Genomic DNA, 56,617 nt, shown 5'->3' on the forward strand with positions numbered 1-56,617 from the left:
TGGTGTGGGTGCGGGGACGAGCTTTGATGAGGGTGTCGAACGTCAGCTGCTGGATCATCCGCTCGTCATCGACGGACAGGTGTGTCAGCGGCGGCAGCTCAACCGACTCCGGGGTGGCGTCCCCGCTGGCTGCGGTCGCGGCAGAACCGGGCGCCGAGTCGGCGCCAATGGCAGCCCCATTGGTCTCGTCAACGCCGGCAGTGGTGCCCCTGCCGTCAGCGGTGTCCGCGGACTCCACGGGTGCTGCTTGTGGGTGGGTGATGTCGAGGAGTTTGACCTGGTTCTTCACCAGCGCTCGCGACAGGGCTTGTGCCTCGTTGAAGTGGGCGTGGACGAGCGCGGTGGGGCCTTTGGCACACAGGATGCTCTGCCCGCCGGGGAGGTCTTCGACCCAGGCGCGACGGCCCCGGTTGGCGCGGGCGGCGAGGAGGGGTTTCACATCGAGTTCCGCGATGAACTGGCTGGCTTTGCGCATGAACTGGTGCAGGCTGATCCGCTCGTCCAGGGTCGTGAGGAACACGTCCAGGGCACGGAGGTGGCCCAGGGGCAGCCAGGCGAACTTCCGGATGAGGCTCTCCCACCGGTTGAACCGCAGGCGCCCCTCCAGCACGGCTCGCAGGAGGAGCGGCATGCCGATGTATGCGGTCAGGGCGTGGCCGATGTGTTTGCGGGTCAGCCCGGTCCTGGCGTTCGTGCGTGCTGCGATGGCGGTCTCGTCACTGGTGGTGAGGATGTACTCGGCGTGGTTGCAGAACGAGGAGGGGTCCGCGTCGTATGACGAATCCAGGGGGCCCGTCGCTCCTGCTTCCTCGCTGGCACTGGCTCCTGCCGTGTTATCGCCGTCATCGGGGAAGAGCGCGTCGAGCCTGTCGCGGGAGTCCGGGGAGGTGAACGCGAGGGCCAGCACGGTGGTGGCGAGGTGGACGAGTTCGAGGGCCCGCAACCGGTCGAGGGCGAGTGTGTGGGTGGTGTAGCGGCTCATCCGGTCGGCACCGGACTCACCCTGCACGGTTGCGAGACCCGTGCCGGTCAACAGTTGGGTCCAGTCGGGGAGGGTGACGTCGTGGAGGACGGGGTGGCCGTGCTCGGTGACGCGGCGGAGGTCTTCCAGGCTCGTGATGGGGTCGATGAGGGTGAGGTCGTCGAGGGAGCGGGCGCACGCATCAGCCGCACTGGCCATGGTGTCGTTGGCTGTTGTGGTGGTCATGGGGTCCGCGCCCCCTTTCCCTGACGTCGTTGTCGGGTCCCGCGTTCGAATGCAGTTCTATTCTAAATGGGAACAGGAGGTCGCGCAAGACCTTTTTCGGCCGGGTGAAATCTCTTGTGCGAAGCCAGGTGGAATCTGTTGTGCAGAGATGGGGCGTGTCGGAATCACCGTCGCGAGACTCTGCTGGCCGGCACGTCAGGACAATGAGCGGATGGGCGGCTTGTGGAGCGACGACCGGTGCAAAGCCTGCCTGTTGCGGGCGGGTCTGCAGGGTGCTTGTCGCGCTGTGGTGTGCCAACTGGCCGCACGGTGACGGCGCGACTGGAATGTGCACCACCGGAACTGGCGACTCCGCGCACCACCGGAACCGGCGACTCAGTGCGCTACCGGCGCGCGCGACCCCGTGCGCCGTCGGAACGCGTGACTCAGCGTGACCGGGACCCGCGACCGGAACCGGCGGCTCCGCGCGCCACCCGGACGCGTGTCTCAGCGCGCCATCAGAACACGCGCCTCACCGCGTGATGTCGACCGTCCCCCGCGAGAACTTCTTCAGCCGCTCCGGATCGATCGTGACGCCGAAGCCCGGGCCCTGAGGGACCTGGACCTCTCCGTCGCGCTGGACGATCTCCTGGGTGATGTCCTCGTGGAAGAACCGTTTCGATCCGGAGATGTCACCGGGCAGCGTGAACCCGGGCAGGGTCGCGAGCGCTGCGTTCGCCGCGCGACCCAGTCCCGTCTCCAGCATCCCGCCGTGCCACACCGCGACTCCGTGCGCCGCGGCCAGATCGTGGATCCGCTTCGCCTCCAGGTAGCCGCCCACGCGGCCGGGCTTGATGTTGATGACCGCGGCAGCGCCCAGCGCGATCGCGTCTGCGGCAGCGGCGGCGGAGACGATCGACTCGTCGAGGCACATGGGCGTCGACATGAGCTTCGCCAGTTCGCTGTGCTGGCGGATGTCCGCCTCGCCCAGAGGCTGCTCGATGAGCAGCAGTCCGAAGTCGTCGAGCTTCTTCAGGTGCGCCGCATCGACCAGCGTGTACGCCGCGTTCGCGTCGACCTGGAAGAGGAAGTCGTCGCCGAACTCGCGCCGCAGCGCCGCGACGGGCTCGAGGTCCGCGCCCGGCTTGATCTTGAGCTTGATGCGCGCGTACCCCTCGTCCAGGTAGCCGCCCACCGTCTCGATGAGCTCGCCGATCGTGGGGTGGATGCCCACGGAGACGCCCGACGGCACCGAGTCCACCACGCCGCCCACATAGTCCTTGAACGATTGGCCGCGACTCTTGAGCTGCGCCTCCAGCACCGCCATCTCCACGGCGGACTTCGCCATCGGATGCCCGATGATGTGGCGCAGGTGCCAGCCGACGGTCTCCGCCGTGAGGTCCTCGACCTGGAACAGCGCCGGCGCCAGCCACTTCTGCGTCACCGCGATCCCGCCGTCCAGGAACTCCTCCGAGTACAGCGGCGCAGCCATCGCGACCGATTCGCCCCACCCGGTCACGGGCCCCGCATCGGTGTCGAACGAGGCCTCGACCAGATAGCAGTCCTTCTCCGTCTCCCGCATGAACGAGGTCTCGAACGGGGTGACCAGTGGCATGGACACGCGGTGGAGGCGAAGCGATGTGAGCTGCATGACAGCATCCTAGCAAGGGGTGCGGGCGCGACAGGGGGCGATGCGGGGCGGCGAGGGCGGCCTCGACACCGTGCGCCTCGAGGAAGCCGCTGAGCACGCCCCGCGACCGCTCGACGCTCGCCTCCCACCGTCCCCACAGGTCGACCGCTGCCGAGGTCCCCCACCAGATGCCGATCCTGGACCGACGTGCATGGACTGGAAGCACACGGCCAGCTGCGTGCGGATAGGATCCACGCATGCAGCCGTACGCCGAAGACGGGCAGTCGACGCATGCCTTGGACCGCCGGATCATCGCGGCGCTCCAGTACCGGCCGCGAGCGACGTGGGCGTCGATAGCAGACGCGCTGGACGAGCCCACCCGCTCCGTCTCGCGTCGCGGGGCGGACCTGCTGGCGGGTGGCGGCGTCCGTGTCGTCGGGGCACGAGGTGCCACCCCCACGCTCATCGCCCGGGTCGCTGCTCAGGTGAACTGCGCCCGCATCGTGGCGACGGGATATGCCGCCCGGCCGGACTGCGTCTTCGCGTACGCGACGACCGGCGATCGCCACGTGGTGGCGGAGGTGCGGGCGGACGACGCCACCCTCTCGCAGCTGGTCCTCGACGAGCTGCCCTCGATCAGCGGGACGGCGGACGTCCGGGTCGATCGGGTCAGCACTGTGCATCGATCGGTGGGGGAATGGCGCCCCGCTGTCCTCACCGACGACGAGGTGGCCCGGCTGGGGGTGACCGTCCGGCAGCCGGCTTCCCCGCAGCAGGTCGCCCACACGGGTCTCACGGACGCGGACCGGACGCTCCTGCGTCTACTGGCGCAGGACGGGAGGACGACGACGGCAGACCTCGCGGCCTCGGCGAGGGCATCGGAGAACACGGTCCGGCGGCGTCTCGCGGACCTGGAGCAGCGCAGTCTGCTGCGGTTCCGCGTCGTCGCGGACCCGGCCCTGCTGGGATGCCCCACCGAGGTCCTGGTCACCCTCCGCGGATCGTTGCGGTCCCAGCCCTCGCTGGTCCCGGCCCTGCTGGCACTGCCCGAGCTGCGGTACCTGGCCGCGCTGGGCAGCGACCGGCATCTGCTGGCGCACTTCGCGTTCCCGGACTCGGCGGCGATGCACCGGGAGCTGAGCTCCGGCGACTGGACCGCGGAGGTCGACGACATGGACATCCTGCACGTCGTCCACGGCTTCAAGCGCAGCGGCTGGCGGACGGCGGGCGCGGACGCGCTCGAACGGCTGTACTGAGCCGGCCGCGTCCGACCGCCCGCGCCCGCCCCGTTGCCGGGGTCCGCTCAGCGGATCGAGACGCCGGGGCCGATCGGCAGCCCCAGCAGGTACCAGACGATGAAGAGCGCGACCCAGGTGACGAGCAGCGTCATCGCGAGCGGCAGGGTGAAGGACACGACCGTGCCGATGCCCGCGCTCTTCCGGTACCGCTGCACCATGCTCAGCGCCAGGATGAAGTAGGCGCTCATGGGCGTGATCGCGTTCGTGCACGAGTCCGCGATGCGGTAGACGAGCTGGGTCGTCTCCGGCGGGATGTCCAGGTACATGAACATGGGGACGAGGATGGGCGCCAGCAGCGACCACATCGCGGAGCCGCTCGTGATGATGATGTTCATGACGGAGATGAGCAGGATCGCGACGATGAAGAGCAGCAGCGGCGGCATGCCGGCCGTCTGCAGGAACGACGCGCCGTTCACCGCGATGATCGTGCCGATCCCGGTCCACTTGAAGTAGGCGAGGAACTGGCTGATCGCGAAGAAGAGGACGAGCACCGGTGCCAGGGTGCGGATGCCGTCCGCCATGGACTCCGGGATCTGGCGGGCCCGGGTGAACTCTCGCGTGAGGCACCCGTAGACCACACCCAGGATGACGAAGGCCAGTCCGATGAAGATCGCGATGTTCTTGAGGACGACCGACTGGATGATCCCGCCGTCCTCGCCGCGCAGCGGGGAGGACGCGGGCAGCAGCGCCAGCACGACGACGGCGGCGAACGCGAGGAAGGCGGCGAAGGCGAGGAGGAGGGCGCGGCGCTCGGGGGCGGTGACCTCCAGCTGCGTCGTGGGCTCGATGCCCTCCGCGTCGACGTCGGCGTCCAGGTCCGGGCGGCGCGCCAGCGCGAACTCGACGACGAGGGTCACGGCGATCGACAGGACGACGGACGAGGCGATCGCCCAGTAGTAGTTGCCCAGCGGCGACACGGTGTAGTCGGGGTCCACGATGCGCGCGGCCTCGGTGGACAGCGAGGAGAGGATCGCATCCGACGGGGTGACGAGCGGCGAGGCGTTGTAGCCGGCGGAGATCGAGCCGAACGCCACCATGAGGCCCAGCACGGGGCTGCGGCCCACCGCCTTGAAGGCCATCGCGGCCAGCGGGAGCATGACGATGAACGCCGCATCGAACATGACGTGTGAGATCATGCCCGCGAACGCGACGGAGAACGTGACCCAGCGGGCGGGCAGGCGCACGATCGTGAGGCGCAGGAGGGCGGAGAGGACGCCGGAGCGCTCGGCGACGGCGACGCCGATGATGACGCTGAAGATGATGGGCAGCGGCGCGAAGCCCGCGAAGTTCTCCAGGGCGGTCCCGAAGACCATCGCCAAGCCCTCGCCCGTCAGCATCGACTTGACCGCCACGGTCTCATCCGTGCCCGGCGGGGTCACCTCCACGCCGGCGGTCGCGAGGATCGCGCTCACGACCGCGAGGATCGCGGCGAGGATCCAGAACAACCAGAACGAGTGGGGCAGCTTGTTGCCCACCCACTCGATCGCCTCGAGCGCCCGGAAGAACCGGCGCATGGTGGGTGACAGCCGTGTGTCCGCACTGGCCGTCGTCGTGGACGTTGTACTGGTCATCGTTCCTCTTCCCGAAGTGGGCCGTCGTCCGGCGGCGCGGGATGCAGTGTCCGCCGGCGCCTCGCCTGTGTGACGTGTGCAACAGTCTGGGGTGATGGGGTGGGCACCTGCCAAGCAGCCGCGGCGAATCCGCGACCGGTTGCGCGACATCGCCATGATCCTGGCCGAATCCCGCAGATCCGCACGTGCGCGTCCGCACAGACGCGCACGTGGGGATACTGCCAATCACTGCGCACCACTCGCGCACAGGCCGCGCACCGCCCACGCACTGGCCATCTGCGCAACACCCCACCCACGCGAAGGGACATCCGATGACGGCGTACTCCGACCTCACGCTCACTGATCTGGTCACTCTCCTGCAGACGCGGCAGATGTCCGCGACCGAGGCACTCGAAGCCCATCTGGCCCGCATCGACGAGGTGAACGGGGCGATCAACGCGGTCGTCACCCTCGACGAGGACCGGGCCCGAGCAGAGGCGAGGGAGGCAGACCGACGGCTGGCGGCCTCGGGCGCGGATCGCGATGTCCCGGAGCTCTTGGGGGTGCCGATGACGCACAAGGACTCGATCGCGACGCGCGGGATGCGCACGACCTTCGGGTCGCCGCTCTTCGCGGACAACGTCCCCGACCGCAGCGCGTGGCTCATCGACCGGCTGGAGGCGGCCGGCGTCGTGACGACGGGCAAGACGAACGTGCCGGAGTTCGCGGCCGGATCCCACACGTTCAACCCCGTGTTCGGCACGACCGTCAATCCGTATGACACGACGCGCAGCGCCGGGGGCAGCAGCGGTGGCGCGGCCGCGGCGATCGCGGCGGGGATCCAGCCGGCCGGAGACGGATCGGACACGGGCGGATCGCTGCGCACGCCGGGATCGTTCTGCAACCTGGTGGGGTACCGGCCGTCGCTGGGGCGCATCCCGCTGGGACCGGGGCGGAACCCGTGGACGTGGATGTCGCGGCAGGGGTTCCTGGCGCGCTGCACCGAGGACATCCGCCTGCTCATGCGGCAGGTGAGCGGCGCGCACCCGGACAGCCCGGTGCCGGCCCGCGAGGACGGTGCGTTCGATCGTCGGCGGCGACGCAGTCTGCACGGGCTGCGCGTCGCGTGGTCGCCGGACCTGGGTCTGGGCGTGCCCGTCGAGCCGGAGGTCCTGCGCGTCCTCACCGCCCAGCTGGAGACTCTGCGCGCGCTGGGCGCGGAGGTCGTCGAGGCGGCTCCCGACCTGCGCGATGCCGACCGCGTGTTCCTCACGACGCGGGCGTACGACTTCGCGGCGTCCTACGGCGACCTGGTCCGTGAGCGCGGCGCGGAGATCAAGGCGACGATGCGGCAGAACGTGGAGGACGGACTGGGTCTGGGCGTCGACGATCTGTTCGCGAACGATGCGGCCCGCGCCCGCCTCCATCAGGCGACGACCGCGTTCTTCCGCGACGTCGACGTCCTGGTCACCCCGGCCGTCCAGGTGCTGCCGTTCGACGCGGATCTCGAGTTCCCCACCGAGGTCGCCGGCGCCCCCACCCCGCACTACCTCGACTGGATGCGCGCCGCGACGCTCATCAGCGCGACGGGGCTGCCCAGCCTGTCGGTGCCGGGCGGGTTCTCCTCTGGCGGGCTGCCTGTTGGCCTCCAGATGGTGACGGCCGACCAGGCGGACGGGTTGCTGCTGGACGTCGCCCAGACGTTCGAGGAGGCCACCGGCTTCGCGGACGTGCGGCCGCAGATGGGGGCTGCGGCGGGTGCCGGGGTGCCGCAGGCCGTGGGAGTCTAGGAGCATGAGCGACCGGACGACCGACCTGCGCGACGAGCTGCCCGATGGAAACCGCCGCCGCGTCTTCGACGACCTGGTCGCAGGCCGGCCCACCGTGTGGCTCCCGGAGGTCGCTGGGGACGACCCCGCTCCCGAGGCCGGCCGGATTTCCGCGGTCGGCCAGACTCCCGAGGCCGGCCAGACTCCCGCCGCCGCTCACCTCACCTCCGCACTCATCGACGCCGCCGAGGACCGCTTCCGCTGGTTCGCGCCCCTCTTCGAGGAGCTCTTCCCGGAGACGCGCCCCACCGGCGGCATCATCGAGTCGCCGCTGCAGAAGGTGGGTGCGCTCGCCTCCGCACTGACCGATGAGTTCGGGCAGCCGTTCCCTGCGGACCTGTGGGTCAAGCGCGATGACGCGCTGGCGGTGAGCGGCTCCGTCAAGTCCCGCGGGGGCATCCACGAGGTCCTCGAAGTCGCGCTCGACACGGCCCGTGACCTGGGCATCGACCTGAGCGAGGGGCCCACCGCGTTCCTGCGCGACGACGTGCGCGCACGCCTGTCCCAGCGCCGCATCGTCGTGGGCTCGACCGGGAACCTGGGGCTGTCGATCGGGCTCATGAGCGCGATCCTGGGCTTCTCTGTCACCGTCCACATGTCGCACGACGCGAAGGCGTGGAAGAAGTCGATGCTGCGCGCCTCCGGTGTCGACGTCGTCGAGCACGCGACGGACTTCACTCAGGCCGTCCACGCCGGCCGCGCCGCGGCGGAGGCGGACCCGGTCGCCCACTTCATCGATGACGAGAACTCGCTGAGCCTCTTCGCGGGCTACGCCGTCGCGGGCCGGAGGCTGGCCGGTCAACTGGCGGCGGCCTCGGTGGTCGGGGATGCGCAGCATCCGCTCACGGTCTACCTGCCGTGCGGGATCGGCGGCGCGCCCGGCGGCATCACCTACGGTCTCACCAGCGTGTTCGGTGACGCAGTCCGCTGCGTCTTCGTCGAGCCGGTCTCCATGCCGGCGTTCCTGCTGGGCCGGCTGACGGGCCTCGACGACGCGATCAGCGTCGCAGAGGTGGGCCTGGGCGCCCTCACCCTGGCCGACGGCCTGGCCGTGGGCCGCCCGTCCGGCTTCGTGGGGAAGGCGGTGGGCGACCGGGTGGCCGGGTACGCGACCGTGACGGACGACGATCTGCTGCGGACCCTCGCCGTCGCTGAGGCCGCGGCCGGTCTCCGACTGGAGCCCTCCGGCTGCGCGGGGCTGAGGGCGGCAGGGCACGTGATGGCCGCGGGGGCCGGTGGGGCTGCCGGCACCCATGTCGCGTGGCTGACCGGCGGCTCGCTCATGCCTGACGAGGAGTACGCGCAGCTGTTGGACGCGGGCAGGCGCCTGCTGCGGCGCTGACAGCACGGCGGGCTTCGTGTGACGGCCTTCAGAGCTCCTCGTCGTCGGGCTCCCAGCGGAGAATATCGCCAGGCTGACAGTCGAGGACGCGGCAGATCGCGTCGAGGGTGTTGAATCTGACGGCTTTCGCGCGACCGTTCTTGAGCACAGCGACGTTCGCCGGGGAGATGCCGATCGCGTCCGCGAAATCTCCGACCGACATCTTACGCTTGGCCAGCTCCACGTCGATGTCCACGATGATCGCCACTCAGACGACCTCGGCCATCTCGGACCTGAGCACGGTCGCCTCGATCAGCAGACGGCGCATGACGACCATGAGCAGGACGAACGCGGGTCCAGTGACCAGCGCCGCGCACAGTCCCAGGAACGCCGCGGGTCCGCCGGTGCTCGCGATGAACACGAGGTGGAACCCGGTCCCGACCGCCATGAGGGTGGCGACCGCCGCTGCGCCGATGATGACCTCGACCCAGCGCAGCGCCGCATCCCTGAAGATCTCCGCACGCGCGACCATCGACAGCAGCATCCAGATCGCCGCGAGCGCCACCTGCAGGCAGGCGATCACGCTGATAGCCGCGACCGTGTACGGAACCTGCAGCCCGGCGACCTCCGGGTACTGCGCGGCCATCTCTCTCGCGACGAGAGGGATGACGACGATCTGCGCGACGAGCCCACCTGCCCCGATGAGGACGAGAAGGGTGCGGAGTGCGGAGATGGTGGGTGCGTTCATGTATCGATGATAGGCAGATATCTATCGTTTTACGGTCGATATGCCGTGGGAGTGTGCTGGGAGTGCGGGGGAAGCGCTGCGCACGGCCCTGGTGCGGCGTCCGCAGGAATCGGGCCTGCGGACGCCGCACCAGGGCCGATCAGCCGGCCAGCTGGTCCGCGATGAGCGCGGCGAGCAGGGCCGTACGGGGGGCGATGTGCGCGGACAGCGCGTGCTCGTGGTCCGCGTGCGCGCCGTCGCCCACTGCTCCCAGCCCGTCGAGGGTGGGGATGCCGTCACCGGCGGTGTAGTTGCCGTCGGAGGCGCCGCCCACCTCGACACCCGTGGGTGCGTCGACGCCCACGGCCTGCGCGAGCTCGCCGGCGCGGTCGAAGAGCCCCTCCGCCATCTCCCGCTCCATGGGAGGACGGTTGATGTCGCCCAGGATCTCGATCGAGGCACCCTCCAGCACCGGCGTGAGTGCGCGGATCGCGGTGTCGACCCGTTCGAGCTCCTCCTGCGTCTTCGCGCGCACGTCGACGTCGAACCGCGCCTGCGCCGGCACCGTGTTCGTCGTCGTGCCGCCGCTGAACACGGTGGGGGTGACGGTGGTGCCCACGGCCGGATCCGCGAGGGCCGCGACCGCGATCATCTGGTGGGACAGCTCGAGGCCCGCGTTGACCCCCTTCTCCGGGTCGAGGCCCGCGTGCGAGGCACGGCCGTGCAGCACGACCGTGTACATCGACGTGCCCTTGCGGGCGAGCTTGAGCGCGCCGGCCGGGCCTGCGGCGGCCTCCATGACGAAGGCGGCGCGGGCCTGGGCGGCCTCGGCGCGCAGCAGGGGAGCGCCCGTCGCCGAGCCCACCTCCTCGTCACCGGTGACGAGGATGCTGAGGCCGTCCACGGCCTCGGGCCCGGACTGGTCCAGCAGCATCGCGGCGGCGTGGATGGACATGACCACACCGGTGAGCATGTCGAAGCTGCCGGGGCCGCGGATGACGCCGTCCTCGTGGGAGAACGGGATGGACTCGAGCGTGCCGTGCGGCCACACGGTGTCCTGGTGATTCACCAGCACGACCGCGGGTGGACCGTCGCCGAAGCGCAGGCGGACGTGGGTGACGTCGTCGATCGTGAGGATCTCCGGCGTCGCACCCAGGCGCTCCGTGAGGAGCGCGGCGACGTCGCGGGCGCCCGCGGCGACGGCGTCCAGGTCGGACGACGGGGTCTCGAGCGAGATGAGCCGCTCGATGTCCTCGAGCATCTGCGGCAGGCGCTGCTGCGCGGCCGGCAGGAGGGCTGCGAGGTCGACGGAGGCGGAGCGGGCGGTCGCGGTGGTGGGCGCGGAGTCTGACGTCATGCCTCCGAGTCTGCCACGGCGTGCGGACACGGATGGAGGTGCCGCCCCCGCCTCAGCCGAATGTCGGAACAGGAGACGAGACGGGGGTGCGTGTGTCAGTGTGTGCGCATGGGAGAAGCAGTGGGGTCCGTCCGCTACACGCCGCGGGAGAGGACGCTGTACCGGCGCAAGCTCCAGGAGAACCTGGAGACCTTCGACACGTACCTGCAGAAGGCGGACTTCGAGTCGAAGGGGACGATCGGGCTGGAGCTCGAGCTCAACCTCATCGACGCGGACGGTGCGCCCTCCCTGCGGAACGTCGAGATCATGGACGCGGTGGACGACGCGGACGTGCAGTCGGAGATCGGCGCGTACAACGTCGAGCTCAACATGCCGGTCTCCCGCGTGCGCGACGCCGGGCTCAAGCGCCTGGAGCACGGCATCGACGAGCGGCTGCGGAAGCTGCGCACTGCGGCCCAGTCGCTGGACGTGGCACCGGTGTCGATCGGGACGCTGCCCACCGTCACGACGGAGCTGCTCGAGGACGAATCGTGGATCACGCCGGAGAACCGGTACCGCGCGCTGTCCACCGCCGTTGTCGAGGCCCGGGGCGAGTACGTGGGCATCGACCTGTCCCGCGAGGACCACTACGCCCATGAGTTCGCGGACCTGGCGCCGGAGTCCACGTGCACGTCGATGCAGCTCCACCTGCAGGTGGCGCCCAACCGCTTCGCGGACGCGTGGAACGCGTCCCAGGCGATCGCGGGCGTGCAGATCGCGATGGCGGCGAACTCCCCGCTGTTCCTGGGGCACCGCCTGTGGCACGAGTCGCGGATCCCGATCTTCGCCCAGTCGATCGACACCCGCACCCCGGAGCTGGTGCACCAGGGGGTGCGGCCGCGCGTGTGGTTCGGCGAACGGTGGATCACGAGCGTGTTCGACCTCTTCGAGGAGAACGTCCAGTACTTCCCGCCGCTGCTGCCGGAGACCCGCGAGGCGTCCGGCCGCCCCATCCTCACGGAGAACGGCACGCCGTACCTCCACGAGCTCAACCTGCACAACGGCACGGTGTGGCGCTGGAACCGTCCCATCTACTCGCCGGGGAAGCGCAGCGCGCACGTGCGGCTGGAGAACCGGATCCTGCCGGCCGGCCCCACGCCCGTCGACATGGCCGCGGACGCCGCCTTCTACTACGGGCTCATCGCGTACCTGGTGCGGGAGAATCGTCCCGTGTGGTCGCGGATGACGTTCACGGAGGCGCAGGAGAACTTCGAGAACGGCGCGCGCGATGGGATCGGCGCCCGCCTCACGTGGCCGCGCTACGGCACGCTGGACGTCACGGAGCTGGTGCTCGAGACACTCGCGCCGCAGGCCCGGGCGGGGCTCGAGGAGCTCGAGGTCGACGAGGACGTCATCGACGAGTACATCGGGATCTACGAGGCCCGCGCCCGCACCGGCCGCAACGGCGCCTGGTGGCAGCGGAAGGCGCTCGACGCGCTGGCCGGTCGCTCACCCGTGGGCTCGGACGAGCGCAACCGGGCGCTGCGCACGCTCACCCTCCGGTACGCGGAGAACCAGCGATCCGGCGATCCCGTCCACACGTGGGAGGTCCCGGCCCAGGGGTGAGGGGCGCTGCCCCGCCCGCGGGAGAGAACGCCGGACGGTTCCGCCGCGGGGGCAGTCCGATGTCCGTTCCACGTCCTACAGTGGGGACATGGACACGACTGAGACGCACCGGGAGCTGACCACCTCGATCCGATCGACGCGGGTGCGACCGTTCGCGGTCATGAACATCCTCAACCGCGTCTTCGAGATGCGCGCGCAGGGTCGCGACGTCATCTCGCTGTGCGTGGGGGAGCCGTCGCAGGGTGCGCCCGCCGGGGTGCGTCGCCGTGCCGCGGAGGTCGTGGCGGACGGCACGGACCTGGGCTACTCGGAGGTCTTCGGCATCGTCCCGCTGCGGCAGCGGCTGGCGGAGCACTACCGCCGCTGGTACGGGGTCGACCTCCCGCTGGAGCGGATCGCCGTGACGAACGGCTCGTCCGGCGCGTTCGACATGGTGTTCCTCGCCAGCTTCGACGCGGGCGACCGGGTCGCGCTCGCCACCCCCGGCTACCCCGCGTACACGAACATCCTGCGCGCGCAGGACGTCGAGGTCGTCGAGCTGCCGTGCGGACCGGACGTCCGCTTCCAGCCCACGGTGGAGATGCTCGAAGCCGCCCACCGCCAGGGTCCGCTCAAGGGGCTCATGCTCGCCTCGCCGGCGAACCCGACGGGCACGATGGTCGAGGAGCCGGAGCTGCGCGCGCTGTATGACTGGTGCCGGGCCAACGGGGTGCGGCTCATCTCCGACGAGATCTACCACGGGGTGTCGTTCACCGGGTCGAAGGGGACCTCGGCGCTGGAGTGCGGTGACGATGCCGTCGTCATCTCGTCGTTCTCGAAGTACTGGGGCATGACGGGCTGGCGGCTGGGGTGGGCGATCCTCCCGGAGGACCTCGTCCAGCCCTGCGACGCGATCGCCGGGAACCTGTCGCTGTGCCCGCCGGTGCCCGCGCAGCACGCGTGCGTCGAGGCGTTCACGGAGGAGGCGTACGCGGAGTGCGACGCCGCCGTCCAGGGCTTCGCGGTCGCGCGGCAGCACGTCCTCGACGCGGTGCCCGCACTGGGCTGGACGGACATGGCCCCGGCGGACGGCGCCTTCTACATGTACTTCCGGATCGACGACGTGCTGGGTCCGCACGCGGATGCGAGCGACTGGTGCGCGGCACTGCTGGAGCAGGAGGGGGTCGCGCTGGCGCCCGGCATCGACTTCGATCCGATCAACGGCCACAATGCGGTCCGGCTCTCGTTGGCGGCCGGTCCGGACGCCATCGCCGAGGCCCTGGTCCGGATCCGCAGATTCCAGGACTCCGTGGCCGGCTGAGGGCGGCGCGGGGACGCGGAGGGCGGGCAGCGGGAGGCGGCGACCGGGACGCGACGATGCGGGATGTGGCGGTCACGGGATACGACAGCCCGGCATTCGGCGGCCACCGGATGTGACGGTCCGGGAGACAACAGAGAGGACACGCAATGACGCAGTTCGACGAGATTCCCGGAGTGGCGGCGCCCCTGCGTCGCGCGCTCGTGGAGGCCGGGTACCCGGATCTCGAGTCCCTGGACGGTGTGGACTACGCGGACCTGGCGGCACTGCACGGGGTGGGACGCACCGGCCTGGCTCGGATCCAGGCGCGTCTGCAGGAATCCGGCCGGGGCCTCGGCGGCGACGTGCCCGGGACTCCAGCGGCAGCAACCTCGGGTGCGAGCGCGCCCGGGTGGACGCGTGGTCACACAGGGACGACGGCGAAGGACGTGAAGACCAGGATCACGGATGTGGTGCCCACGGACTTCGTCGAGGGACTCGAGTGGCCGCGCCGGCAGGAGCACGGGCGGTTCCTGCTCGAGGTGTTCGGGCGGGTCACGGGCGTGGAGCCGGTCATGTGGGGGCCCACGATGGTGGGCTATGGCGAGGCGCACTACGTGTCGCCCAGCGGGCGCGAGGGTGACTGGTTCGTCGTGGGTTTCAGCCCGCGGAAGGCGAACTTGGCGCTCTACGGGCTGCAGTCGGCGCCGGATGCGGACGAGCTGCTGCCGCGCCTGGGCAAGCACAAGCTGGGGTCCGGATGCGTGTGGATCAACAAGCCCGAGGACGTGGACCAGGACGTGCTCGAGCAGCTCATCCGCGGCGGCTGGGAGTCCGTGGACTGACGGGGTGCGGTCTGGCTGACCCGGTCTCCCAGAAAGACACCTTGAGTCGCAAACCGCAGTGCCATAGCGGTGGAGTTTGCGACTCAAGGTGCCTTTCTGTTCGAAGTCGCCGCGTGCGGTGGCTGCACGGTCTCTGAGCAGGCATCTCGCCCGCAGCGCTCGGCTCTTCCGCATCCAGCGAACATTCGTTAGTTTGATTGTCAGGCGGGTCACAGGCGCAGATCGAGCGGTTCGCCCCCGGGTTCCGGGACCGGATCGTCGCCCGCACTGTGCGGAGCGTCGCGCAGCTCGAGGCGGACAACGCGAACTACGTGGCCGGGGACATCATCACGGGGGCGAACAGCGTCCAGCAGCTGCTCTTCCGGCCTCGTGTTGCCCTCGACCCATACTCGCTGGGCGCACCGGGGCATTACCTGTGCTCGGCCGCGACGCCGCCGGGGGCGGGAGCGCATGGCATGTGCGGGTACAACGCTGCGCTCTCCGCGCTCGCCCACGCGGGGATCCCCACGGGGAGTTGATGACGATGACCGCGCAGCAGGACCGGATCGACCAGTACGTCGTCGAGGTGGGCAACGGCATGCGCGCGGAGCACGACGCGATGGTCGACGAGATGGTCGGGATCATCGCGCGGCAGGTCGACCACCTGGATGACGGGCAGACGCATGCGACCCTGCGGGCCAGTGTCGAGGGCAACGTCGAATCGATCATCCACATGCTGCGCAACCGGGTGCCGGCGGAGCAGGCGCAGGCCTCGGCCTCGGCGCTGGCGTACGCACTGCGGCTGGCGCAGCGCGAGATCTCTGCGGACTCGCTGCGGCGGGCCTACCACCTGGGCACGGAGGTGGTCCGGCGGCGGTACTTCGAGCAGGTGCTCGCGCTCGACGCGAGCGCCGAGGACAAGCTCCACGTGAGCCTCCAGGTCCAGCTGTTTCTCCACCAGTACGTCGACCGGGTGAGCGTCGAGGTGCAGCACGCGTACGCGGAGGAGGCGCGGCGGCGGTATGAGCGCAGTGCCTCGGCGACGGCGACGGTCATCCGTGAGGTGCTCGCGGGTGCGGAGGTGCAGCCCGGCCGGTTCGAGCGGCTCGCCCGCTACCGGCTGGAGCAGCAGCACCTGGGCGCGGTGCTGTGGGTGGACGACGCGAACCCGGGCGTCGACAGCAGCCCGCAGCTGGCGGACCTCGCGACGGAGATCGCGCGGCGGCTGGGGCCTCGGACCACGTCGCTCTACACGGCGGTCGACCGGAGCGCGGGCTGGGCCTGGTTCGGGACTCCGGATGGTGGTGAGGGCGCTGGTGCGGGCGCTGGTGAGGATGCTGCTGCGCGGGCGGTGATCAGCGAAGCGACCGAGGCCGTGGCTGGGGTCCGGGCGGCGCTGGGCTCCTGGAGCCCTGGAGCGGACGGGTTCCGACGCTCGCACCAGCAGGCGGAGGCGGCCGCGAGCGTCCTGCAGGCCGGGCAGGGGACGCGCCAGAGGGTCGTGGGGTACGGCGACCCCGGCGTGGCGATCACCGCGATCCTCGTCCGGGACCTCACGGCCACGCGGGCGTGGGTGCACGACCAGCTGGGCGGACTCGCGGACGCGGGAGACGCAGCGCAGCGGCTGCGGGACACACTCGAGTGCTTCCTGCAGTGCGAGAGCAGCTACACGAGGACTGCGGAGCGGATGAGCCTGCATCGGAACTCGGTCACGTACCGGGTCGAGCGGGCGGTGGAGGTGCGCGGACGGCCGTTCACGGACTCGGCGACGGATCTGGCGGCGGCACTCACCGTGTGCCGGCTGCTGGGCGACGCCGTGACAGGAGCGTCCTGAGGGGCGGAGACGGACACCCCGGACCCGCGGCTGCCGGGCACGGTGCACACCGCGGCCGCCGCGATCCGGGAGGCGGGCGGCCAGGCCCTGCCGATCGTCGGGGACGTCCGCGACGACGAGGCCGTGGCCGGGGCGATCGCGAAAGCTGTCGAGGTGTTCGGCGGGATCGACCTCGTCGTGAACAACGCCTCGGCGATCGCGCTCCAGGGCTTCGGCGAGCTGTCGGTCAAGCGGTACGACCTCATGCTCGACATCAATGTCCGCGGCACGTTCAGCGTCCTCACGCACGCGCGCCCGCACCTGCTGGAATCCGAGGACCCGAGGGTGCTGACTCTGTCCCCGCCGCTCAACCCGGACCCCGCGTGGCTCGCGCAGCATGCGCCCTACACGCTCAGCAAGTACGGGATGACGATGCTGACGCAGGGCTTCGCGGAGCAGCACCGCGAGCAGCGGATCGCCGCCAGCTGCCTGTGGCCGCAGACCCTCATCGCGACGGCGGCGGTGCAGAACGTGGTGGGCGGCGACGAGGCGATGCGCTCGGCGCGCACGCCGGAGATCATGGCGGACGCGGCGGCCGTCGTCCTGGGCCTGCCGTGGGAGGAGGCGACGGGACGCTGCTTCGTCGACGAGACGGTCCTGCGGGAGGCAGGCGTCACGGACTTCTCCCGGTACCTCCACGAGGGCGCCACCGAGGAGGGGCTGGAGGCGGACCTCTTCCTCTGAGGGTCGGGCCGCGGCCTCTGACGCGCTGACTCTCCACCGGGCGCGGGGTGCCCCGCTGCGAGGCCGGTTGGACACTGACTGTCCGAGCTCGTGGTCGTTCGATTGAACAGATGCACTGCCGGTGCGTATACTCCAAGAACGTGAGGCAACGGAGCTTCACACGAAAGAGGAGCGACGATGCAGACACCTCGGGTCCAGGGCACGAACACCGAGCAGTTCGAGGAATTGAAAGCAGCCTTCGAGTCCAGCATCCAGTCCGGGGAGGAGCTGGGTGCCTCGATCGTGGTCAACGTCGACGGGGAGAACGTCGTCGACCTGTGGGGCGGCTACCGCGATGCCGGCCAGCAGCAGCTCTGGACCGATGACACCATCGTGAATGTGTGGTCGACGACCAAGACGGTCTCGTACCTCGCCGCACTCATGCTCATGGATGCGGGAGAACTCGATCCGTATGCACCCGTCGCGCAGTACTGGCCGGAGTTCGCGGCGAACGGAAAGTCCGACATCGACGTGCGACAGATCCTGGCGCACACGTCGGGGGTGTCCGGGTGGGATCTCCCGTTCACGACTGAGGACATGTACGACTGGGAGAAGTCGACGTCTGCGCTGGCAGCGCAGGCGCCGTGGTGGGAGCCCGGCGCAGCGGCCGGATATCACGCTCACAACCAGGGACATCTCATCGGCGAGGTGATCCGCCGGATCACGGGACGGCCGTTCAAGCAGTTCGTCGACGAGGAGATCGCGAGTCCACTGGGAGCGGACTTCCAGATCGGTGCTCGAGAAGAGGATTGGGGACGGATCGCAGAGGTCATTCCGCCTCCGCCGCTGGAGATGCCATCCGACCTGAGTCCGGATCACCCCATGGTGAAGACCTTCTCCGGACCCGCTCCGAACGCGAACGCCGCCAACACGGCCGACTGGCGGCGAGCAGACATGGGCGCACTCAACGGACATGGCAATGCCCGATCGGTCGCGAGGATCCTGTCCTCGATCTCATTGGGCGGAGAGGTCGATGGTGTGCGCCTGCTGTCGGAGAAGACCATCGACCTCGCGTTCGAGGAGCAGTCCAGCGGCATCGACCTCGTGCTGGGTGTTCCGCTGCGGCGTGGAATGGGCTTCGGCCTCGCTGACCAGGAGTCGATGCCGTCGGTTCCGGGTGGGCGCGTCGCCTTCTGGTGTGGCTGGGGCGGCTCCGTCATCATCATGGACCCGGATCGCAGACTCACGATCTCGTACATGATGAACAAGATGGGCCCGGGAGTCGTGGGGTCGGACCGCAGCGACCGGTACGTGCGAGAGGTGTACAAGGCGCTCGGCGTGACGGGTGCCAGCGTCTGAGTTCGGGATTAGACGATTGAGTTCGGGATTCGCGGTGCTTCCAACACCGTAGATCCCGAACTCAAAATCTGGATCCCGACGTGAACCGGCAGACCGCCCACAAAGCCGCGCTCTTCGACCACCTGACAGAGCGAGGCACCCCGCTCAGTCGTCCTCGGGGTGTTCCGCCGCGTGATCGAGGGCGTCGATGAGGATGTGCGACACGTGCGCGTCCTTGAACGAGTAGATCGCCTCTCGTCCCACCCGGTCCACGTCGACCAGGTGCAGGCTGCGCAGCTGCTTGAGGTGCTGGGAGACCAGCGACTGCGCCAGCCCGGTCTCGTCGACGATCTCCGACACGCTCGCCTCGCCCTGGGTGAGGACCAGCAGGATCCGCAGACGGGAGCTGGCCGCAAGAGCCTTGAAGACCTCGGCGGTCCGGTCGATCGTCGCAGCCTCGTACGGCGGTGCCGGCACCTCGCCCACCTCCGGCTCGCAGATCTCGACGGGATCCGGCGGCGGAGGCGTCCGGGGTGCGCGCCGCAGCCCGCCCCCCGCCGAGCCTCCGGCCGGAGCGAAGCGACTGCGGTCCGCACGGGTCTGTTCTGCCATGAGACGAATGGTATCGGGCCTGGGCCGGTGCGGGGGCTTGGCGGGGGCGTCCCGCGCTGGCAGGATCGACCCATGCGTTACATCGTCTCGGTCGCGGCCGCCTTCCTCGTGCTCATCATCCTGGGCTCCACGACCGGCTTCGGTGACTGGCCGCGCCCCTGGGGTCCCCTGTCGCGCGGTGCCGTGGGCGGTGCCGTCGCCATCGCCATCCTCATCGTGTGGGAGCAGATGTCCCCGCGCCCGGACTCCCTGCGCGACGAGGACAAGGCAGCTGAGGACAGGGAGGCTGAAGACAGGGCCGATGAGGACACTGCCGCCGAGGCCGTGGCGGGTCCCGCAGACCCCGCCGCCGAGGCCGTGGCCGGCTCCGAGGGAGACGCCGGCTCCGAGGCCCGGGACGCCCGACCCGTCGACGACGCGGACGACGAAGGGGAGGTCCGCTGAGCGCAGCGGACCTCCCCTGTCAGGCGGGCGTCTCCGCCCCGCACCTCACGCGAGCGAGTCGAACAGCTTCTTCGCCAGCAGGAACCCGGCCTGGGCCTCGTCGATGAACGCCTCGCGCTGCGCCTCCGTCAGCGGGGCGGTGTCGAGCGCGACCCGGTACTGATCCTTGTACGGCTTGTGCTTCTCGATGCCCTCGAACCTCCACGTGCGCAGCGACTCCGCCGGGATCTCGTAGTGGCGTCCGGCCAGCCTGCCGATCACCTGGCCGCCGGACAGGTCGCCCAGGTAGCGCAGGTAGTGGTGGGCGAAGTAGCGTTCGGGCGCATCGGCCAGCAGCGCGGTGAGTCGCTCGACGTACTCCGCGGTCGCCGCCGTGGGCGCTGCAGGAGTCGCACCCTCGCGCAGGTCCGCGAGGTCGGCCTCGAGCGAGTCGACGCGATCCAGCCGGGAGTCGAGGACTCCGGCCTGCTCCGGTGCGTCCGCGAAGCGTCGCTCGGTCTCCTCGAGTGCGCGGTAGAGGTGCAGGTACTGCTCCAGCAGTGCCACGTAGGCGCCGCGGTCCAGCTTCCCGCCCAGCAGGTCGCCCATGAAGTGCGAGTGCTCGGCCTGTTCGTGCGCGTCCTGCGTCGCACGCTCACAGGAACATCCTGGGATCGAGACCCACCCTTCTGTGGAAGTAGACCACTGATGTGATAGTCGCTACCAGGCTCGTTTCTAGATGTTCCGTCTTGACCGGTGAGGCAGAATAGAACACGTGTCTGCACCGGCAGGCGCATCCCTCACGATCCGGAAGCGACACCATGCTGTGGAAGCTCATCCGGCACTACGGCAGGCCGTACCTGGGCCATGCCGCTGCCGTCCTGGTGCTCCAGCTGGCCGCCACCCTGGCCACGCTGTACCTGCCCAGCCTCAACGCCGACATCATCGACTACGGCATCGCCCGCGGCGACACCGGATACATCTGGAGCGTCGGCGGCCTCATGCTCCTCGTCGCGATGGCGCAGGTGTTCACCGCGATCGCCGCCGTCTGGTTCGGCGCGCGCCTGTCGATGGCGCTGGGTCGCGACCTGCGGCAGGCGGTCTACCAGCGGGTCGACCACTTCTCCGCAGAGGAGATGGGCCGGTTCGGTGCACCCACCCTCATCACCCGCGGCACGAACGACGTGCAGCAGGTGCAGATGGTCGTGCTCATGGCGCTCAACTTCATGGTGATGGTGCCGATCATGTCGATCGGCGGCATCGTCATGGCGATCCAGGAGGACCCCGGCCTGTCGTGGCTGGTGTGGGTGTCCGTGCCGATCCTGCTGGTCATCGTGGGCGTCCTGGTCAGCCGCCTCATGCCTCTCTTCGAGCGCATGCAGACGAACATCGACGACATCAACGCCGTCACGCGCGAGCAGATCATCGGCATCCGAGTCGTCCGCGCCTTCGTCCGCGAGCAGTACGAGACGGACCGGTTCCACGACGCCAACGCCGCGCTCACCCGGACCTCCGTGTCGATCGGCCGCATCTTCGTCCTCATGGGCCCCGTCATCACGCTGGTCCTGCACCTGGCGACCGCCGCCGTCCTGTGGTTCGGCGCGCTGCGCGTCGATGCGGACCTCGTGCAGGTGGGCGCCCTGACCGCCTTCATGCAGTACCTCCTGCAGATCCTCATGGCCGTCATGATGGGCACCTTCATGTTCATGATGTTCCCGCGCGCGATCATCTCCGGCCGCCGGATCGGCGAGGTCCTCACGACCGTGGGCTCCGTCGAGGAGCCCGAGGTCGCGGAGACTCCGCAGGACCGGTCCGGGACCGTCGAGTTCCGGAACGTGTCCTTCGCCTACCCCGGTGCGGACGCCCCCATTCTGGACGACGTCTCCTTCACCGCCCCGGCCGGGAAGACGACCGCGATCATCGGCTCGACCGGGTCCGGCAAGACCACCCTCGTCAACCTCATCCCGCGCCTCTACGACGCGACGGCCGGTGAGGTGCTCCTCGACGGAGTGCCCGTCACGCAGCTGCCGCGGGCGGAGATCACCGGTGCGCTGGGCCTGGTCCCGCAGAAGCCGTACCTGTTCTCCGGCACGATCGCGGACAACCTGCGCTTCGGCGACCCGGAGGCCACCGATGAGGAGCTCTGGGCCGCGCTCGCGACCGCGCAGGCGACGGACTTCGTGACCGCGCGCACGACCGGCGAGGGCGAGGCCGCCCGGTCCGGGCTGGAGTCGAGCGTGTCGCAGGGCGGCACGAACGTGTCCGGCGGTCAGCGCCAGCGCCTGTGCATCGCACGCGCGCTGGTGGCCCGCCCGCGCGTCTACCTGTTCGACGACTCGTTCTCCGCACTGGACGTGACGACGGACGCGAACCTGCGCGCCGCGCTCGCGGCCTCCACGGACGGGGCGACGACGATCATGGTCGCGCAGCGCGTCTCGTCCATCACGGACGCGGACCAGATCCTCGTCCTCGAGGAGGGCCGCATCGTGGACCGCGGCACGCACGACGAGCTGCTGGAGACCTCGCAGACGTACCGGGAGATCGTCGACTCCCAGATCCGTGAGGACGAGCTGACATGAGCCGGAAGCAGAAGCCCGAGGACCTGTTCCCCGTCGTCACCCGCTCCCCGCGCCGATCGACCGAGGCCGGGGTGAAGGGCCGCAGCCACAAGCACGTCGTCGTGTCCGAGGAGGACATCGCGGAGCTGCAGGACAGCGTGGGTGCCGGCGAGTGGGGCGAGGGCTCCGCGCCACGGAAGGCGAAGGCGTTCTGGCCCTCCCTGGGCCGGCTCTTCGCGACCCTGAAGGACCACAAGCTGGGCGTCGTCATGGTGTTCCTGTTCGGCGCGGTCTCCACGGTCCTGTCCGTGTGGGCCCCGGCAGTGCTGGGCCAGGCGATGGATGTCATCTTCGACGGTTGGCGCGGGGACGGCATCGACTTCCAGGCGCTGTCGGGGTACCTGTTCTTCGTGCTGGCGATGTACTTCGTCGCCTCCGTGTTCGACTGGCTGCAGGGGTTCTACCTCAACGAGATCGTCATGAAGGTCGTCTACCGGCTGCGCCAGCAGATCGAGGCGAAGCTCAACCGGCTCCCGCTCAAGTATTTCGACACGCGCCAGCGCGGCGATCTCCTGTCCCGGACGACGAACGACGTCGACAACGTGCAGCAGGCGATGCAGCAGGCGTTCGCGTCTCTGTTCTACGCCGTCCTCACGATCGTCGGCATCACGATCATGATGTTCGCCCTGTCGTGGCAGCTGGCGCTCATCGCGCTGGTCGCCCTGCCGATCGCCGGTGCCGTCGTGGGCGTCATCGGCTCGAAGTCGCAGAAGCTCTTCAGCGCGCAGTGGAAGAACACCGGCCGCCTCAACGGGCACATCGAGGAGTCCTTCACGGGCCACGAGCTGGTGACCGTGTTCGGTCGCCAGGCCGCGATGCGCGAGCGGTTCGACGAGCGCAACGAGGACCTCTTCGAGGCCTCCTTCCGTGCGCAGTTCTACTCCGGCATGATCATGCCGATCATGCAGTGGGTGACGTACCTGGGCTACGTGGGCATCGCCCTGGTGGGCGGACTGCGGGTGGCCTCCGGCCAGATGTCGCTGGGCCAGGTGACCGCCTTCATCCAGTACTCGCGCGAGTTCAACGCACCCCTGGGCGAGATGGCGGGCATGGCGAACATGCTCATCTCCGGCGTCGCCTCCGCCGAGAGGATCTTCGAGCTGCTGGACGCGGACGAGCAGGAGGACGACCTGTCGCAGCAGGAGGCCCGCGGCGAGCTGGCCGACGACGCACTGCGTCCGGCAGAACTGGCTCAGCCGGTGCGCGGCCGCGTCGAGTTCGACCGCGTCGCGTTCTCCTACACGAAGGAGAAGCCGCTCATCACGGACCTGTCGATGGTCGCGGAGCCCGGGCAGACCGTTGCGATCGTGGGCCCCACGGGCGCCGGCAAGACGACGCTCGTCAACCTCCTCATGCGCTTCTACGACATCGATGCCGGCCGCATCCTGCTGGACGGGGTCGACATCCGCGCCCTGGACCGCGGCGTGCTGCGCGGCCAGGTGGGCATGGTGCTGCAGGACGCCGTCCTCTTCGGCGGCACCATCATGGAGAACATCCGGTACGGGCGCCTCGACGCGACGGACGACGAGGTGCGCGAGGCCGCCCGCGCCACCTTCGTCGACCGGTTCGTGCACACCCTGCCGGACGGGTACGACACTCGCATCGACGACGATGGGGCGAACGTCTCCGCTGGTGAGCGGCAGCTCATCACGATCGCCCGCGCCTTCCTGGCCCAGCCCGCGCTGCTCATCCTCGATGAGGCGACCTCGTCCGTCGACACCCGCACCGAGGTGCTCGTGCAGGAGGCGATGGCCGCCCTGCGCAGCGACCGCACGTCGTTCGTCATCGCGCACAGGCTCTCCACGATCCGCGACGCGGACACGATCCTCGTCATGGAGGACGGCAGCATCGTCGAGCAGGGCGACCACGACACGCTGCTGGCGGCCCAGGGTGCCTACCACCGCCTCTACATGTCGCAGTTCACCCAGGGCGTCGATCCGGACGAGGAGGAGGCCGTGCTCACGACGGGCGGTCTGCCCGCCGTCGAGGAGGCCTGAGCGTCACTCCTGCTGGGTGAGTGTCTCCTGCAGGGCGTCGAGGACCGCTCGGTCCTCGATGGTCGACGGGACCGCGATGTCCGACTCCCCGTCGGAGATCTGCCGCATCGTCTTGCGGAGGATCTTCCCGGACCGGGTCTTGGGCAGGGCGGTGACCGCGTCCACCCGCTTGAGGGCCGCGACGGGACCCACCTCGCGCCTCACGAGGTCGATCAGCTCGGTGCGGACGGCCTCGGCATCCGCGTCGGGTGCGAGGACGACCAGGGCGCGGGGGATCTGCCCCTTCGTGGGGTCGTGGACGCCGATGACCGCGCACTCCGTGACGGCGGGGTGGGAGGCGATCGCGGCCTCCAGCACGCCCGTGCTGAGCCGGTGCCCTGCGACGTTGATGACATCGTCCGTGCGCCCCATGACGAACACGTAGCCGTCCTCGTCGATGAGGCCGGAATCGCCGGTGAGGTAGGCACCCTCGAAGGCGGACAGGTAGGTCGAGACGAACCGCTCGTCGTCGCCCCACACCGTCGCCATCGTGCCCGGGGGCAGCGGCAGGTCCGCGAGGATCAGGCCCTCCTGCCCTGCGGGCACCGGCTGACCCGCGGCGTCGACGACGCGCAGGTTGTAGCCGGGCACCGGCACGGTGGGGGAGCCGGGCTTGAGCGGCAGGCGCTCGATGCCCAGCGGGTTCGCCGCGATCGGCCAGCCGGTCTCCGTCTGCCACCAGTTGTCGACGACCGGGATGTCACGGCCGGTCGCGGCGGCGAGGGTGTCCGTCGTCCACGCGTACGTGTCCGGGTCCAGCCGCTCGCCGGCCAGGAACACGGCGCGCAGCGAGGACAGGTCCGCCGCGCGGGCGTGCTGCCCCTGGGGGTCCTCGCCGCGGACGACGCGCATGGCGGTGGGCGCGGTGAAGAAGACGTCGACGCCGTGCTGCTCGATGACGCGGAAGAACGCGCTCGCGTCCGGTGTGCCCACGGGCTTGCCCTCGTACAAGACCGTCGTGACGCCGGCGATGAGCGGGGCGTAGACGATGTACGAGTGGCCCACCACCCAGCCCACGTCGGACGCGGTGAACATTGTGTCGCCCGGGTGCAGGTCGAACACGTTGCCCATCGACCACTGGAGGGCGACGGCGGAGCCGCCCGCATCCCGCAGGATCCCCTTGGGCTTCCCCGTCGTACCGGAGGTGTAGAGGACGTAGAGCGGATCCGTCGCCGCGACCGGCACGGGGTCGATGCCATCGGCCGTCTCCGCCAGCAGCGCGGCGTAGTCGAGGTCGAAGCCGTCGCGCAGCTCGACCGGGTGCTGCTCCCGCTGGACGACGACGCTGAACTCTGGCTGTGCGGACGTGAGCCGCAGCGCCTCGTCCAGGAGCGGCTTGTACTCGACGATCCGGGTGCGCTCGACGCCGCACGAGGCGCTGATGACGGCGATGGGCTGCATGTCGTCGATGCGGGCGGCCAGCTCTGCGGCGGCGAAGCCGCCGAAGACGACGGAGTGGATCGCACCCAGGCGGGCGCACGCGAGCATGGCGACCACGGCCTCGGGCACCATCGGCATGTAGATGACGACGCGGTCGCCGTGGCCCACCCCGCGATCGACCAGCGCGCGGGCGAAGCGCGAGACCTCGTCGAGGAGGGCCGCGTACGTGTACGTCCGCACCGTGCCCGTGACGGGGGAGTCGTAGATGAGCGCGGCCTGGGCACCGCGACCGGCCTCGACGTGGCGGTCCAGCGCGTTGCGGCAGACGTTCAGCACGCCGTCGGGGAACCAGCGGTGGATGGGAGCGCGGGAGGAATCCAGGGCGCGCGTGGGCGGCGTGTCCCAGTCGACGGCGCGGGCGGCTCCCAGCCAGAAGGCCTCCGGGTCCTGGGCGGCGGCGCGGGCCACCTGCTCGTAGGTGCGCGGTGCGGTGGGCGTGGATGTGTCCTGCGTCATACGATCACGATACGCCCGCGTTCTGCGATGGGGTGTTGTCGCGGCGGGGTGCAGACTTTAGTCTTAGGGCACAGTCATCCGCTTAACAGACGTTCAATGAGGAGCGATCGCCATGACGCAGACCAGTGCATCCGCCACCACCGCAGCCGCGCCCACCGCACTCGACGCGCTCACCCCTGACGAGCAGCTGGCGGCCAGCCGCCGCCTCCACTGGATGAACATGCTCGACCTCCACGCCCAGGGGCGGCCGGACGTCGAGGCCTTCGTGGGACAGGGCGAGAGGTATACGTGGAAGCAGCTCCACACCCGGGTGAGCGCCGTCGCGGCGGACCTGCAGGAGCGCGGTGTGGCACGCGGCGACCGGGTCTTCATCCTGGGCCTCAACAGCGTCTCCTACGTGACCGCGCTGCTGGCGATCAACACCGTGGGCGCGATCGCGGCCCCGCTCAACATCCGCTCGACCCCCGCAGACGTCGACTACCTCGTGGGGGACGCGGGTGCGGTCGTGGGCTTCGCGGACCAGATGGGCGCCGGGATCCTGGCCGATGCGCAGACCGCCTCGCAGGTGCCGCTCATCCGGTTCGGTGAGGAGTTCGAGGCGATCGCCTCCTCCGGCCGCGTGCACACCCACGTCGATGTCGCGGAGACGGAGACGGCCCTCATCGTCTACACCTCCGGGACGACGTCCGCGCCCAAGGGCGCGATGCTCACGCACATGAACATGGTGTCCCAGACCATCAACACCAACCGCATGTCGCCGGCGGCGACGGCGGACGACGTGTCGATGGTCGTCGTCCCGCTCTTCCACATCGCCGGTCTGGGCTTCATCTACCCCGCGCTGCTGAACGCCGGGCGGACGGTCATCGCGCCGCCGCAGGTGCTCATGAAGATCGACGCGCTCGCGGACCTCGTGGAGTCGGAGCGCGTGACGCGGATGTTCCTCGTCCCCACGCTGTGGCAGGCGCTGTGCTCGCTGCCGGGCATCCGCGAGCGGAACCTGCCGCTCACCGGCGCCACCTGGGGCGCGTCCCCGGCCAGCCGCGAGACCCTCCAGCTCATGGCGGACACGTTCCCGAACGCCGTCATCTCCGCCGCCTTCGGGCAGACGGAGATGTCGCCCACGACGTGCGCCCAGTCCGGTGAGGAGTCGTTCCGCAAGATGGGCTCCGTGGGCCAGCCGATCGGCCTCGTCGCCGCCCGCGTCGTCGACCCGCTGGGCCAGGACGTGGCGCCAGGGGGAGACCGGTGAGGTCGTCTACCGCGGTCCCGGCTACATGCAGGGCTACTGGAACAAGCCGGACAAGACCGCGGAGGCGACGGCGGACGGCTGGTTCCACTCCGGCGACCTCGTGCGGATCGACGAGGACGGGTACTACTTCGTCGTCGACCGGGCGAAGGACATCATCATCTCCGGCGGCGAGAACATCTCCTCCGTCGAGGTCGAGCAGGCCGTCGCCGCCCACCCCAAGGTCGCGGACGCGTGCGTCATCGGCGCGCCGCACCCCACATGGGTGGAGACGCCCGTCGCGATCGTCATCCCCGCCGACCCGCAGGATCCGCCCACTCTCGAGGACGTCCAGGAGTTCGTCGTGGGTCGGATCGCGTCGTTCAAGAAGCCCACCCGGCTGGAGGTCGTCGAGGAGCTGCCCCGCAACGCCTCCGGCAAGCTCCAGAAGCACGTCCTCCGCAAGGAGTTCGTGACGGACTGAGAATGCGCCGCTGACAGCGCTGACAGGAGGCCGGGCCGGGGGAAGCACTCCCCGGACCCGGCCTCATCGTCACAGCTCGAACCGCTGCGCGACCTCTTGCCGCAGCTCGTGGGGCGAGCCCCAGCGCACGCGGGAGGCGACCGCCCGCTTGAGGAGGACGTGCACGGGCGATTCCCACGTGTACCCGATCCCGCCGTGCAGCTGGAGCACCTCCTCACCGCCGTGGACCACCGTGTCCGAGGCCAGGGAGAGTGCCGCTGCGACGTAGGCAGAGGCCTCCGCCGAGGTCGTCGCGGGGTCACCGTCGCCCGTCCCGTCCGCGCCGCCGGACTGGGACCCCGTGCTCAGCGCCGCCTCGAGGAGGCGCGCGGCCTCGTCGACGAGGGAGCCCACGAGGGACAGCTCGGACCAGAGGTCCGCAGTCCGGTGCTTGAGCGCCTGGAAGGAGCCCAGGGGGCGGCCGAACGCCATGCGGGTGCTCAGGTGCTCGACGACGAGGCGCAGCAGCTCCTGCCCGGTGCCGTGCAGCTCTGCGGCGAGGACGAGGCGACCGGCGGCACGGGCGAGGACCGCGATCTGATCCGCCCGCTCGCCCTGGGCGAGGGTGTCGCCGGCGATGGTGTCATCCGTCAGCGATGCGCGGGACACCGTCGAGACGGGGCGGGTGGGGTCGAACGTGGAGACGGGCAGAAGCGCGGCGTCGCGGACGAGGCGGATCCGGCCCGGTTCGAGGACGAGCAGCCCGTCCGACTCCTCACCGTCGACGACGCGGACGGTGTCCCGCGCCGTGCCCGCCGCTGTCCGGTCGGCCGCGGGCGTCCCCGTCAGGTCCGCGACCGCCAGGCGGACCTCGCCGGCGGCGACCTGCGCCTGCAGTGCGTGGTCCGCTCCGGCCAACCGCAGGATCGTGGGCACCGCGGCCCATGGGGCAGCGATGTCCGGACCGGGGACGGTGCCGGCGGCACGGGCCACCGCGACGAGGGCCGCGAACGCGCCGCCCTCCTCCAGCAGGCCCAGGCCGTCCGCGTCCTCCGGGACCAGGAGTCCCGGCAGCCCGGTCGCGACGAGGCGTGCGCGGTGGTCGCGCAGCACGTCGGAGGCGCTGCGGCGCTCCACGAGTGCGTCGTACTGCTCGACCGTACGGGCGTTGCCGCCCGCGGCGGCCAGCGCGGAGGCGACGGTCGCGCCGAAGGCGACCGCGGCCTCGGCGGGGTTCTGGCTCATCGGGGCACCTCCGAGAACGGGACGTCGACGTCTGTGCGGGGTTCGCGGGGCAACCCTAGGATGCGCTCGCCGATCACGTTCCGCAGCACCTCCGAGGTGCCGCCCTCCAGCGAGTTCGCGCGGGACCGCAGGTAGGCGTAGGTGGGGGTCAGGCCGCCCACGTCGAAGTTCATCTCCGTGGGGCGCGTGAACGCGTAGCCGTCGTCGTGCTCCAGCGCGCGGTCGCCCAGCGCCTGGAGGAGCAGCGACGCGGTCTCCTTGCTGTTCTCCGCCTTCGCGAGCTTGAGCGCGCTCGCCTCCGGCGGCGGGTCGCCCGCGGCCATGCGGATGCCCACGTCGCGCTGGGTCAGGCGGATGGCCTCGGAGCGGATCCACGCGCGGGTGACGGCGTCGCGCAGGCCGGTCTCGCGCTCCTCCTGCGGCAGATCGCGCCACGCGCGGAACAGGTTGCCGGGGGCGCCGGACTCGCGCGGCGGCTCCGTGCCGGTGCCGGAGCGCTCGTTGCTGAGGGTGAGGGTCGCGAGCTTCCAGCCGGCGCCTTCCGGCCCCAGCCGCAGGGAATCCGGGATGCGGACCTCGTCGAGGTAGACCTCGTTGAACTCCGCCTCGCCCGTGATCTGGCGCAGCGGTCGGACCGTCACGCCGGGGGAGGCCATGTCGAGCAGGAAGTAGGTGATGCCGCGGTGCTTGGGGACGCCGGGATCCGTGCGGGCGACGAGGATCGCCCAGTCCGCCAGGTGCGCGAGCGTCGTCCACACCTTCTGGCCGGTCACCACCCAGTCGTCGCCGTCGCGGACCGCCTTCGTCGCCAGTCCCGCCAGGTCGGAGCCCGCGCCGGGTTCGCTGAAGAGCTGGCACCACACGTGGCGGCCGGTCCACAGCGGGCGCATGAAGCGCTCCTTCTGCTCCTGCGTGCCGCCGGCCAGGATCGTGGGCCCGGCCATGCCGAGGTTCACGACGCCTCGGGTGGGCCGGTTGTCGGGGCCGCCCGCCGCGCTGATGCATTCGTCGACGATCGTCTGGAGGTGGCGCGGGAGGCCGCGGCCGCCCAGCCCCTCCGGGTAGTGGACGGCGGCCAGTCCCGCGTCGAACCGCGCCTCGAGGTGGGCGAGCCGGTCCGCCTCCGTCCGGATGTCCGCGGGCGGATGCGCTGCGAGGAACGCCTCCGTGTCCGCGCGCAGCTGCTGGGCCGGGTCCGTCATGTCGTGCTCCTCACCGGGGTGCGCGCGTCTCCGCGCGGCTCTGTGCGTCGTGGTGCGTCAGACCGCGTCGCGCAGCGCGGACTTGTGGATCTTCCCCATCCCCGTGCGCGGCAGCGCGTCGAGGACGAGGACGTCCTTGGGGTGCTTGTAGCGTGCCAGACGATCGTCCAGGAAGGCGCGCAGGTCCTCAAGCGCGGGCGCGTCGGACCCGGGCTCCGGCACGATGCACGCGACCGGCACCTCGCCCCACTTCTCGTCAGGGCGGCCCACGATCGTGACCTCCGCGACGGCGGGATGCCAGCTGAGCGCGTTCTCCACCTCCGCGCAGTAGATGTTCTCTCCGCCGGAGATGATCATGTCCTTGAGCCGGTCGACGACGTAGAGGAAGCCCTCGTCGTCGCGGCGGACCAGGTCGCCGGAGTGGAACCAGCCGCCGGCGAACGCCTCCGCCGTCGCGGCCTCGTCGTTCCAGTAGCGGTCCATGACGCACGTGCCGCGGTAGACGATCTCGCCCACCTCGTCGACGCCCACGTCGTTCATCTGCGCGTCGACGACCCGGATCCACGTCTCCGGCGTGGGCCTGCCCACCGACCCCAGCTTCCGCAGGGCGTCCTCGAACTTGAGGGTGACGGTCGTGGCGCTCGTCTCCGTCTGGCCGAACACCGCGGTGATCTGCGCGCCGGGCAGACAGTCGGCCATCCGCAGCAGCAGCTTCTCGTTCGCGGGCGCCCCGCCCCAGTTCGCCAGTGACAGGGTGAGACCGGCATTGCCGTTCCGCTCGATCTCGTCGCAGATGAGGTGCCACTGCTGGGGGACCATGAACGCGGAGGTCACGTCGTTCTCGCGCATCGTCGCCAGCGTCGTCGCGGCGTCGAACCCGGCGCTGGGGATGACGAGGGCGCAGGCCCCGGCCACCAGCGCGGAATGCATGCCCATGAACGAGCCCACGTGGAACAGCGGCGGCGCGAGCATGATCGTCCGCGTCTCGTCCGCGTTCCAGCGGGCGCCGCTCTGCAGACCGCCCGAGTACACATTCAGGTGCGTCAGCACCGCGCCCTTGGGCCGGCCCGTGGTGCCGGAGGTGTAGAGGATCGCGTAGTCGTCCTCGCCGCGCGGGACGAACACGTCGTCTGCGTCCAGAGCCGCACCATTCGCCGTGACGTCCGCCAGCCAGGCGGTGCTCTCGAGGACGACGGGCCTGTCGGCCGTCGCCGCGGACACCCCCACCGCCGAGGCCCCGGCCGGGTCCGTCTGCCCGTCGTCGCCCAGCTGGGCGACGGCGGCGAGGGCCAGGTCGTGGGTCGTCGGCTCGGACACGAGGAGGCGCGGGGTCGAGTGGCCCAGGATGTAGGCGACCTCGCCGGCGCTCAGGCGGAAGTTCACGGGCACGGTGATCGCACCCAGCGCGACAGTCGCCTGGACGACCGTGAGGAACTCCGGGCGATTCGTCATGAGGACGGCGACGCGGTCGCCGGGCCCCACGCCGCGGTCGCGCAGGTCCGCCGCGGCCCGCAGGACGGCCTGCACGTGGTCGGCCCAGGTCGTCGCAGTGCCCTCGAAGCGGTAGGCGGGGCGGTAGGGGACCTGGTGCGCGTGGCGCAGCAGTCGACCGATGACCGACGGCGACCGGCTCAGTGAGGACACGCCCGTGGGGCGAGCGAGCGGGGACTGGACTGCTGCGGTCGACGGCGATGTCGTGCTCGGCACCATCATTCTCCTGTGAATGCGGACGTGGATTGAACGTTCGTTCGATCGATGGTGTCGAGACTACCGCCGCACCCGCGACTTGTCACGAGAGGGTTCGGTCAGGGGAGGGGCGGTGCCGCCTGGGGGTGCTCGCCTCAGCGGGAGTCAGCCAGCACAGGGGCCGCCGCTCGCCTCAGCGGGTCGTGCCGCCGTAGTGCCGGGCGACGCGCGCCAGGCCCTCCTCCATGGAGACGGCGGGCGTCCACTGGAGGACCGCGTGGGTGCGGCGCTGGTCGAACCAGTGGGCGGTCGACATCTGTTCGGCCAGGAAGCGCGTGAGCGGGGGCTCGCCGTCGCCCTTGTCCTTCACGGACTGGGGGAGGCGGTCCCACACGGCCTCGGCCGCGCTGCCGGCCGCCAGTCCCACACCGGACGGCACCCGCAGCGCGGGCAGGTCCGCTCCGCCGGCCAGCGCGAAGCGGCTGATCATCTCGCCGATCATGCGCGGCTGGCCGTTCGTGACGACCAGCGCTTCGCCGTGCGTGTGCTCCAGTGCGGGCAGCGCGGCGAGGATCGCGTCCACCGCGTTGTCGATGTAGAGCATGTCGACCAGTGCCGCGCCGTCGCCCAGGATCGGCATGCGGCCGGCCGGGGTGCGGTCGATGATGCGCTCCGTCAGCTGGGTGTCGCCGGGGCCCCAGATGATGTGGGGGCGCAGGGCGAGGACGCGGAAGTCGTCCGCGTCCGCTGCGAGCGCCAGCAGCTCACTGGCCGCCTTGGTCCGCGCGTAGTCGCCGCGGGCCAGCTCCGGGCTGGCGGGGCTGGCCCCGTCGCCCATGAGCGAGGCACCCGCGTGCGCGACGGACGGCGAGGAGATCTGCACCCACCGGGTCACGCCCGCGGACCGCGCGGCCGCCAGAAGTGTGCGCGTGCCCTCGATGTTGATCCGGTCGAAGTCCGCGGGGTCGCCCGCCATCGACACCTTTGCCGCGACGTGGATGACCGCCGTGACCGGGGGCAGTCCGGCCGGCGCCGTGAGCGCCTCGCGCACCGTCGCCTCGTCCGTCACCGAGCCCTGCACATCGCGTGCCCCGGCCACGCCGGACGCCCGCCGCTGCAGGGTGGTGACCGGGTGCCCGGCCTCGACCAGCCGGCGGGCCACGGAGGACCCCAGCAGACCCGAGGCCCCGGTCACCAGGACGTGCTGGTCCGCCGGTGCAGGGGCCGGGCCTGCGGTCGCACCGCTAGTCGCCGGCGCACCCGTCGCCGTACCGGTTCCTGCCGTCGCCTCCGCTGCGCTCACGGTGTGCCCACCTTCCCGCCGCTCAGGACGCGCGTCGCCCAGCGGGCCAGGCGCGGGCGGTCGATCTTCGAGTTGTGCCGGATGTCCGTGGGGAACTCCTTCGAGACGAGCACCGCGGCGACGTCCTGCCCCGTCGACTCGCGGACCGCGTCGCGGACCAGGGTCGTGAGGCTCAGCGGTGCGGGTCCGTTCGCGACGGCGCCCGCGACCTCATCAGAGGGTTCCACCACGATCACGAGGGCCTGCGTGCCCGCCGGACCCACGCCCACGGCCGCGGAGCGGTAGACGAGCGGCAGGGTGTCCACGACGGCCTCGGGACCGCCCGGGCCCAGCGGACCGGTGGGTGGCGTGATGAGGTGCTGGACGCGGCCCTCGAGCCAGATGCGGCCGGAGGAGTCGATGTGCCCGATGTCGTTCGTCCGGTGCCACAGCAGCCCGTCGACGGTGTCGCGCGCGGCCTCTTCCGTGGTGCGCCAGAGGTTGTCGTACCCGGCCTTCGCGTGGGCGGCGTGGACGACGATCTCGCCCAGGATCCCCTGCGCGGCCGCGCCCTCCAGCAGCGTGTCCGACGGGGTCCCGTCCTCCTCGATCGGCGCGAGCGCGATGCGCACCCCGTCGACCGGCCGACCCACGCACACGCCCAGGTCGCCGTCGCTGTTCGCCAGCGCGTCTGCGACCTCCGCCCGTTCGATCTCCGTCAGCAGCAGGCCCTCGGTCATGCCGTAGGGCGATCGGATCGCGGCGTGCGGGAACAGCTCCGCCAGCGCGTCCATGAGGGCCAGCGGCACCGGCGCGCCCGCGGACAGGACCATCGTGATCCGGGTGAGCGCGGTCCGCTGCTCGTCCGTCAGCTCGCCGGCCGTCGCGACGACGTTGTGATAGGCGGCGGGGGAGGCGAAGATCATCGTCGCCTCGCCGTCGATGACCGCCTGCGCCAGGGTCGTCGCCGTGAGGGTGCGCGGCTTCGTCACCTCCATGTCCGGGGTGATCGAGACGGTCGAGATGCCCGGGCCCAGCAGCGCGAACGGCGCGAAGCCGGCCACCAGGGACGTGCCGGGGCGGACCTCGAAGAAGTCGCGCAGCACGGCCATGAGGGCGGTCATCCGCTCATGCGTGTAGCGCACGCCCTTCGCGGGGCCCGTCGAGCCGGAGGTGAAGAGGACGACGGCATCCGCGTCCGGCGCCGGCAGGGGCACGTCCTCCGCGGACAGGACGGTGCCCGAGGCCGACTCCGACGTTCCCGCCTCGACCAGCTCCGCGATGCTCGTCTCCACGTCGAGGAGGCGCTTCTGCACACCGCCCAGCGCGTCGACGCTGATGCGGCGGCCCGGCCAGCCCGCGACGCGGGACAGGGTGAGGCCCGGCACCTCGCCGATGATCCACTGCGGGTCCGCGGCCTTGACCGCGCGGGTCATCCCCTGCGGCCCCAGACCGGCGTCCGCGACGACCGCGATGCCGCCGGCGCGCAGCACGGCGTAGAGGATGGCGGTGAGGTCGTTGCCCGGCGGCACCAGCATGGACACCCGGTCGCCGGGGCGGAGCCCCAGGTCGTGGAGGCCCTGCGCGATCGCGCGGTACCGGTCGTGCAGCTGCCGCCATGTCAGCTTCGCGACGGGCGTCTGCGACATGTCGACGCTGGCCAGCGCGTCCGAGGCCGCGTTCCCCTCGAGCTCCGTGAACATGAAGCGGGCGTCCGTGGTCTGCTCGGTCCGGTCGGCCTGCTCGGTCCGCCCGTCCCGTGCAGCCGTCGCCGAGGCCGCGGTCGCCTGCGCTGTCGAGGTCGCCTCGGTCGTCGTCGCCTGGGCCTGCGCGCCCTCGAGCGAGCCGCCCGGGAAGCGCTGCTCCAGCCAGTCGAGGACGAGGCCGTGCATGTCCTCCTGTTCGGAGAGCATGTGGCCGGACTTCTCGAAGCGGTGGACGTCCGCGTGCGGGATGCGTGTGCGCAGGTCGCGCAGGAAGCGCTCGAGGAACACGGGGTCCTTGGGGCCCCACACGAAGAGGGCGGGCTTCGTGAAGCCGGCGATGTCCTCGCCCAGCTGCGCCAGCTCGGAGTACGAAGGGTGGGAGTCCGGGAACGGGATGTCCGCGACGAATCCGCCGATCCCGCCGCGCCGGGAGGCGACCCGGTAGGGGGCGCGGAATCCGGCCTCGGCGGCGGGGGTGAGGGACTCGCCCGCCAGGGACAGGGTGACCTTGAGGAAGAGATCCGTGTGGACCGTCGACAGCGGCAGCATGGGTCCGGCCAGCGCCGTCTGGAGGGACGCGGGCAGACCGTCGCCGGCCTGCACGTGCACGCCCGTGTTGAGCGTGATCGCCGCGGCGACGCGGTCCTGGTTGCGGGACGCCCACGTGAGCGAGATGATCCCGCCCCAGTCGTGGCCGATCGTCACGACGGGGTGCGCGGACGGTGCCGGGCCCTCCGCCAGGAGCGTCGTCATGACCGCGTCGAAGTCCGCGACCCGGTCCGCGACCCGTCGGATGCCCTGGTCGGCGGGGCGGGGCGCCCGGGGGTGGGGCAGGCGCTCGGAGAAGCCCATGTCCAGGTGGTCGACGGCGATGACGCGCCAGCCGCGGGTGAGGCCCTCGGCGGCCAGGTGGCGCCACAGGTAGGACCACGTGGGGTTGCCGTGGGCGGCGACGATCGTGCCCACGTGGGGATCGCCGGACTCTGCGAGGGCGGGGCCGGTGTCGAGGACGTGGAAGGTGCGCGGGCCGTCGAGCGTGTCGACGGTGGTCAGGCGCGACCACGCGGGGTCGAGCCCGTCCAGCGGAGCGCCCTCCGCCTCGTGCGGCAGTTGGGCGGGGGCGGCCGGGATGCCCGCGCGGGCATCGGTCAGCGCCGGGGTGGGCAGGGGGCTGGGACGGCCGGACGGGCGACGTGTCACGGGGTGATCACCACTCGATCTCTGTGAGGGCGGCGTTGAGGCCGCTGCCCACGCCGATCGCCAGGACGCGGTCGCCCCGGGTGAGGGTCTTGGACTCGCGCGCCAGCGAGATGGGCAGGGCGGCCGGGCCCACGTTGCCCAGCTCCGGGAACGTCTTGGGGACCCGCTCCTCCGGCAGCTGCTTGGCCCGGATGAGTGCGTCCGTGTGGCTCGAGGACACCTGGTGGGTGACGTAGGAGGTCATGTCCGTCCAGTCCCAGCCGTCCCGCTCCGCCTCCTCCCAGGCGTCGACGACCAGCTGGATGCCGTTGACCATGAGCGCGCGGGACTCCGTGTGCATGCCGTCCCAGCCGCCCACGCACAGCCCGTTGTTCCACGTGGCTGCACGGGTGACGCCGCCCTTGACGCGGTGGCCCTCCGGGTGGCGGTCGGCCGGGCCCAGGACCGCGGCGGCGGCGCCGGAGCCCAGGGTCAGCGACGCGAACTCCTCGAGGTACTCCGCGCGGGTGATGCCCTCGCGGTGCAGGCTGCGGACGGTGTTCTCCCGCAGCGCGTTCGTCGACTCGCCCGCGACGACCATCGCGTACTCGATCTGGCCGGAGTCGATCATCGACGCGGCCAGCGACATGCCGTTGACGAAGCCCAGGCACGCGTTCGTCACGTCGAAGTTCATCGCGTGGGTGCCCAGGCCCAGCTGGTCGTGGATCGACACGGCGACGGAGGGCTCCATCGTCACGCGGGAGACGGAGCCGTTGATCATGAGGCCGATCTGGTCCGGGCGGATGCCGGCCTGCTCGAGGGCCTCGCGGCCGGCGTCCGCGGAGCCCGCGATGAAGCCGTCCTGCGTCTCCCACTGGCGGCGGGTGTGCACACCGGCGACCCGCTCCAGCAGACCGTGCGGCAGACCCAGTCGCGTCAGCACGTCGGCGAGCTCTGCATCGAGCTGCTTCGAGGTGACCTCCACGGGGGCCACGGCCTCCGCGATCCCCAGGAGTGCGACGTTCTGATGGCGGAGGGTCGTGTTGCCGATGGTCTGGTTCATGCCGTTCAAGGAGTCCGTTCCGTGTGAGAGAGGGCTGCTGTGCGCGCCGCGGAGCATCCCCGGATGCGGGCTGGGTCGCGCGCCTGCGCGGTGCAGGAATCCGGATACATCCTAGTATCGGATGGGCGCGAACGGTCCCAGGGAGTACTCAGATGTGAGGGACTCGACGCGCGGACCGGTTCCCGGTCTCAACGGGTGCGGCACCCTTCGCCATCGCCTCAGTCGTCGCGGAGGCCGTCGAGGAGTCCCAGCACCCGTGACCACAGGAGATCGGCCGACTCTTTGACGTAGTCGCGTCCGGTGGGGTCCGCGAAGAGGTGCTGATCACCGGGGTAGAGGTAGTGCTCGGCGCGTGCGCCCGCCCGCGCCGCCGAGCGCAGGAGCGTCTCCGGGGCGCCCTCGTCCACCCACGGGTCGTCGACGGAGTGGTGGATCTGCAGTGCGCACGTGGCGGGCCAGTCGACGGGCTTCGCCTCGCCGCCGGCGTGCAGCAGGAGGGCCGCCTGCGTGCGGGGGTCCTTCTTCCCCAGGCGCTGCGCCATCGCCGCCCCCAGCGAGATCCCGGCCGCGACGAACGGGCCGTCGATGTCCGCGATCGCGTCGCCCACGCGGTCGACGAGGGTGCGGAAGCCCACCTCGTCGCGGTGGGCGACCCCGGCCTCGGCGGTGTCGAACGTGTGCCCGTCGTAGTAGTCCGGGGTCGTGACCGTGTGGCCGGCGTCGCGCAGGGTTTGCGCCATCGCGTGGACGCCGTCGTTCAGGCCCACGGCGGAGTGGAAGAAGACGATGTGACTCATGGCACCATCCGACCACAGGCGGGGGCGGAGGTCCAGGCCGGTCAGCGCTAGTCTGCAGGGGTGGGTCCGGAGGTCATCGCGATCGCAGTCATCGCCGTCGTCGTGGGTGCGACGCTGCAGCGGCTGTCCGGCATGGGCGTGGGGCTCGTCGTCGCGCCCACCCTCGCGCTGGCGCTGGGGCCGCAGCTGGGGGCGTTCGTCGCGAACGCGACGACGGTGTGCTCGGGCGGGCTCATCATGCTGACGGTGCTGGGGGACGTCGACTGGCGGCGGTGGTGGGTCTTCGCGGGCGCGGGTCTGGTGGGGTCGATCCCCGGCGCGCTGCTGGTGCGCGAGCTGTCGACCGGGTGGCTGTCGATCGTCATCGGCGCGGTCGTGCTGGGCGCGCTCGTGCTCACCTTCACCTCGCCGCGCGTGCCGCACGTGCAGGGGCGCGGACTGCCGTGGCTGACCGCGGCGGCGGGTGCGACGGGCGGGTTCCTCAACACGGCCTCGGGCGTGGCGGGCCCCGCGATGGTCATGTACGGGCGGTTCGCCCGGTGGCCGCAGCAGGCGTTCGCCGCGACGATGCAGCCCACCTTCATGGTGTTCGGTCTGCTGTCGCTCACGACGAAGGCGACGACCGGGGCGGTGGGGCTGGACGCGCTGCCGCCGCTCAGCCTGTTCGGGGCGATCGTCGTCGCAGTCGTCGCGGGCATCCGGCTGGGTTCGCTGCTGGCGCGGCGGGTGAGCCCGGAGGGGGCGCGGCGGCTGGCGGTCGTCCTGGCAGGCCTGGGCGCGCTCAGCGCGCTGGGGCGCGGGGTGCTCGAGCTGGTGGGGTGAGGGCGCTCAGTACTCGCCGGCGACGGCGCCCAGCATCGCGAGGATCATCATGATGTACGCGATGATCGCGGCGAACAGCACGATGTAGACGAGGACGACGATGATGATGTTGACGATCACGACACCGACCGTCACCCAGATCGCCATGGTCCTGTGCTCCCGGTAGCCGGCCAGTTCGCGACCCAGGGAATCGCGCATGCTGCCGGCCATGATGAGGATGAGGTCGATGAGCGACCAGATGCCGAAGCCGCCGCCGGTGAAGAGCTTGAGGAGGCCCAGGCCCACCTGGCCCAGGTAGAAGCGGTCCGCGCCCCACCCGCCCAGCAGCAGGGACAGCAGCCACGTCGTCACGAAGGACTTCGCGGGGGTGAGGGCGTAGGCGGCATGCGCGCCGGCGGGGACGGGTGCGCCCCAGTGCGTGGCCGGGGCCGAGGCCGGGCCGACCGGCTGCAGGGCGCCGGCGGGGGCGGCGTGCTGCGGTGCGCCGTACGACTGAGGGGCGTGGGGCTGTGCGGCGTGGGGCTGGGGTCGCGATGTGCCCGCCGCGTAGACGGCGGTGCCGTGGGGTCCGTCGCCCGTGCCCGTCGGCGCGGGGCGGGGCCGCCTGCGTGCGGGCCGGAGCCGAAGGACTGGTGCGGACTCATGAGGACTCCCCGGGAGTGCGGTCGTGCGGGGCTGCGCGAGGGTGTGCCGTGCAACCGGTGATCGTGATGGTTCCATCGAACCACACCCGGGTCCGTCCGCCCCGGGGATCGTGTGACAGCCCGGGAACACGGGTAGTGTGGGCGGCGACTCGAACGCTCGTTCAGGAGCCCTGCTCCACCGTCTGCACCAGTTCGTCCGCACCACTTGGGGAGAGATATGACCGACAACGCCGTCACCGCACCCACTGCCCCCGACACCTCCGTGTCGATGTCGAACGCCACGGTCCGCGTCGAGCGTCACGACGCCGTCGCGCACGTCGTCCTGGACCGCCCGGACTCGCTCAACTCGATCACGCCGGAGATGTTCTACGACCTCCTCGAGGCCGGACGGCAACTGGCTGCGGATGAGTCCGTCCGCGCCATCGTCCTGCGCGGCGAGGGCCGCGCGTTCTGCGCGGGTCTGGACATGGGCCAGTTCAAGCGGATCGTCGAAGGCACGATGGCGGGCGAGCCGCTGGACATCCCGGGGAACGCCGAGGCCCTGGCGCAGCAGGCGGTCGAGATCTGGTCGCAGGTGCCCGTCCCCGTCATCGCCGCGATCCACGGGCCGGCCCTGGGCGGCGGGTTCCAGTTCGCGCTGGGCGCGGACATCCGGATCAGCGCCCCGGACGCCAAGCTGTCCGCGATGGAGGTCGTCTGGGGAATCATCCCGGACATGATGGGCACGCAGCTGCTGCCGCGCCTCATCGGCCCGTCGCGCGCGAAGCGCCTCATCTTCACCGGCGACACGATCTCCGGGACGCAGGCCCACGACTGGGGCATCGTCGACGAGCTGTCCGACGATCCCGTCGCCGCGGCGCACGCACTGGCGCAGGCGATCGCCGGGCGGTCCCGCTCCGCGCTCGTGTGGGCGAAGCGCCTGGTGGACATGGCGGACTCCGCATCGCTGGCTGACGGCCTGGCCGCCGAGCAGCAGGCGCTGCGCGAGCTGCGCGGCACGGACGAGCAGAAGGCCGCCGTCGCGAAGCGCATGGAGGAGCTGGCCGCGAAGAAGGCGGCGAAGCAGCAGGGCTGAGCCGCGGCGTCCCGCCGAGCCGCCCGCGTCCTCCGGTCTCTCTCAGAGCCGGGCGATGCGGGCGGGGTGCAGGGCCTCGGCGATGGGGCCCAGGGCATCGCCCAGGGCGGCCTTCTGCTTCTCGTCCAAGCGGTCGAAGACGTACGTGCGGACCGCCTCGACGTGGCCGGGGGCGGCGGCGACCACGCGGTCGTGGCCCGCGTCCGTGAGTATGGCGAGGGTGGAGCGGCCGTCGGACGGGTCCGGCTCGCGACGCAGCAGACCCGCATTCTCCAGGCGTGTCACGACGCGGGAGAGGTGGGACAGCGACATGTTCGTGACGGAGGCCAGCTCGCTCAGCCGCAGCGTGCGCTCCGGGCTCATATCGATCTGCGACAGCGAGTGGTACTCGACGAGGCTGAGGCCCGCGTCCCGCCGCATCTGCTGGTCCAGACGGGTGGGCAGCCAGACGGTCGTCGTCCAGAGCGACAGCCACGCGGCCTGCTCGTCCGCGGACAGCCAGCGGGCTTCGGTCGAGTCGTGCGCATCCGCGTCGTGCGGGTGCGCCGAGGACTGCGGGAGCTGCGGGGACGGGTTCTCCATGGACCGAGCCTAGCAATCACTTGCCGTGGAAACCTAGGGTCGAACGTCGTCGTCGGCCGCGCGCAGCATCGGCGCCTGAACGGAGAACCCGCACGTGAGAGGACCTGACGACGTCCGGAGCGCTGTCGTAGGCTGACGGTGAACCGCGTCACGCGGGCGCGGCACCACGAAAGGAGTCGGATCATGGCGAAGAGGATCATGGCGTCGTTCGGTGTGGACATCGATGCGGTGGGAGGCTGGCTGGGCTCGTACGGCGGCCAGGACTCGATCAACGACATCCAGCGCGGCATCTTCGCCGGCGAGGTGGGTGTGCCGCGGCTGCTGAAGATGTTCCAGCGGGAGGACATCCGTGCCTCGTGGTTCGTGCCGGGCCATTCCGCGGAGACGTTCCCGGATGAGCTGAAGATGATCGTCGATGCCGGTCACGAGGTGGGCGCGCACGGCTACTCGCACGAGAACCCGGTCGACATGACCGCGCAGCAGGAGCGCGATGTGATGGAGCGGTCCGTCGAGGTCCTCACGAAGGCGACGGGTCAGGCCCCGCGCGGCTATGTGGCGCCGTGGTGGGAGATGTCGCAGCGGACGGCGTCGCTGCTGCAGGAGTTCGGTTTCGACTACGACCACTCGCAGTCGCACGCGGACTTCGTCCCCTACTACGTGCGGTTGGGCGAGTCGTGGACGAACATCGACTACGACAAGGATGCGGCGGAGTGGATGAAGCCGCTGACCCACGGCGAGACGATCGACATGGTCGAGATCGCGGCGAACTGGTACGTCGACGACCTGCCGCCCATGATGTTCATCAAGGCCAGCGCCAATTCGCACGGCTTCGTGAACCCGCGGGACATCGAGCAGCTGTGGAAGGACCAGTTCGACTGGGTGTACCGGGAGCTGGACTACGGGGTCTTCCCCATCACGATCCACCCGGACGTGTCCGGCCGTCCGCAGGTGCTGCTCATGCTGGAGCGGCTCATCGAGTACATCGGCGGCCACGAGGGTGTCGAGTGGGTGACGATGGCGGAGATCGCGGACGACTTCCGCGCCCGCTACCCGTTCGCCGGCGACGCCCGTCCGCCGCTGTACTGAGCTGCAGGAGAGGAGACCGCATGACCGTCGAGGAGGTCCGGCTGGGGCCGCACACTGTGCAGCTGCGGCCGGAGAACGGCGGGAAGTACCCGCATGCCAACCCGCTGCTGGTGCGAGGGACGGAGCGGACCGCGCTCATCGACTCCGCTCTGCACACCTCGCCGGCTGACGCGGACCTGCTGCTGGTCAGCCACAGCCACGAGGACCACACCGTGGGTGCGGGGGAGGCTGCCGAGGTCTGGGTCCATTCCGCGGACGCCGCCGCGATGCGGGACCAAGCCGTCTTCCTCGACGCCATGGGCATCCCGGCCGAGGCGGCGCCCGCGATGGTCGAGGAGTTCCGCTGGTCGCCCGTTCCGGACGTGCGGACGTTCGAGGACGGCCACGTCTTCGATCTGGGCGGAGGCGTCACGGTCACCGCGATCCACCTGCCCGGCCACACGCCGGGGCATTCCGGCTTCCTCGTCCAGCCGGACGGCGTCGCCTTCATCGGGGACGTCGACCTGTCGTCCTTCGGTCCGCTCTACAGCGACCGCGGCGCCCGGATCGCGGACTACCGGGCGACGGTCGAGACGTGCGCGCGGCTGACGGCGGACGTCGTCGCGACCGCGCACCACAAGGGGCCGTACCGGGACCGCGCGGAGTACCTGCAGGCGCTGGCGGACTTCGGTCGGGTGCTCGACCGGCGGGAGGAGGCGATCCTCGACCTGGTCCGCGCGGGTGTGAACACGGCCGAGGGGATGGTGGGTCGCGGTGTCGTCTACCGCCCGGGCCGCCGTCCCGCGTTCGCCGACCGCGTCGAGGTCAGCACGTGCGGCAAGCACCTGGCGGACCTCGTGGACCGCGGCGTCGTCACAGTGGACGAGGACGGCGTGCACCGGCTCGTGTGAGCGGGTGCGCGCCGCGGCCTCGCGCTGAGCGGGTGCGCGGCGCTCCGCGGGGAGTCTCGCCGAGGGGCGGTCAGCGCGTCAGTGGATGCCGGGGACCTGGGGGCGGATCGACTCGATCGTCCGCGCCCCGTTCGTCGCCTGCTCCAGGACCGCGTCGACGGTGCCCAGGGTCTGCAGCTCCGTCAGCAGTGCGAGTGTGGGACGCATGAGCCGGTAGCGGCCCTCCACCTCGCCGGTCAGCAGGTCGTCGACGCTGAGCCATTCCGAGTTCGTCGCCTCCGTCGTCTGGTGCGCGAGGTCGGCCAGACCCTCACCGGCGGTCACGAAGAAGTACGTGTCGAACCGCTTCGAGCGCCCGGGCGGGGTCACGAGATTGGCCCACGGATGCATGATCCCGGTGCCCAGACGCTGGCCCGTCTCCTCCTCGACCTCGCGGATCGCGCAGGCGAGCAGGGTGCGGACGCCCTGAGCGGCCTCGGCGGGGGGCGCCTCCGCCGGCTCCGCACCGGGATCCGCGACGCTGCCGGCCAGGCCGTTGCGCACCGCGTCGGTCTGCGACCACGCGGTCAGGTGACGGTCCAGATCCGCCGGATCGACCGGCAGGCCCGCCGCCTCCTCCACGTCCTGGAGGTCGACGCGGCCGCCGGGGAACACGACGACGCCGGCGGCGAAGTCCATGGTCGTGACGCGGTGCTGGACGAAGACCTGGAGGTCCGGGGCCTGCCGCAGGATGATGACGCTGGTGGCGGGGCGGACCGGGACCTTCTTCGCGTAGTCCAGCAGGTCGCCCGTCGACGAGCGGGTGGGGCGCCCCTGCTCATCCGTCGCTTGCTGCGCGGACTTCTGCTGGGCGCGCTTGAGCGCGTCGTGGTCGGCCTGCCCGGACAGGTCCGCGCGGTCGTCGCCGTGGACCAGCGCGGCGAGGTCGAAGGCTCCCGCCGCCTGGTCGGTCTGTGCTGCTGACTGGGATTCGGAACTCATGGGTTCTCCTCGCTGTACGTGGCCCGCTGCAATGGGAGCTCTCCTGCCGATGGTAGCCCCGTCCCTCGCTGGACGTTCGATCAGGAGGTGTTCCGGTGGCCTGAGGCGCTGACAAACGGCACGTCTGACGATACACTGATGCCGAAATGGTCTAGAGAGATGAACGATTCTTTGCGCGGTCGCAAGAATGAGTGCGGCGTGCATGATCCCGGAGAGAAGGAGAGCGCGATGGTGCGAGTCATCAACGGTGCAGCGGAGCTGGAGCAGCTCGTGGGTCAGGAGCTGGGTGCCAGCGAGTGGGTCCTGGTCGACCAGGAGCGGGTCAACCTGTTCGCAGACGCGACCGGCGACCACCAGTGGATCCACATCGATGAGGAGAAGGCGAAGGACGGACCGTTCGGCGGCACGATCGCACACGGTTTCCTGACGCTCAGCCTCCTGCCCCTGCTGGGTGCGCAGGTCACGGACGTGACCGGCATGAAGATGAAGATCAACTACGGCCTCAACAAGGTGCGCTTCCCCAACCCGGTCCGCGTGGGCTCGAAGGTCCGCGACGTCGTGACGCTCAAGGAGGTCACGCGCAAGGACACGGGCATCCAGGTCGTCATGAACCACGTCATCGAGATCGAGGGCCAGGACCGCCCCGCGGCGATCGCCGAGGCCGTCTCGCTCATGGTGGAAGAGGACTGAGCGGACGCATGGCAGACACGAACCCGTATCCGGTCACCCCGGGCGTCGACGAGGAGACGCTCGAGTCGATCCTCGACACCGTCCGCTCCTACGTCCGCGAGAAGGTCATCCCGCGCGAGCTGGAGATCGAGGAGACCAACGAGATCCCCCGCGAGATCCGCGACGAATCCGCGGAGATGGGCCTGTTCGGCTGGGCCATCCCGGAGGAGTTCGGCGGACTGGGCCTCAACGCGGAGCAGGACGCTCTCCTGTCCTTCGAGCTGGGCTACACGACACCGTCCTACCGGTCGCTGTTCGGCACGAACAACGGCATCGCCGGCCAGGTGCTGGTGAACTACGGCACGGACGAGCAGAAGCAGGAATGGCTGCCGAAGATCGCCTCCGGCGAGGTCGTCGCGTCGTTCGCGCTGACGGAGGCGGACGCCGGTTCCGACCCGTCCGGCCTCACGACCCGCGCGGTCAAGGACGGCGACGACTACGTCATCAACGGCGCCAAGCGCTTCATCACGAACGCGGCGCTGTCCGACGTCCTCATGGTGTTCGCCCGGACGGACCCCAGTGCACAGGGCTCGAAGGGCATCTCCGTGTTCCTCGTCCCCACGCAGGCCGACGGCGTGACGGTGGGCCCGTCGGACAAGAAGATGGGCCAGGCCGGTGCGCTGACCTCGGAGATCTTCTTCGACGACGTGCGCGTCCCGTCCGCCAGCCTGGTGGGTGGCGAGGAGGAGGTGGGCTTCCGTGCGGCGATGGCCTCGCTCAACAAGGGCCGCCTCCACATCGGCGCGATCTGCGTGGGCCAGGCGACCCGCATCCTCGACGACACGGTCGAGCACGCGAAGAACGCGAAGCAGGGCGGCCGCCCGATCGCGGACTTCCAGCTGGTGCAGGCGCAGCTGGCCGACTGCTACACGGAGCTGCGGGCCGCCCGCGCACTCGTCCTCGATGCGGCGCGCCGCTGGGACGACGGATCGGACCGCAAGCTGGGTCCGTCGACGTCGAAGCTCTACGCCTCGGAGATGCTGGGCCGCGTCGCGGACCGCGGCGTCCAGGTGCACGGCGGCATGGGCTACATGCGCGAGACGAGCGTCGAGCGCTTCTACCGCCACGCGCGGCTGTTCCGGATCTACGAGGGCACCTCGGAGATCCAGCGCCTCGTCATCGCCCGCCAGCTCATCAAGGGCGCGCACCTGCAGAAGTGACGGTCCGTCCAGACCGCACCGCCACACACAGCAATGAAGGAGACACAGCACATGGCACTTCTCGAGGGCCGCACCGCCGTCATCACCGGAGCCGCGCAGGGCCTGGGCCTTGCGATCGCCGAGGCTTTCGTCGCAGAGGGCGCGAACGTCGTCCTGGGCGATCTGAATGAGGAGGCGGTCCAGGAGGCCGCGAAGAACCTGGGCGTGGGCGACCGCGCCGTGGGGATGGCCTGCAACGTCGTCGAGCTCGCCCAGGTCGAGGCTCTCGTGAACAAGGCGAACGAGGTGTTCGGCAGCGTCGACGTCATGGTCAACAACGCCGGCATCACCCGCGACGCGACGATGCGGAAGATGACCGAGGAGCAGTTCGACCAGGTCATCGCCGTCCACCTGCGCGGCACCTGGAACGGACTCAAGTCCGCCTCCGCCGTCATGCGCGAGCAGGAGAACGGCGGATCGATCATCAACGTGTCCTCGATCTCCGGCAAGGTCGGCATGCTGGGCCAGACGAACTACTCCGCCGCGAAGGCCGGCATCGTCGGCATGACGAAGGCCGCCGCGAAGGAGGTGGGCTTCAAGAACGTCCGCGTCAACGCGATCCAGCCCGGTTTCATCAACACGGCGATGACCGCTGCGATGCGTCAGGACGTCATCGATTCGAAGCTCGCGGAGATCCCGATGGGCCGTGCGGGTGAGCCGTCCGAGGTCGCCTCGGTCGTGCTGTTCCTGGCCTCGGACATGTCCTCGTACATGACCGGCACGGTGCAGGAGATCTCCGGCGGCCGCCACATCTGACCCGTCGCGCGCGCCGCGCCTCCCTGTGCCCCGGTGCACGAGGAGGCGCGGCGCTTTCGTGTCTGCACGGACCGATAGGATTCTGAGAGCAGCGAGGATGCCTCTGCCGCATCGCAGGGCGCCCGGTCGTCGGGGAGGAGGCGCGGATGGACCCCAGCGGGATCTTCACCTGGATCCAGGCGCAGTTCCCGGGCTGGGTCGCGATCACATTGCTCGTCATCGACGCGATCGTCCGCATCGTCGCGTTGGGGACGGTCGGGTACCGGCGGAAGCCGACCGCGGCGCTGGGCTGGCTCATCCTCATCTTCATGATCCCGTTCGTGGGGATCATCCTCTTCCTGTTCCTGGGGTCGCCCAACCTGCCCCAGCGCCGACGGGAGAAGCAGCACGAGATCAACGAGAGGGTGAAGTCCGCGACCGGCCACCGCGCGATCATCGGGGCCTCCGACCATCTGCCGCTGCCCCTCAGCACCGCCGCGCAGCTCAACTACGAGCTGGGTGCGCTGCCGATGGTGCACGGGAACTCGTTCGAGCTGGTCTCCGACTCCGTCGACTGCATCGAGCAGATGACCCGGGAGGTGCGCGGGGCGAAGCGCTTCGTGCACTTCGAGTTCTACATCGTCACCCTGGACGACACGACCCGGCAGCTGTTCGACGCTCTCATCGACGCGCACCGGCGCGGTGTCGAGGTGCGGATCCTCATCGACCACCTGGGGTCGCTGGGCTACCCGGGCTACCGCTCACTGGTGAAGCTCCTGGACTCTTCCGGTCTCCTGTGGCGGCGCAGCATGCCCATCCGGCCGTGGCGGGGCGAATACCAGCGGTTGGATCTGCGCAACCACCGCAAGATCCTCGTGGTCGACGGCGACGTCGCCTTCACGGGTTCGCAGAACATCATCCATCCGTCCTACAACAAGGCGTCGAACCTGCGCCGCGGGCTCCTGTGGAAGGACCTCATGGTCCGCTGCACGGGCCCCGTCGTGGACGAGCTGGACGCCGTGTTCGCCTCCGACTGGTACTCGGAGACGGACGATCCGCTGCTGGGTGAGATCGACGAGGATCTGGACATCCCGGAGGAGGCGACGGGCGTCCTCGCCCAGGTGGTCCCGTCCGGTCCGGGTTTCGAGCAGGAGAACAACCTGCAGCTGTTCACCCATCTCATCTACAACGCGAACCGCGAGATCGTGATCTCGTCGCCGTACTTCGTGCCGGACCCCGCACTGCTGACGGCGCTCAAGACGGAGTCGCAGTCCGGTGTGGACGTGCGGCTGTACGTGGGTGCGACGAACGACCACTGGATCGCGGGGAAGGCGCAGGAGTCCTACTACGACGAGCTGGTGGAGGCCGGGGTGCGGATCTTCCAATACCACTCGCCCACGGTCCTGCACGCGAAGTTCATCCTGGTCGACGACGAGGTGACCGTCATCGGGTCGTCCAACATGGACGAGCGGTCCTTCTCCATCAACCACGAGGTGTCGCTCTTCATCGTGGATGAGGAGTTCACCCAGCGGATGTACGCGCTGGAGCGCGAGGACTTCCGGAGCTCGTCGGTGCCGCTGGACACCGCAGCGTGGGCGGAGCGCTCGCTGCTGCGCCGCTACGCGGAGAACGTGTGCCGGCTGGGTTCCGCGCTCCTGTGACCTGAGCGCGGACCCCAGCCGGTCGGGTCGTCACGCCGTGGGGGTTGCGGGGCCCTCGTCCACGGGATCCGTGGAGGGATCGGAGACGACGTCCGGATCCGCGTCGAGCGCCTCGTCGACGGCCGCGCTGATCTGGTCCTCCTCCGTCACCTCGTCGTCCGTGTCCTCGACGTCGGCGAGGGTCTCGTCATCCTCGTCGCCGTGCGTGAGGTTGTCGAGCTTCTCACGGCCGGCGGACACAGCGGTGGCGGCGGCGGACTGCACGCCGGCCGCGACCTCCGGAGCCTTGTCCTTGACGGCCTGGGCGACCTGCGGCGCCTTCTCCTTGACCGTGTCGCCGGCCTTCTCGAACTGCTCCTGCACGCGCGGATCGGACCACAGCTGGTCCACCTGCGCCCGCAGCTTCTCGTAGCTGGAACGACCGGAGTAGGAGCCCAGCACGAAGCCGATGCCCAGGCCCGCCAGCAGAATCAAGCGCTTCTTCACAGTTGCCTCCAGAGATGTCTCGTGGTCCAGCTCGTCCTCGTCAGTCTATCCGGCGCAGTGACGCGCGTCATACCCGGTGGGAACGGTTCTCGGATGTCTGCGCGAGGGCATGGTCAGTCGGGAGTCCGGCCGCGGACCAGGCCCACGACGGCGACGCGTGAGCGGACGCCCAGTTTCCGCAGGATCTTCGACACGTGCTCCTCGACCGTGCGTCTGCTGATGACCAGCCGGTCCGCGATCTGGATGTTCGTGAGGCCGTCCGCGACGAACAGGGCGACCTCGCGTTCGCGGCGGGTGAGGGCGTGGAGGGGGTCCGCCGCGGCGTCCAGGCGCGCGAACCCTCCGTGCACCCGTCCCAGGTGGGCCGGCATCCCCAGGTCGGTGAAGATCACCCGGACTGCGCTGCCCACGTCGCCGCTGCGAGCGTGGACGAGCCGGGCATCCGCGTACCGGTAGCCCACGGACGCGTCGTGCTGGAGCGTGTCCGGCAGGCCGGGGGAGTCCTCGCCCAGGAGGGCCGCGCACCTCGCCTGCGCGGTGAGCGAGGTGCGGCGCCACCATCCGGCCTCGGGGAGGTCCTCCGCGAGCAGGGCGCGGTAGCGGGCTGCGACGAGTCGGTCGTTCCGCTGCCACTGCGCGGACTGGACGAGGGCGGTGAGCGCCATGCTCTGCACGCCCTGCGAGCCGTGGCGGCGGGCGTCGACGATCGCCTGCTGGGCGATCGCGTCCGCCTCCGTCAGCCGCCCCGCGTTCACGAGGCAGTAGGCGAGGGCGGCTCCCATGTTCGCGGTCACGTGACCGCGGCCGTGGCGGCGGGCGATCCGCAGGCCCCGCTCGCCCAGGTCGATGCCGGCGCGGAAGTCGTCGAGGAGGTAAGCGGACCACACGCCGGAGGCGACGGGGTCCAGGTAGTCGCGCAGCACCGCGGGCGCAGACTCCTGCAGGAGCTCCGGGACCCCCGCGAAGGCGGCGCGCGCCTCCGGGACGCGGCCCTCGCCCAGGAGTCCGATGGTGCGGAACGCCCGCGCGGCGGCGACGTCTGCGGCCTCGCCCGTGGCGGCGAGTCGCTCGAGCAGGTTCGGTGCGCTGGTGCGGTCCAGCAGCGTCTCCAGCGCGAAGCGCTCCCGCAGGAGCGCCGGGTGCTCGCCGTGGGGTGCCTCTGCGAGGACGTCGAGGGCATCGCCGAACGTGCCCCGCATGCGGAGGGCCTGCGCGAGGAGGACGGGCACATCCGGCGCGTGTCCGGCGGCGGTGGCGACGGCGACGGCTCGGGTGAGGGGGGCTCCGGCGACGACGACTCCCTGCCGCGCACCGGCGCGGGCACCGCGGGCGCACTGACCGTCGGTCTCATCCTCACCGGTGTCGGATTCGTGCTCCTGCTGCGGACCCGGCGCCCCCGCGCCTGAGCCGCGCGGTCGGGGGTCCGGCCACCGTTCACTACGATGAACCGGTGACCACGGACCCCCGATCTTCGCAGCCCGCATCCGGCCCCGTCCTCGCGATCGATGTGGGGACGAGCTCTGTGAAGGCCGCGCTCCTCGACCAGACCGGTGCCGTCCTGGAGGACGCGCAGGCATCCCTGTCGACGACCCGGGGGCCGGACGGCCGGATGCACCAGCACCTCGAGGACTGGCAGGACGCCGTCAGCGCGGTGATCGCCGACTGCCTGCGCGGGAATGGGTCGCTGAGCCCCGCTCCGAGTCCTCTCGCCGCGGTCAGTGTGACCGGGCAGATGCAGGACCTCGTCCTCCTGGACGAGCACGGCCGGCCCACCCATCCGGTGGTCCTCTACTCCGACACGCACGCGCGGTCGGAGCTCGCCGACCTCTCCCGTACCAACCCCACCTGGGCGCCGAGCATCGCCGTCACCCCGCCGCCGGGACCGGACGCGCTCCCGCCCAAGCTCCTCCACGTCGCCCGCACGGCGCCCACCGCATACGCCGCGTCGAGGACCGTTCTGTTCTCAGCCGCCGGCTGGGTCGCGCATGCGCTGACCGGCGACGCCGTGTGCGATCGGCTCACTGCCAGCACGACCGGCCTCTACGACCCGCGGACGGACGACTGGATCCCGCTGCAGTCGCCGGACGGCACTGCTCCGGAGACCGGCCCCCGGAGTGGCCCGGACCCGCTCGTCCCCGCCCATCTGCGCCTGCCGCGCCTCGTGGACCCGGGCATCGTGGGGCCGGTGGGCGCGCAGGCCGCCCGCGCATTCGGCGTCCCCGCGGGGACGCCCGTCGTGCTGGCGCTGGGCGACGCGGGCTCCGCGACGGACGGGACGGTGGGCAGCGAGCCCGGAGACGTCTACCTGCACCTGGGGACGACGGGTTGGGTCGCGCACGTCGACCCGACACCGGCCGCCCAGCTCCCTCTGCCGGACGAGACCGGTGAGACCGTCGACCGCCACCGCCTCGCGCACCCCGCCGGTCACCTGGCGATCGCCCGGTTGCCCGAGGCCGGCGAGGCCCTCGCACGCGCCCGCCGCGACCTGCTGGACCTGACGGACCCGCACTCCCCGGGCGCGCACGCCATCGCCGAGGCCGCCCTCGCCCAACCGCCCACCAGCACCTCCGCACGTGCGGCCACTCCGGACGGCGCCGCCGCGACCCGGGCCGCCGCCGCGTACGGGGAGGTCGTCGAGGCACTGGCCGCGGATGTCGCCGCGCTGCTGGAGCGCCTGGGTGCTGAGCCGGACAGACTGCCGGCGACGGGTGGCGTGGTGCGGTCGCCCATGGTCCGCCAGTTCATCGAGCAGGCGGTGGGCGTGCCGGTCGACGTCATGGGGGTCGGCGGTCTGGGCGGGGCGCGCTCCGCCGCGGGATCCGGAGGGGAGCTGACCCTCACGGCCTCCGACGCGGGGCTCCTGTCCTGCGCCCGCGTCGCCTTCGACGCCCTGGGCGTGGAGCACACGGTCACACCATTGGCCCAGCGGTCCTGACCCAGCTGGACCGACGCACCCCGCCCGGACACGCTGAAGGCCCGGACGGCGGGGACGCAGCCTCCCGTGATGGGGGATGCGGACCCGACGCCCGGGCCTTCGAGACCTCCACAGTGTAAGGACGTCCGCCCACCGGTTTCAACCGGGCGGACGGACGTCCTCTGTGCTGCTCAGCAGGTGGTGCGCCTCAGCGGGTGCGGCTCACCGCCCCGCCGGCCTCACCTCACTTGCGTGCGTTGACCGCGTCGGTGGCCTGGGGGAGGACCTGGAACAGGTCGCCCACGACGCCGAAGTCGGCGAGCTCGAAGATCGGAGCCTCGTCGTCCTTGTTGACGGCGACGATGTTCTTCGAGGTCTGCATGCCGGCGCGGTGCTGGATCGCGCCGGAGATGCCCGCCGCGACGTACAGCTGCGGCGACACGGCCTTGCCGGTCTGACCCACCTGGTGGGAGTGCGGGTACCAGCCGGCGTCGACCGCCGCGCGCGAGGCGCCCACGGCCGCACCCAGTGCGTCCGCCAGGGCCTCGACGGGAGCGAAGTCGCCGCCGGTGCCGCGTCCGCCGGACACGACGATCGGGGCCTCGGTGAGGCTGGGACGACCGGAAGCCGGCTTCTCCTCGACCTTGACGATGCGGGCGGTCTTGGAGGCGTCCGACGGAGCGAACGACACGGCCTCGACGGCACCGGCGGCCGCGGCGGCCTCGGGAGAGGTCGAGTTGGGCTTGACCGCGATGAACGGCGTGCCCTGCGTGACCTTGCCGTTGATCGTGTAGGACGCGGCGAACGCCTGCTGGGTGGCGGTGCCGTCAGCGGCGACGTCCACGGCGTCCGTGATGATGCCGGAGCCGGTCTTGATGGCGGCGCGTGCGGCGACCTCGCGGTCGGCGGCACCGGAGGTCACGAGGACCGCGGCCGGCTGGCGCTCCTGCACCAGAGCCGCGAGCAGCTCTGCCGTGGGGGCGACCAGGAATTCGCCGAACGCGGCGTCGGAGGCCACGAGGACCTTCTCCGCACCGTGCTCGCCCAGCGAGCCGGCAGCGGCCTCACCGGCGGCTGCGTCGCCCACGAACACGGCGACGGGCGTGCCGATGCGGCGGGCGAACGTGAGCAGTTCGAGCGTGGACTTCCGGACAGTGCCGTCCGCGTGGTCGACGAGAACGAGAACTTCAGACATAGTGCGCTTCTCTTCCTTCGCGTATGTGGTCGATGTGGGGCGGACGGATCAGACGAGCTTCTTGGACGCGAGCCAGTCGACGAGCTTCTGCCCGCCGTCGCCCTCGTCCGTGACGATCTCGCCGGCGGTGCGGCCGGGGGCCTGCTCCAGCTGCGTGATCTGCGTCCACGCGCCGGCACCGCCCGCGGAGGCGTCGAGGCCCAGGTCGCTCAGTCCGTACTGTGCGACCGGCTTCTTCTTCGCCTTCATGATGCCCTTGAAGGAGGGGTAGCGGGGCTCGTTGATCTGGTCCGTGACGGACACGAGCGCCGGCAGCGTCACCTCGACGTACTCCGAGGCCGTGTCGCCGTCGCGGCGGATGGTCGCCGTCGAATCCGTGACCTCCAGGCTGGAGCCCTGCGTCGCGGCGGGGCGGCCCAGCAGCTCTGCGACCATGACGGGGACGACGGACATCTGGCCGTCCGTCGAGGACAGGCCGGTGATGATGAGGTCGACCGGGCCCTCGTCCTGCTCCACCTTCTGCACGGCGGCGGCGAGGATCTTGGCGGTGCCCGCGGCGTCGGCGCCGGAGATGGCGTCGTCATTCACGTGCACGCCCTTGTCCGCGCCCATCTGCAGGGCCTTCCGGACGGCGTCCTTCGCGTCGGCGGGGCCGACGGTCAGCGCGATGGTCTCGGAGCCCTTGTCCTTGTCGGTGAGGGCCAGGGCCTCCTCGATCGCGTACTCATCGAGCTCCGACAGGAGTCCGTCGGTCTCGCGGTCGACGGTGTTGTCGGCCTCGAAGGAGCGGTCGCCTGCGGCGTCCGGCACGTACTTGACAAAAGTGACAATCCGCATGGGAGTGATCATTCCTTCCTTGGGAACCGCATTCCCCTCTTGCGGCACTGTGGCGCACCGCACGTTCGGGTCGGTTCCCATACGTTATCAACTGTTCAGGACACCGGAGTCTGAGAGTCTTCCCAGTTCCGTCTGAGTGAGTCCCAGCTTCTGGCTCAGCACCTCGTGCGTGGCCTCGCCCAGGACGGTGGGCCGCTCGCCGGTCAGGTACTCGCCGTCGAACCGGATGGGGTTGGCGCCCACGAGCATCTGCCCCAGCCTGTCGCTGTCGAGGCCCCGGAGCACGCCGGTCGCCGTCCCCGCCGCCGAGGCCGCAGCGGCTTCCGTCGCCACCTCGCCGATGCTGCGGTACGGGGCCCAGAGGACCGCGGTCCCGCTCAGTGCCTGCGTCACCTCGTCGAGGGTGCGGGCGGCGAACCACGGCTTCAGGAGCGCCTCGAGGGTCTCCCGCTGCGCGTACCGGTTCTCCTCGAGCGACAGGTCCACGCCCAGCGCGGTCTGCAGAGCGTCGACGACCGCGGTCATGCCGGTCGCCTCGACGAGCGCTTTCCACTGCCGGGTCGTGATCGCGGTGATCATGACCGCACTGCCGTCAGCGGTGGCGAAGTCCGTGCCGAAGGTCCCGAAGATGTGGTTGCCGTGCTTGCCGCGCTCCCCGGCCGGCTGGAGCGCCTCCGTGTACCAGCCCAGGTTGGCGACCGTGGCCAGCGCGATGTCCTCGAGCGCGATCTCCGAGTACGTGCCCTCGCCCGTGGTCGAGCGCTGCAGCAGGCCCGCCAGGACGGAGCTCACGACGGCCTGGCCGCACAGCAGGTCCCAGGCGGGCAGTGCGTGGTTGGCCGGCCGCGGGGACTCCGCCGGTCCGGTGATGCCGGGGATGCCGGTCTCCGCGTTGACGGTGTAGTCGACGCCGGGACCGCCGGTCGCCGTGCCCTGCACCTTCACGTGGATGAGGTCCGCGCGGCGGGCGCGCAGCGCCTCGTCCGTCAGGAAGGACCTGCCCACGTTGTTCGTCACGAAGATGCCGGTCTTCGCCGGGTCCTCGCCCGTGGCCGTGATGAGGGCCTGGGCGAGCTCCTGCCCCTCCTCGCTGCGGAGGTCGATCGCGACGGAGCGCTTGCCCCGGTTGAGGGTGCCCCAGTAGATGGAGCGCCCCTCCGGGGTGATGGGCCACCGGTCGATGTCCGGTCCGCCCTTCAGCGGGTCGATCTTGATGACCTCCGCGCCCAGCTGGCTGAGCGCCAGGCAGGCCGACGGCGCCGCGACGAACGAGTCGTTCTCCACGACGGTGAAGCCGGTGAGCGGTCGGCTGGTCGCCGTCATGCTCAGGCCTCCACGCGCTCGACGATCGCGGCCAGGCCCTGGCCGCCGCCGATGCACATGGTCTCGAGGCCGTAGCGTGCGCCGCGGCGGTCCATCTCGCGGGCCAGCGTCGTGAGGATGCGGACACCGGTCGCGCCCACGGGGTGGCCCAGCGAGATGCCGGAGCCGTTCACGTTCGTGCGCTCGAAGTCGGACTCGCCGAAGCCCCACTCGCGGGTGCAGGCCAGCGCCTGCGCGGCGAACGCCTCATTCAGCTCGATGAGGTCGATGTCCTTCAGCTCCAGGCCGGCACGCTGCAGGGCGGCGGCGGTCGCGGGCACCGGGCCGATGCCCATGGTGCGCGGCGGGACGCCCGCCAGGCCCCAGCTGACGATGCGGACGAGCGGCTTGAGACCCAGTTCCTCCGCCTTCGCCCGCGTCGTCACGATCGTGGCAGCGGCGCCGTCGTTCTGACCGGAGGCGTTGCCCGCGGTGACGGTCGAGGCCTCATCGATCTTCGCGCGCATCGCCTTGAGCTTGCCCAGCGACTCCATCGAGGCGCCGGGACGGATGTGCTCGTCGAGCGTGATCCGCTGCTCCGGCTGCTTGCGGGTCGCGGGGATGACGATCGGGACGATCTCCTCCGCGAACGCGCCGCTGTCCGTCGCAGCCGCCGCACGGCGGTGCGACTCGACGGCCAGGCGGTCCTGCTCCTCGCGGGCGATCGAGTACTCCTCGCGCAGGTTCTCCGCCGTCTCGATCATGCCGCCGGGCACGGGGTAGTGCGTGCCGCCCGCGGTGAGGCGGCCGCGGACCAGGCCGTCCTTGAGCTCGACGTTGCCGCCGCGGATGCCCCAGCGGATGTCCTCGTTGAAGAAGGGTGCGCGCGACATCGACTCCGCACCGCCGGCGATGACGACCTGGGCGCCGCCGGTGGCGATCGCGCCCATCGCGTCGACGACGGCCTGCAGGCCGGAGCCGCAGCGGCGATCGACCTGGCGCCCCGGCACCGTGACCGGCATGCCGGAGTTCAGCGCGACGACGCGGCCGATCGCGGGAGCCTCCATGTGCGGGTAGCACTGACCGAAGATCACGTCGTCGACGACCTCGGGATCGATGCCGGTGCGCTCCAGGAGGGCGGTGACGACCTGGCGGCCCAGCTCCTCCGGTGCGATGTCCTTGAACTGGCCGCCGAAGGCGCCCACGGGGGAGCGCAGCGGCTCGCAGATGACGATGTCGTTGGCGGAAGCGGGTGTCTGGGTCACAGTGTCTCCTTGTGGGTGGGGATGGTGGAGGTGAGGACAGGGTCGGTGGCCGCGGCGCGGTGCGCGGCGACGGTGTGCACGGGCGGGCTGGGTGTGGGGACGGCCTCGGCGGCGGCGGCCAGGACCTCGCGCAGTGCTGGCGCGGCCTCCCCGGCGCGGTGGGCCAGGTAGACGACGATCGGGTCGTGCTCGATCGCCAGCGGGACCGCGACGAGGTGCGGGTCGTGGATGTGGGCCATGACGGAGTCGTACGTGATCGTGATGCCCATCTCCGCCGCGACGAGCGCGCTCACCAGCTGCGTGT

At 70.8% G+C, this 56,617-nt stretch carries 50 protein-coding genes and 1 pseudogene (1 of these 51 cut by a window edge); 25 read left to right on the top strand and 26 right to left on the bottom strand.

Annotated features, from left to right (window positions below; translation table 11 throughout):
- Both HGBR_RS18335 and menC read right to left on the bottom strand, forming a co-directional pair.
- A partial coding sequence (locus HGBR_RS18335) for a hypothetical protein (protein ID WP_147522548.1) occupies positions 1–1,207 on the bottom strand: 1,207 nt, incomplete at its 3' end.
- A 511-nt stretch (positions 1,208–1,718) separates the two neighbouring features.
- Positions 1,719–2,837 carry an o-succinylbenzoate synthase gene (menC, locus tag HGBR_RS14635; RefSeq protein ID WP_019160096.1) on the bottom strand — a complete coding sequence of 373 codons (1,119 nt, stop codon included), beginning with the start codon at positions 2,835–2,837 and terminating at the stop codon, positions 1,719–1,721.
- A 236-nt stretch (positions 2,838–3,073) separates the two neighbouring features.
- Between menC and HGBR_RS18340 the strand changes: the two genes are divergently transcribed.
- The gene (locus tag HGBR_RS18340; protein ID WP_019160097.1) at positions 3,074–4,072 is read left to right on the top strand and encodes an Lrp/AsnC family transcriptional regulator; all 999 of its coding nucleotides are present in this window, start codon (positions 3,074–3,076) and stop codon (positions 4,070–4,072) included.
- Positions 4,073–4,119: 47 nt separating this feature from the next.
- On the opposite strand, the gene HGBR_RS14645 is transcribed toward HGBR_RS18340, so the two are convergent.
- Positions 4,120–5,685 (bottom strand): AbgT family transporter, encoded by a 1,566-nt coding sequence (locus tag HGBR_RS14645; RefSeq protein ID WP_026077631.1) that lies wholly within the window; start codon positions 5,683–5,685, stop codon positions 4,120–4,122.
- Between the two features lie 311 nt (positions 5,686–5,996).
- Between HGBR_RS14645 and HGBR_RS18345 the strand changes: the two genes are divergently transcribed.
- Together HGBR_RS18345 and HGBR_RS14655 are read left to right on the top strand one after the other, a co-directional pair.
- On the top strand, positions 5,997–7,454 hold the full coding sequence (locus HGBR_RS18345; protein WP_019160099.1) for an amidase: 1,458 nt from the start codon (positions 5,997–5,999) through the stop codon (positions 7,452–7,454).
- Between the two features lie 4 nt (positions 7,455–7,458).
- Entirely contained in the window at positions 7,459–8,835 is a 1,377-nt protein-coding gene (locus HGBR_RS14655; protein ID WP_019160100.1) for a D-serine ammonia-lyase, read from the top strand.
- Positions 8,836–8,863: 28 nt separating this feature from the next.
- Here the strand turns inward: HGBR_RS14655 and HGBR_RS14660 are convergent, their stop codons facing one another.
- The 3 genes from HGBR_RS14660 to HGBR_RS14670 all read right to left on the bottom strand — a co-directional run bounded on the left by HGBR_RS14660 (position 8,864) and on the right by HGBR_RS14670 (position 10,898).
- Positions 8,864–9,082, bottom strand: a complete 219-nt coding sequence (locus tag HGBR_RS14660; RefSeq protein ID WP_019160101.1) for a helix-turn-helix domain-containing protein — start codon at positions 9,080–9,082, stop codon at positions 8,864–8,866.
- Positions 9,083–9,562 (bottom strand): DUF2975 domain-containing protein, encoded by a 480-nt coding sequence (locus tag HGBR_RS14665; protein WP_019160102.1) that lies wholly within the window; start codon positions 9,560–9,562, stop codon positions 9,083–9,085.
- A gap of 139 nt (positions 9,563–9,701) precedes the next feature.
- Positions 9,702–10,898: a M20 family metallopeptidase gene (locus HGBR_RS14670; protein ID WP_019160103.1), complete on the bottom strand. Its 1,197-nt coding sequence runs from the start codon at positions 10,896–10,898 to the stop codon at positions 9,702–9,704.
- A gap of 108 nt (positions 10,899–11,006) precedes the next feature.
- On the opposite strand from HGBR_RS14670, the gene HGBR_RS14675 reads away from it, so the two are divergent.
- From HGBR_RS14675 to HGBR_RS14705, 7 genes and pseudogenes are all read left to right on the top strand, one after another.
- Positions 11,007–12,503, top strand: a complete 1,497-nt coding sequence (locus HGBR_RS14675; RefSeq protein WP_019160104.1) for a glutamate-cysteine ligase family protein — start codon at positions 11,007–11,009, stop codon at positions 12,501–12,503.
- Between the two features lie 88 nt (positions 12,504–12,591).
- Positions 12,592–13,803, top strand: coding sequence for a pyridoxal phosphate-dependent aminotransferase (locus tag HGBR_RS14680; RefSeq protein ID WP_019160105.1), 1,212 nt, complete (start codon positions 12,592–12,594; stop codon positions 13,801–13,803).
- 146 nt (positions 13,804–13,949) lie between these two features.
- Positions 13,950–14,624, top strand: coding sequence for a DUF1801 domain-containing protein (locus HGBR_RS14685; protein ID WP_019160106.1), 675 nt, complete (start codon positions 13,950–13,952; stop codon positions 14,622–14,624).
- A 197-nt stretch (positions 14,625–14,821) separates the two neighbouring features.
- Complete coding sequence (locus tag HGBR_RS14690) at positions 14,822–15,142, top strand: hypothetical protein (RefSeq protein WP_019160107.1); 321 nt, start codon at positions 14,822–14,824, stop codon at positions 15,140–15,142.
- A gap of 5 nt (positions 15,143–15,147) precedes the next feature.
- On the top strand, positions 15,148–16,437 hold the full coding sequence (locus HGBR_RS14695; protein WP_161601877.1) for a PucR family transcriptional regulator: 1,290 nt from the start codon (positions 15,148–15,150) through the stop codon (positions 16,435–16,437).
- Between the two features lie 15 nt (positions 16,438–16,452).
- Positions 16,453–17,160 (top strand): annotated as a pseudogene (locus HGBR_RS14700) (SDR family oxidoreductase); the annotation flags it as partial.
- A gap of 177 nt (positions 17,161–17,337) precedes the next feature.
- Positions 17,338–18,498, top strand: coding sequence for a serine hydrolase domain-containing protein (locus tag HGBR_RS14705; RefSeq protein ID WP_019160110.1), 1,161 nt, complete (start codon positions 17,338–17,340; stop codon positions 18,496–18,498).
- Positions 18,499–18,642: 144 nt separating this feature from the next.
- Here the strand turns inward: HGBR_RS14705 and HGBR_RS19680 are convergent, their stop codons facing one another.
- Entirely contained in the window at positions 18,643–19,089 is a 447-nt protein-coding gene (locus HGBR_RS19680) for an ArsR/SmtB family transcription factor (protein WP_019160111.1), read from the bottom strand.
- A 72-nt stretch (positions 19,090–19,161) separates the two neighbouring features.
- Here HGBR_RS19680 and HGBR_RS14715 point away from each other — a divergent pair, with 72 nt between their 5' ends.
- The gene (locus tag HGBR_RS14715; protein ID WP_019160112.1) at positions 19,162–19,533 is read left to right on the top strand and encodes a hypothetical protein; all 372 of its coding nucleotides are present in this window, start codon (positions 19,162–19,164) and stop codon (positions 19,531–19,533) included.
- 45 nt (positions 19,534–19,578) lie between these two features.
- Here HGBR_RS14715 and HGBR_RS14720 read toward each other — a convergent pair whose 3' ends face one another.
- The gene (locus HGBR_RS14720; RefSeq protein ID WP_026077635.1) at positions 19,579–20,187 is read right to left on the bottom strand and encodes a biliverdin-producing heme oxygenase; all 609 of its coding nucleotides are present in this window, start codon (positions 20,185–20,187) and stop codon (positions 19,579–19,581) included.
- Between the two features lie 146 nt (positions 20,188–20,333).
- On the opposite strand from HGBR_RS14720, the gene HGBR_RS14725 reads away from it, so the two are divergent.
- Both HGBR_RS14725 and HGBR_RS14730 read left to right on the top strand, forming a co-directional pair.
- Entirely contained in the window at positions 20,334–22,091 is a 1,758-nt protein-coding gene (locus HGBR_RS14725) for an ABC transporter ATP-binding protein (protein WP_019160114.1), read from the top strand.
- Positions 22,088–24,127 carry an ABC transporter ATP-binding protein gene (locus tag HGBR_RS14730; protein WP_019160115.1) on the top strand — a complete coding sequence of 680 codons (2,040 nt, stop codon included), beginning with the start codon at positions 22,088–22,090 and terminating at the stop codon, positions 24,125–24,127. The genes HGBR_RS14725 and HGBR_RS14730 overlap by 4 nt, the downstream gene beginning before the upstream one ends.
- Before the next feature lie 3 nt (positions 24,128–24,130).
- Here HGBR_RS14730 and HGBR_RS14735 read toward each other — a convergent pair whose 3' ends face one another.
- Positions 24,131–26,062, bottom strand: coding sequence for an acetate--CoA ligase (locus HGBR_RS14735; RefSeq protein ID WP_019160116.1), 1,932 nt, complete (start codon positions 26,060–26,062; stop codon positions 24,131–24,133).
- A gap of 112 nt (positions 26,063–26,174) precedes the next feature.
- Between HGBR_RS14735 and HGBR_RS18350 the strand changes: the two genes are divergently transcribed.
- Both HGBR_RS18350 and HGBR_RS20925 read left to right on the top strand, forming a co-directional pair.
- Positions 26,175–27,311 carry an AMP-binding protein gene (locus tag HGBR_RS18350; protein WP_019160117.1) on the top strand — a complete coding sequence of 379 codons (1,137 nt, stop codon included), beginning with the start codon at positions 26,175–26,177 and terminating at the stop codon, positions 27,309–27,311.
- Between the two features lie 25 nt (positions 27,312–27,336).
- Complete coding sequence (locus HGBR_RS20925; RefSeq protein WP_019160118.1) at positions 27,337–27,771, top strand: class I adenylate-forming enzyme family protein; 435 nt, start codon at positions 27,337–27,339, stop codon at positions 27,769–27,771.
- A 69-nt stretch (positions 27,772–27,840) separates the two neighbouring features.
- On the opposite strand, the gene HGBR_RS19105 is transcribed toward HGBR_RS20925, so the two are convergent.
- The 7 genes from HGBR_RS19105 to HGBR_RS14775 all read right to left on the bottom strand — a co-directional run bounded on the left by HGBR_RS19105 (position 27,841) and on the right by HGBR_RS14775 (position 37,910).
- Positions 27,841–28,995 (bottom strand): acyl-CoA dehydrogenase family protein, encoded by a 1,155-nt coding sequence (locus HGBR_RS19105; RefSeq protein ID WP_019160119.1) that lies wholly within the window; start codon positions 28,993–28,995, stop codon positions 27,841–27,843.
- The gene (locus tag HGBR_RS14750) at positions 28,992–30,197 is read right to left on the bottom strand and encodes an acyl-CoA dehydrogenase family protein (RefSeq protein ID WP_019160120.1); all 1,206 of its coding nucleotides are present in this window, start codon (positions 30,195–30,197) and stop codon (positions 28,992–28,994) included. The genes HGBR_RS19105 and HGBR_RS14750 overlap by 4 nt, the downstream gene beginning before the upstream one ends.
- Positions 30,198–30,254: 57 nt before the next feature.
- Positions 30,255–31,904: an AMP-binding protein gene (locus tag HGBR_RS14755; RefSeq protein WP_161601878.1), complete on the bottom strand. Its 1,650-nt coding sequence runs from the start codon at positions 31,902–31,904 to the stop codon at positions 30,255–30,257.
- 172 nt (positions 31,905–32,076) lie between these two features.
- Positions 32,077–33,186 carry an NAD-dependent epimerase/dehydratase family protein gene (locus HGBR_RS14760; protein WP_019160122.1) on the bottom strand — a complete coding sequence of 370 codons (1,110 nt, stop codon included), beginning with the start codon at positions 33,184–33,186 and terminating at the stop codon, positions 32,077–32,079.
- A complete protein-coding gene (locus HGBR_RS14765; protein ID WP_019160123.1) occupies positions 33,183–36,071 on the bottom strand; it encodes an alpha/beta fold hydrolase in 2,889 nt (962 codons plus the stop codon). The genes HGBR_RS14760 and HGBR_RS14765 overlap by 4 nt, the downstream gene beginning before the upstream one ends.
- 7 nt (positions 36,072–36,078) lie before the next feature.
- The gene (locus HGBR_RS14770) at positions 36,079–37,113 is read right to left on the bottom strand and encodes a 3-oxoacyl-ACP synthase III (protein ID WP_019160124.1); all 1,035 of its coding nucleotides are present in this window, start codon (positions 37,111–37,113) and stop codon (positions 36,079–36,081) included.
- 218 nt (positions 37,114–37,331) lie between these two features.
- Positions 37,332–37,910 carry a dienelactone hydrolase family protein gene (locus tag HGBR_RS14775; protein WP_019160125.1) on the bottom strand — a complete coding sequence of 193 codons (579 nt, stop codon included), beginning with the start codon at positions 37,908–37,910 and terminating at the stop codon, positions 37,332–37,334.
- Positions 37,911–37,970: 60 nt separating this feature from the next.
- Between HGBR_RS14775 and HGBR_RS14780 the strand changes: the two genes are divergently transcribed.
- Positions 37,971–38,732, top strand: a complete 762-nt coding sequence (locus HGBR_RS14780; protein WP_019160126.1) for a sulfite exporter TauE/SafE family protein — start codon at positions 37,971–37,973, stop codon at positions 38,730–38,732.
- Positions 38,733–38,738: 6 nt separating this feature from the next.
- Here HGBR_RS14780 and HGBR_RS20025 read toward each other — a convergent pair whose 3' ends face one another.
- A complete protein-coding gene (locus HGBR_RS20025) occupies positions 38,739–39,452 on the bottom strand; it encodes a TM2 domain-containing protein (RefSeq protein WP_147522550.1) in 714 nt (237 codons plus the stop codon).
- Between the two features lie 141 nt (positions 39,453–39,593).
- Here HGBR_RS20025 and HGBR_RS14790 point away from each other — a divergent pair, with 141 nt between their 5' ends.
- The gene (locus tag HGBR_RS14790) at positions 39,594–40,451 is read left to right on the top strand and encodes a crotonase/enoyl-CoA hydratase family protein (RefSeq protein ID WP_019160128.1); all 858 of its coding nucleotides are present in this window, start codon (positions 39,594–39,596) and stop codon (positions 40,449–40,451) included.
- 42 nt (positions 40,452–40,493) lie between these two features.
- On the opposite strand, the gene HGBR_RS14795 is transcribed toward HGBR_RS14790, so the two are convergent.
- A complete protein-coding gene (locus tag HGBR_RS14795) occupies positions 40,494–41,033 on the bottom strand; it encodes a MarR family winged helix-turn-helix transcriptional regulator (protein ID WP_019160129.1) in 540 nt (179 codons plus the stop codon).
- 183 nt (positions 41,034–41,216) lie between these two features.
- Here HGBR_RS14795 and HGBR_RS14800 point away from each other — a divergent pair, with 183 nt between their 5' ends.
- Together HGBR_RS14800 and HGBR_RS14805 are read left to right on the top strand one after the other, a co-directional pair.
- Entirely contained in the window at positions 41,217–42,119 is a 903-nt protein-coding gene (locus HGBR_RS14800; RefSeq protein ID WP_019160130.1) for a polysaccharide deacetylase family protein, read from the top strand.
- A 20-nt stretch (positions 42,120–42,139) separates the two neighbouring features.
- A complete protein-coding gene (locus tag HGBR_RS14805; RefSeq protein ID WP_019160131.1) occupies positions 42,140–43,009 on the top strand; it encodes an MBL fold metallo-hydrolase in 870 nt (289 codons plus the stop codon).
- A gap of 78 nt (positions 43,010–43,087) precedes the next feature.
- Here HGBR_RS14805 and HGBR_RS18365 read toward each other — a convergent pair whose 3' ends face one another.
- Positions 43,088–43,990, bottom strand: coding sequence for an NUDIX hydrolase (locus HGBR_RS18365; protein WP_019160132.1), 903 nt, complete (start codon positions 43,988–43,990; stop codon positions 43,088–43,090).
- A 198-nt stretch (positions 43,991–44,188) separates the two neighbouring features.
- Here HGBR_RS18365 and HGBR_RS14815 point away from each other — a divergent pair, with 198 nt between their 5' ends.
- The 4 genes from HGBR_RS14815 (at position 44,189) to cls (ending at position 48,314) form a co-directional block, all read left to right on the top strand.
- Positions 44,189–44,680: a MaoC family dehydratase gene (locus tag HGBR_RS14815; protein WP_019160133.1), complete on the top strand. Its 492-nt coding sequence runs from the start codon at positions 44,189–44,191 to the stop codon at positions 44,678–44,680.
- Positions 44,681–44,688: 8 nt separating this feature from the next.
- Positions 44,689–45,879 (top strand): acyl-CoA dehydrogenase family protein, encoded by a 1,191-nt coding sequence (locus tag HGBR_RS14820; RefSeq protein WP_019160134.1) that lies wholly within the window; start codon positions 44,689–44,691, stop codon positions 45,877–45,879.
- Between the two features lie 51 nt (positions 45,880–45,930).
- On the top strand, positions 45,931–46,674 hold the full coding sequence (gene fabG, locus HGBR_RS14825; protein ID WP_019160135.1) for a 3-oxoacyl-ACP reductase FabG: 744 nt from the start codon (positions 45,931–45,933) through the stop codon (positions 46,672–46,674).
- A 146-nt stretch (positions 46,675–46,820) separates the two neighbouring features.
- Positions 46,821–48,314: a cardiolipin synthase gene (cls, locus tag HGBR_RS14830; protein ID WP_019160136.1), complete on the top strand. Its 1,494-nt coding sequence runs from the start codon at positions 46,821–46,823 to the stop codon at positions 48,312–48,314.
- Positions 48,315–48,344: 30 nt separating this feature from the next.
- On the opposite strand, the gene HGBR_RS19115 is transcribed toward cls, so the two are convergent.
- The gene (locus HGBR_RS19115; protein WP_019160137.1) at positions 48,345–48,800 is read right to left on the bottom strand and encodes a hypothetical protein; all 456 of its coding nucleotides are present in this window, start codon (positions 48,798–48,800) and stop codon (positions 48,345–48,347) included.
- Positions 48,801–48,913: 113 nt separating this feature from the next.
- Complete coding sequence (locus HGBR_RS20030; RefSeq protein WP_019160138.1) at positions 48,914–50,029, bottom strand: helix-turn-helix transcriptional regulator; 1,116 nt, start codon at positions 50,027–50,029, stop codon at positions 48,914–48,916.
- 9 nt (positions 50,030–50,038) lie between these two features.
- Here HGBR_RS20030 and HGBR_RS20930 point away from each other — a divergent pair, with 9 nt between their 5' ends.
- Both HGBR_RS20930 and HGBR_RS14850 read left to right on the top strand, forming a co-directional pair.
- Entirely contained in the window at positions 50,039–50,206 is a 168-nt protein-coding gene (locus HGBR_RS20930; RefSeq protein ID WP_019160139.1) for an LPXTG cell wall anchor domain-containing protein, read from the top strand.
- A gap of 44 nt (positions 50,207–50,250) precedes the next feature.
- Positions 50,251–51,735, top strand: a complete 1,485-nt coding sequence (locus HGBR_RS14850) for an FGGY family carbohydrate kinase (protein ID WP_019160140.1) — start codon at positions 50,251–50,253, stop codon at positions 51,733–51,735.
- Between the two features lie 223 nt (positions 51,736–51,958).
- Here HGBR_RS14850 and HGBR_RS14855 read toward each other — a convergent pair whose 3' ends face one another.
- The 5 genes from HGBR_RS14855 to HGBR_RS14875 all read right to left on the bottom strand — a co-directional run.
- On the bottom strand, positions 51,959–52,909 hold the full coding sequence (locus tag HGBR_RS14855; RefSeq protein ID WP_019160141.1) for an electron transfer flavoprotein subunit alpha/FixB family protein: 951 nt from the start codon (positions 52,907–52,909) through the stop codon (positions 51,959–51,961).
- Between the two features lie 48 nt (positions 52,910–52,957).
- Positions 52,958–53,746, bottom strand: a complete 789-nt coding sequence (locus HGBR_RS14860) for an electron transfer flavoprotein subunit beta/FixA family protein (protein WP_026077640.1) — start codon at positions 53,744–53,746, stop codon at positions 52,958–52,960.
- 87 nt (positions 53,747–53,833) lie between these two features.
- Entirely contained in the window at positions 53,834–55,069 is a 1,236-nt protein-coding gene (locus HGBR_RS14865) for a CoA transferase (protein WP_019160143.1), read from the bottom strand.
- 2 nt (positions 55,070–55,071) lie between these two features.
- Complete coding sequence (locus tag HGBR_RS14870) at positions 55,072–56,313, bottom strand: acetyl-CoA C-acetyltransferase (RefSeq protein ID WP_019160144.1); 1,242 nt, start codon at positions 56,311–56,313, stop codon at positions 55,072–55,074.
- A protein-coding gene (locus tag HGBR_RS14875) for a LysR substrate-binding domain-containing protein (protein WP_019160145.1) crosses the window boundary here: on the bottom strand, positions 56,310–56,617 show its 3' end. It continues 676 nt past the right edge of the window; 308 of the gene's 984 nt are visible here — the last part of the coding sequence; its start codon lies beyond the right edge, outside the window — the gene reads right to left on this strand; it ends in the stop codon at positions 56,310–56,312. The genes HGBR_RS14870 and HGBR_RS14875 overlap by 4 nt, the downstream gene beginning before the upstream one ends.

Origin of the sequence: Brevibacterium senegalense, from assembly GCF_000285835.1 — a bacterium.
Taxonomy (GTDB): Bacteria; Actinomycetota; Actinomycetes; order Actinomycetales; family Brevibacteriaceae; genus Brevibacterium; species Brevibacterium senegalense.

Bases quoted from the DNA above. Each gene is read 5' to 3' on its own strand.
- fabG (WP_019160135.1), top strand. From the start codon at position 45,931: ATGGCACTTCTCGAGGGCCGCACCGCCGTCATCACCGGAGCCGCGCAG.
- HGBR_RS14705 (WP_019160110.1), top strand. From the start codon at position 17,338: ATGCAGACACCTCGGGTCCAGGGCACGAACACCGAGCAGTTCGAGGAA.
- HGBR_RS14805 (WP_019160131.1), top strand. From the start codon at position 42,140: ATGACCGTCGAGGAGGTCCGGCTGGGGCCGCACACTGTGCAGCTGCGG.
- HGBR_RS14770 (WP_019160124.1), bottom strand. From the start codon at position 37,113: ATGAACCAGACCATCGGCAACACGACCCTCCGCCATCAGAACGTCGCA.
- HGBR_RS14775 (WP_019160125.1), bottom strand. From the start codon at position 37,910: ATGAGTCACATCGTCTTCTTCCACTCCGCCGTGGGCCTGAACGACGGC.
- HGBR_RS20925 (WP_019160118.1), top strand. From the start codon at position 27,337: ATGCAGGGCTACTGGAACAAGCCGGACAAGACCGCGGAGGCGACGGCG.
- menC (WP_019160096.1), bottom strand. From the start codon at position 2,837: ATGCAGCTCACATCGCTTCGCCTCCACCGCGTGTCCATGCCACTGGTC.
- HGBR_RS14695 (WP_161601877.1), top strand. From the start codon at position 15,148: ATGACCGCGCAGCAGGACCGGATCGACCAGTACGTCGTCGAGGTGGGC.
- HGBR_RS19105 (WP_019160119.1), bottom strand. From the start codon at position 28,995: ATGAGCCAGAACCCCGCCGAGGCCGCGGTCGCCTTCGGCGCGACCGTC.
- HGBR_RS14680 (WP_019160105.1), top strand. From the start codon at position 12,592: ATGGACACGACTGAGACGCACCGGGAGCTGACCACCTCGATCCGATCG.
- HGBR_RS14750 (WP_019160120.1), bottom strand. From the start codon at position 30,197: ATGACGGACCCGGCCCAGCAGCTGCGCGCGGACACGGAGGCGTTCCTC.
- HGBR_RS14665 (WP_019160102.1), bottom strand. From the start codon at position 9,562: ATGAACGCACCCACCATCTCCGCACTCCGCACCCTTCTCGTCCTCATC.
- HGBR_RS14860 (WP_026077640.1), bottom strand. From the start codon at position 53,746: ATGCGGATTGTCACTTTTGTCAAGTACGTGCCGGACGCCGCAGGCGAC.
- HGBR_RS18350 (WP_019160117.1), top strand. From the start codon at position 26,175: ATGACGCAGACCAGTGCATCCGCCACCACCGCAGCCGCGCCCACCGCA.
- HGBR_RS18345 (WP_019160099.1), top strand. From the start codon at position 5,997: ATGACGGCGTACTCCGACCTCACGCTCACTGATCTGGTCACTCTCCTG.
- HGBR_RS19680 (WP_019160111.1), bottom strand. From the start codon at position 19,089: ATGGCAGAACAGACCCGTGCGGACCGCAGTCGCTTCGCTCCGGCCGGA.
- HGBR_RS14675 (WP_019160104.1), top strand. From the start codon at position 11,007: ATGGGAGAAGCAGTGGGGTCCGTCCGCTACACGCCGCGGGAGAGGACG.
- HGBR_RS14795 (WP_019160129.1), bottom strand. From the start codon at position 41,033: ATGGAGAACCCGTCCCCGCAGCTCCCGCAGTCCTCGGCGCACCCGCAC.
- HGBR_RS14685 (WP_019160106.1), top strand. From the start codon at position 13,950: ATGACGCAGTTCGACGAGATTCCCGGAGTGGCGGCGCCCCTGCGTCGC.
- cls (WP_019160136.1), top strand. From the start codon at position 46,821: ATGGACCCCAGCGGGATCTTCACCTGGATCCAGGCGCAGTTCCCGGGC.
- HGBR_RS14655 (WP_019160100.1), top strand. From the start codon at position 7,459: ATGAGCGACCGGACGACCGACCTGCGCGACGAGCTGCCCGATGGAAAC.
- HGBR_RS14715 (WP_019160112.1), top strand. From the start codon at position 19,162: ATGCGTTACATCGTCTCGGTCGCGGCCGCCTTCCTCGTGCTCATCATC.
- HGBR_RS14730 (WP_019160115.1), top strand. From the start codon at position 22,088: ATGAGCCGGAAGCAGAAGCCCGAGGACCTGTTCCCCGTCGTCACCCGC.
- HGBR_RS20025 (WP_147522550.1), bottom strand. From the start codon at position 39,452: ATGGAACCATCACGATCACCGGTTGCACGGCACACCCTCGCGCAGCCC.
- HGBR_RS14865 (WP_019160143.1), bottom strand. From the start codon at position 55,069: ATGACGGCGACCAGCCGACCGCTCACCGGCTTCACCGTCGTGGAGAAC.
- HGBR_RS14790 (WP_019160128.1), top strand. From the start codon at position 39,594: ATGACCGACAACGCCGTCACCGCACCCACTGCCCCCGACACCTCCGTG.
- HGBR_RS14645 (WP_026077631.1), bottom strand. From the start codon at position 5,685: ATGACCAGTACAACGTCCACGACGACGGCCAGTGCGGACACACGGCTG.
- HGBR_RS14855 (WP_019160141.1), bottom strand. From the start codon at position 52,909: ATGTCTGAAGTTCTCGTTCTCGTCGACCACGCGGACGGCACTGTCCGG.
- HGBR_RS18340 (WP_019160097.1), top strand. From the start codon at position 3,074: ATGCAGCCGTACGCCGAAGACGGGCAGTCGACGCATGCCTTGGACCGC.
- HGBR_RS14670 (WP_019160103.1), bottom strand. From the start codon at position 10,898: ATGACGTCAGACTCCGCGCCCACCACCGCGACCGCCCGCTCCGCCTCC.
- HGBR_RS14800 (WP_019160130.1), top strand. From the start codon at position 41,217: ATGGCGAAGAGGATCATGGCGTCGTTCGGTGTGGACATCGATGCGGTG.
- HGBR_RS14725 (WP_019160114.1), top strand. From the start codon at position 20,334: ATGCTGTGGAAGCTCATCCGGCACTACGGCAGGCCGTACCTGGGCCAT.
- HGBR_RS14735 (WP_019160116.1), bottom strand. From the start codon at position 26,062: ATGACGCAGGACACATCCACGCCCACCGCACCGCGCACCTACGAGCAG.
- HGBR_RS18365 (WP_019160132.1), bottom strand. From the start codon at position 43,990: ATGAGTTCCGAATCCCAGTCAGCAGCACAGACCGACCAGGCGGCGGGA.
- HGBR_RS14820 (WP_019160134.1), top strand. From the start codon at position 44,689: ATGGCAGACACGAACCCGTATCCGGTCACCCCGGGCGTCGACGAGGAG.